General features: G+C 52.5%; 53 protein-coding genes, 1 tRNA gene and 4 pseudogenes. 26 read left to right on the forward strand and 32 right to left on the reverse strand.

Features of this window, described 5'->3' with window-relative positions; genetic code table 11:
* Positions 1 to 200: 200 nt before the first annotated feature.
* The 3 genes from abgT to AC2FC2_RS20855 form a co-directional block, all read right to left on the reverse strand.
* Entirely contained in the window at positions 201 to 1727 is a 1527-nt protein-coding gene (gene abgT / locus AC2FC2_RS20845; protein WP_490659854.1) for a p-aminobenzoyl-glutamate transporter, read from the reverse strand.
* 103 nt (positions 1728 to 1830) lie between these two features.
* Positions 1831 to 3282 (reverse strand): M20 family metallopeptidase, encoded by a 1452-nt coding sequence (locus AC2FC2_RS20850; protein WP_490659855.1) that lies wholly within the window; start codon positions 3280 to 3282, stop codon positions 1831 to 1833.
* On the reverse strand, positions 3279 to 4595 hold the full coding sequence (locus AC2FC2_RS20855; protein WP_209637414.1) for a M20 family metallo-hydrolase: 1317 nt from the start codon (positions 4593 to 4595) through the stop codon (positions 3279 to 3281). The genes AC2FC2_RS20850 and AC2FC2_RS20855 overlap by 4 nt, the downstream gene beginning before the upstream one ends.
* Before the next feature lie 271 nt (positions 4596 to 4866).
* On the opposite strand from AC2FC2_RS20855, the gene AC2FC2_RS20860 reads away from it, so the two are divergent.
* Entirely contained in the window at positions 4867 to 5763 is an 897-nt protein-coding gene (locus tag AC2FC2_RS20860; RefSeq protein ID WP_490659886.1) for a LysR family transcriptional regulator, read from the forward strand.
* Positions 5764 to 5793: 30 nt separating this feature from the next.
* Here AC2FC2_RS20860 and AC2FC2_RS20865 read toward each other — a convergent pair whose 3' ends face one another.
* The 10 genes from AC2FC2_RS20865 to AC2FC2_RS20910 all read right to left on the reverse strand — a co-directional run bounded on the left by AC2FC2_RS20865 (position 5794) and on the right by AC2FC2_RS20910 (position 18238).
* Complete coding sequence (locus AC2FC2_RS20865) at positions 5794 to 7923, reverse strand: TonB-dependent receptor family protein (RefSeq protein ID WP_490659856.1); 2130 nt, start codon at positions 7921 to 7923, stop codon at positions 5794 to 5796.
* Between the two features lie 160 nt (positions 7924 to 8083).
* Positions 8084 to 9220, reverse strand: a complete 1137-nt coding sequence (locus AC2FC2_RS20870) for an ABC transporter substrate-binding protein (protein WP_265555978.1) — start codon at positions 9218 to 9220, stop codon at positions 8084 to 8086.
* A gap of 86 nt (positions 9221 to 9306) precedes the next feature.
* Positions 9307 to 11454 (reverse strand): phosphocholine-specific phospholipase C, encoded by a 2148-nt coding sequence (locus AC2FC2_RS20875; RefSeq protein WP_490659857.1) that lies wholly within the window; start codon positions 11452 to 11454, stop codon positions 9307 to 9309.
* Between the two features lie 123 nt (positions 11455 to 11577).
* Positions 11578 to 12420: an NADPH-dependent 7-cyano-7-deazaguanine reductase QueF gene (queF, locus tag AC2FC2_RS20880; RefSeq protein ID WP_209637422.1), complete on the reverse strand. Its 843-nt coding sequence runs from the start codon at positions 12418 to 12420 to the stop codon at positions 11578 to 11580.
* Entirely contained in the window at positions 12398 to 13294 is an 897-nt protein-coding gene (locus AC2FC2_RS20885) for a queuosine precursor transporter (protein ID WP_037416671.1), read from the reverse strand. Before AC2FC2_RS20885 ends, queF begins: the two co-directional genes overlap by 23 nt.
* Positions 13295 to 13909 carry a helix-turn-helix domain-containing protein gene (locus AC2FC2_RS20890; RefSeq protein WP_209637424.1) on the reverse strand — a complete coding sequence of 205 codons (615 nt, stop codon included), beginning with the start codon at positions 13907 to 13909 and terminating at the stop codon, positions 13295 to 13297.
* 622 nt (positions 13910 to 14531) lie between these two features.
* Positions 14532 to 15827, reverse strand: coding sequence for a cytosine permease (locus AC2FC2_RS20895; RefSeq protein WP_037416677.1), 1296 nt, complete (start codon positions 15825 to 15827; stop codon positions 14532 to 14534).
* A 20-nt stretch (positions 15828 to 15847) separates the two neighbouring features.
* Positions 15848 to 16537 carry a helix-turn-helix transcriptional regulator gene (locus AC2FC2_RS20900; RefSeq protein WP_490659858.1) on the reverse strand — a complete coding sequence of 230 codons (690 nt, stop codon included), beginning with the start codon at positions 16535 to 16537 and terminating at the stop codon, positions 15848 to 15850.
* 25 nt (positions 16538 to 16562) lie between these two features.
* Positions 16563 to 16973 (reverse strand): GNAT family N-acetyltransferase, encoded by a 411-nt coding sequence (locus tag AC2FC2_RS20905; protein ID WP_209637428.1) that lies wholly within the window; start codon positions 16971 to 16973, stop codon positions 16563 to 16565.
* 344 nt (positions 16974 to 17317) lie between these two features.
* On the reverse strand, positions 17318 to 18238 hold the full coding sequence (locus AC2FC2_RS20910) for an alpha/beta hydrolase (RefSeq protein WP_490659859.1): 921 nt from the start codon (positions 18236 to 18238) through the stop codon (positions 17318 to 17320).
* A 437-nt stretch (positions 18239 to 18675) separates the two neighbouring features.
* Between AC2FC2_RS20910 and AC2FC2_RS20915 the strand changes: the two genes are divergently transcribed.
* On the forward strand, positions 18676 to 19464 hold the full coding sequence (locus tag AC2FC2_RS20915; protein WP_265555982.1) for a winged helix-turn-helix domain-containing protein: 789 nt from the start codon (positions 18676 to 18678) through the stop codon (positions 19462 to 19464).
* Positions 19465 to 19489: 25 nt separating this feature from the next.
* Positions 19490 to 19936, forward strand: coding sequence for a hypothetical protein (locus AC2FC2_RS20920; protein ID WP_265555983.1), 447 nt, complete (start codon positions 19490 to 19492; stop codon positions 19934 to 19936).
* Between the two features lie 67 nt (positions 19937 to 20003).
* Here the strand turns inward: AC2FC2_RS20920 and AC2FC2_RS20925 are convergent, their stop codons facing one another.
* Positions 20004 to 20747, reverse strand: coding sequence for a winged helix-turn-helix domain-containing protein (locus AC2FC2_RS20925; protein ID WP_209637436.1), 744 nt, complete (start codon positions 20745 to 20747; stop codon positions 20004 to 20006).
* A gap of 414 nt (positions 20748 to 21161) precedes the next feature.
* On the opposite strand from AC2FC2_RS20925, the gene AC2FC2_RS20930 reads away from it, so the two are divergent.
* The 11 genes and pseudogenes from AC2FC2_RS20930 to AC2FC2_RS20980 all read left to right on the forward strand — a co-directional run.
* Positions 21162 to 21719, forward strand: coding sequence for a fimbrial protein (locus tag AC2FC2_RS20930; RefSeq protein ID WP_265555984.1), 558 nt, complete (start codon positions 21162 to 21164; stop codon positions 21717 to 21719).
* A 78-nt stretch (positions 21720 to 21797) separates the two neighbouring features.
* A complete protein-coding gene (locus tag AC2FC2_RS20935; protein WP_265555985.1) occupies positions 21798 to 22343 on the forward strand; it encodes a fimbrial protein in 546 nt (181 codons plus the stop codon).
* Positions 22344 to 22372: 29 nt separating this feature from the next.
* Positions 22373 to 24904 carry an outer membrane usher protein gene (locus AC2FC2_RS20940; RefSeq protein WP_490659860.1) on the forward strand — a complete coding sequence of 844 codons (2532 nt, stop codon included), beginning with the start codon at positions 22373 to 22375 and terminating at the stop codon, positions 24902 to 24904.
* A 56-nt stretch (positions 24905 to 24960) separates the two neighbouring features.
* On the forward strand, positions 24961 to 25710 hold the full coding sequence (locus tag AC2FC2_RS20945; protein ID WP_209637444.1) for a fimbria/pilus periplasmic chaperone: 750 nt from the start codon (positions 24961 to 24963) through the stop codon (positions 25708 to 25710).
* Positions 25711 to 25759: 49 nt separating this feature from the next.
* Complete coding sequence (locus AC2FC2_RS20950; RefSeq protein WP_490659861.1) at positions 25760 to 26374, forward strand: fimbrial protein; 615 nt, start codon at positions 25760 to 25762, stop codon at positions 26372 to 26374.
* Positions 26367 to 26954, forward strand: coding sequence for a fimbrial protein (locus tag AC2FC2_RS20955; RefSeq protein WP_490659862.1), 588 nt, complete (start codon positions 26367 to 26369; stop codon positions 26952 to 26954). Before AC2FC2_RS20950 ends, AC2FC2_RS20955 begins: the two co-directional genes overlap by 8 nt.
* A gap of 10 nt (positions 26955 to 26964) precedes the next feature.
* A complete protein-coding gene (locus AC2FC2_RS20960; RefSeq protein WP_209637448.1) occupies positions 26965 to 27492 on the forward strand; it encodes a fimbrial protein in 528 nt (175 codons plus the stop codon).
* Positions 27493 to 27728: 236 nt separating this feature from the next.
* Complete coding sequence (locus AC2FC2_RS20965; protein ID WP_490659863.1) at positions 27729 to 28685, forward strand: MrpH family fimbial adhesin; 957 nt, start codon at positions 27729 to 27731, stop codon at positions 28683 to 28685.
* Between the two features lie 57 nt (positions 28686 to 28742).
* The gene (locus AC2FC2_RS20970; RefSeq protein WP_490659864.1) at positions 28743 to 29387 is read left to right on the forward strand and encodes a helix-turn-helix transcriptional regulator; all 645 of its coding nucleotides are present in this window, start codon (positions 28743 to 28745) and stop codon (positions 29385 to 29387) included.
* A 121-nt stretch (positions 29388 to 29508) separates the two neighbouring features.
* Positions 29509 to 29793: a hypothetical protein gene (locus AC2FC2_RS20975; RefSeq protein ID WP_490659865.1), complete on the forward strand. Its 285-nt coding sequence runs from the start codon at positions 29509 to 29511 to the stop codon at positions 29791 to 29793.
* A 327-nt stretch (positions 29794 to 30120) separates the two neighbouring features.
* A pseudogene (locus tag AC2FC2_RS20980) lies at positions 30121 to 30324 on the forward strand (hypothetical protein); the annotation flags it as partial.
* Between the two features lie 373 nt (positions 30325 to 30697).
* Here AC2FC2_RS20980 and AC2FC2_RS20985 read toward each other — a convergent pair.
* On the reverse strand, positions 30698 to 31750 hold the full coding sequence (locus AC2FC2_RS20985) for a GlxA family transcriptional regulator (RefSeq protein ID WP_245209964.1): 1053 nt from the start codon (positions 31748 to 31750) through the stop codon (positions 30698 to 30700).
* Positions 31751 to 31930: 180 nt separating this feature from the next.
* Between AC2FC2_RS20985 and AC2FC2_RS20990 the strand changes: the two genes are divergently transcribed.
* From AC2FC2_RS20990 to AC2FC2_RS21010, 5 genes and pseudogenes are all read left to right on the forward strand, one after another.
* Entirely contained in the window at positions 31931 to 33829 is a 1899-nt protein-coding gene (locus AC2FC2_RS20990; RefSeq protein ID WP_490307935.1) for a beta-ketoacyl synthase, read from the forward strand.
* A 315-nt stretch (positions 33830 to 34144) separates the two neighbouring features.
* A complete protein-coding gene (locus AC2FC2_RS20995) occupies positions 34145 to 34381 on the forward strand; it encodes a hypothetical protein (protein ID WP_490659887.1) in 237 nt (78 codons plus the stop codon).
* Positions 34336 to 35157 (forward strand): alkane 1-monooxygenase, encoded by an 822-nt coding sequence (locus AC2FC2_RS21000; protein ID WP_490659866.1) that lies wholly within the window; start codon positions 34336 to 34338, stop codon positions 35155 to 35157. The genes AC2FC2_RS20995 and AC2FC2_RS21000 overlap by 46 nt, the downstream gene beginning before the upstream one ends.
* Before the next feature lie 26 nt (positions 35158 to 35183).
* Positions 35184 to 36101: an alpha/beta fold hydrolase gene (locus AC2FC2_RS21005; protein ID WP_490659867.1), complete on the forward strand. Its 918-nt coding sequence runs from the start codon at positions 35184 to 35186 to the stop codon at positions 36099 to 36101.
* Between the two features lie 80 nt (positions 36102 to 36181).
* Positions 36182 to 36836, forward strand: a pseudogene (locus AC2FC2_RS21010) (integrase core domain-containing protein); the annotation flags it as partial.
* 66 nt (positions 36837 to 36902) lie between these two features.
* Here the strand turns inward: AC2FC2_RS21010 and AC2FC2_RS21015 are convergent.
* Positions 36903 to 37013 (reverse strand): annotated as a pseudogene (locus AC2FC2_RS21015) (Arm DNA-binding domain-containing protein); the annotation flags it as partial.
* A gap of 511 nt (positions 37014 to 37524) precedes the next feature.
* Positions 37525 to 37600: transfer RNA gene (locus tag AC2FC2_RS21020), tRNA-Phe, on the reverse strand.
* A 1080-nt stretch (positions 37601 to 38680) separates the two neighbouring features.
* Here AC2FC2_RS21020 and speF point away from each other — a divergent pair.
* Positions 38681 to 40843, forward strand: coding sequence for an ornithine decarboxylase SpeF (gene speF, locus AC2FC2_RS21025; protein ID WP_490659888.1), 2163 nt, complete (start codon positions 38681 to 38683; stop codon positions 40841 to 40843).
* A gap of 115 nt (positions 40844 to 40958) precedes the next feature.
* Positions 40959 to 42071, forward strand: a complete 1113-nt coding sequence (locus AC2FC2_RS21030; RefSeq protein WP_490659868.1) for a GGDEF domain-containing protein — start codon at positions 40959 to 40961, stop codon at positions 42069 to 42071.
* Between the two features lie 45 nt (positions 42072 to 42116).
* Here the strand turns inward: AC2FC2_RS21030 and mltC are convergent, their stop codons facing one another.
* The 3 genes and pseudogenes from mltC to mutY form a co-directional block, all read right to left on the reverse strand.
* Positions 42117 to 43193, reverse strand: coding sequence for a membrane-bound lytic murein transglycosylase MltC (gene mltC / locus AC2FC2_RS21035; RefSeq protein ID WP_490659869.1), 1077 nt, complete (start codon positions 43191 to 43193; stop codon positions 42117 to 42119).
* Between the two features lie 69 nt (positions 43194 to 43262).
* Complete coding sequence (locus tag AC2FC2_RS21040) at positions 43263 to 43535, reverse strand: oxidative damage protection protein (protein WP_061807913.1); 273 nt, start codon at positions 43533 to 43535, stop codon at positions 43263 to 43265.
* A pseudogene (gene mutY, locus AC2FC2_RS21045) lies at positions 43532 to 44710 on the reverse strand (A/G-specific adenine glycosylase). The gene AC2FC2_RS21040 and the pseudogene mutY overlap by 4 nt, the downstream one beginning before the upstream one ends.
* A gap of 132 nt (positions 44711 to 44842) precedes the next feature.
* Here mutY and trmB point away from each other — a divergent pair.
* The 4 genes from trmB to AC2FC2_RS21065 all read left to right on the forward strand — a co-directional run bounded on the left by trmB (position 44843) and on the right by AC2FC2_RS21065 (position 47779).
* Positions 44843 to 45562, forward strand: coding sequence for a tRNA (guanosine(46)-N7)-methyltransferase TrmB (gene trmB / locus AC2FC2_RS21050; RefSeq protein WP_209637475.1), 720 nt, complete (start codon positions 44843 to 44845; stop codon positions 45560 to 45562).
* Positions 45562 to 45888, forward strand: a complete 327-nt coding sequence (locus tag AC2FC2_RS21055) for a YggL family protein (protein WP_135318011.1) — start codon at positions 45562 to 45564, stop codon at positions 45886 to 45888. Before trmB ends, AC2FC2_RS21055 begins: the two co-directional genes overlap by 1 nt.
* 221 nt (positions 45889 to 46109) lie before the next feature.
* Entirely contained in the window at positions 46110 to 47033 is a 924-nt protein-coding gene (gene glsB / locus AC2FC2_RS21060) for a glutaminase B (RefSeq protein WP_265556853.1), read from the forward strand.
* Between the two features lie 29 nt (positions 47034 to 47062).
* On the forward strand, positions 47063 to 47779 hold the full coding sequence (locus AC2FC2_RS21065; protein ID WP_209637477.1) for a YggN family protein: 717 nt from the start codon (positions 47063 to 47065) through the stop codon (positions 47777 to 47779).
* Positions 47780 to 47859: 80 nt separating this feature from the next.
* On the opposite strand, the gene hemW is transcribed toward AC2FC2_RS21065, so the two are convergent.
* The 6 genes from hemW to AC2FC2_RS21095 form a co-directional block, all read right to left on the reverse strand.
* On the reverse strand, positions 47860 to 48999 hold the full coding sequence (gene hemW, locus AC2FC2_RS21070) for a radical SAM family heme chaperone HemW (protein WP_209637480.1): 1140 nt from the start codon (positions 48997 to 48999) through the stop codon (positions 47860 to 47862).
* The gene (locus AC2FC2_RS21075) at positions 48992 to 49585 is read right to left on the reverse strand and encodes an XTP/dITP diphosphatase (RefSeq protein ID WP_209637482.1); all 594 of its coding nucleotides are present in this window, start codon (positions 49583 to 49585) and stop codon (positions 48992 to 48994) included. The genes hemW and AC2FC2_RS21075 overlap by 8 nt, the downstream gene beginning before the upstream one ends.
* Positions 49586 to 49657: 72 nt before the next feature.
* The gene (gene yggU, locus AC2FC2_RS21080) at positions 49658 to 49951 is read right to left on the reverse strand and encodes a DUF167 family protein YggU (RefSeq protein ID WP_265556841.1); all 294 of its coding nucleotides are present in this window, start codon (positions 49949 to 49951) and stop codon (positions 49658 to 49660) included.
* The gene (locus tag AC2FC2_RS21085) at positions 49948 to 50502 is read right to left on the reverse strand and encodes a YggT family protein (RefSeq protein ID WP_209637487.1); all 555 of its coding nucleotides are present in this window, start codon (positions 50500 to 50502) and stop codon (positions 49948 to 49950) included. Before AC2FC2_RS21085 ends, yggU begins: the two co-directional genes overlap by 4 nt.
* Positions 50503 to 50533: 31 nt before the next feature.
* The gene (proC, locus tag AC2FC2_RS21090) at positions 50534 to 51355 is read right to left on the reverse strand and encodes a pyrroline-5-carboxylate reductase (RefSeq protein WP_490659870.1); all 822 of its coding nucleotides are present in this window, start codon (positions 51353 to 51355) and stop codon (positions 50534 to 50536) included.
* Between the two features lie 78 nt (positions 51356 to 51433).
* Positions 51434 to 52141 (reverse strand): YggS family pyridoxal phosphate-dependent enzyme, encoded by a 708-nt coding sequence (locus AC2FC2_RS21095; RefSeq protein ID WP_209637491.1) that lies wholly within the window; start codon positions 52139 to 52141, stop codon positions 51434 to 51436.
* Positions 52142 to 52161: 20 nt separating this feature from the next.
* Here AC2FC2_RS21095 and AC2FC2_RS21100 point away from each other — a divergent pair, with 20 nt between their 5' ends.
* Positions 52162 to 53190, forward strand: a complete 1029-nt coding sequence (locus AC2FC2_RS21100; protein ID WP_490659871.1) for a type IV pilus twitching motility protein PilT — start codon at positions 52162 to 52164, stop codon at positions 53188 to 53190.
* Here AC2FC2_RS21100 and ruvX read toward each other — a convergent pair.
* The 6 genes from ruvX to AC2FC2_RS21130 form a co-directional block, all read right to left on the reverse strand.
* Positions 53187 to 53609 (reverse strand): Holliday junction resolvase RuvX, encoded by a 423-nt coding sequence (gene ruvX / locus AC2FC2_RS21105; protein WP_037416753.1) that lies wholly within the window; start codon positions 53607 to 53609, stop codon positions 53187 to 53189. The two genes, AC2FC2_RS21100 and ruvX, sit on opposite strands and share 4 nt — an antisense overlap.
* Positions 53609 to 54172: a YqgE/AlgH family protein gene (locus tag AC2FC2_RS21110; RefSeq protein ID WP_209637495.1), complete on the reverse strand. Its 564-nt coding sequence runs from the start codon at positions 54170 to 54172 to the stop codon at positions 53609 to 53611. The genes ruvX and AC2FC2_RS21110 overlap by 1 nt, the downstream gene beginning before the upstream one ends.
* Before the next feature lie 154 nt (positions 54173 to 54326).
* Entirely contained in the window at positions 54327 to 55277 is a 951-nt protein-coding gene (gene gshB, locus AC2FC2_RS21115; RefSeq protein ID WP_265556836.1) for a glutathione synthase, read from the reverse strand.
* Positions 55278 to 55287: 10 nt separating this feature from the next.
* Positions 55288 to 56019 carry a 16S rRNA (uracil(1498)-N(3))-methyltransferase gene (gene rsmE, locus AC2FC2_RS21120; RefSeq protein ID WP_265556835.1) on the reverse strand — a complete coding sequence of 244 codons (732 nt, stop codon included), beginning with the start codon at positions 56017 to 56019 and terminating at the stop codon, positions 55288 to 55290.
* 263 nt (positions 56020 to 56282) lie between these two features.
* Positions 56283 to 56978: a deoxyribonuclease I gene (gene endA, locus AC2FC2_RS21125; RefSeq protein ID WP_209637501.1), complete on the reverse strand. Its 696-nt coding sequence runs from the start codon at positions 56976 to 56978 to the stop codon at positions 56283 to 56285.
* 101 nt (positions 56979 to 57079) lie between these two features.
* Positions 57080 to 57592 (reverse strand): SprT family zinc-dependent metalloprotease, encoded by a 513-nt coding sequence (locus AC2FC2_RS21130; protein WP_490309121.1) that lies wholly within the window; start codon positions 57590 to 57592, stop codon positions 57080 to 57082.
* Positions 57593 to 57671: the final 79 nt, after the last annotated feature.

Below are 57671 nucleotides of genomic sequence, written 5' to 3' on the forward strand. Positions count from 1 at the left end.
CGATCTCCTCCGGGGACATAATCAGTATGTCGGAAGATCTCTAAAAGTGAATGGTTCGGATTACAGGGATGCTTACAATGAAGGCTCCAGCCTGGATGCAGGCGGTAAAAATCGCTCTATCAACGGTTTCAACATCGGCATTGGCTACCGTTTCTGATAGTTGAATGAGTCAGGCCTCCCCGAAGGGAGGCCGAACACGCTTACCCCATCTTCGGATAGACCCCCGGCCCGATCGGCAGGCCGAGTGCGTACCACGCCAGCAGCAGCAAAATCCACACGGCAAAGAACACTAACGGATAAGGCAGGATCAGCACGTAATAGGTGCCGAGCTGGGCATCTTTGCGGTAACGCTGCAGGAAACCGAGGAACAGCGGCAGGAACGGAGACATCGGTGCCAACGGCAGCACCGAGGAGTCGGCAATGCGGAAGATCATCTGTGCGAACGCCGGGTGGAAGCCCAGCAGCATAAACATGGGCACAAAGATCGGCGCCAGTATAGACCAGATAGCAGAGCCGCTGGCGATAAACATGCACAGGAAGGCGGAGAGGAACATCAGGCCAAGGAACGCAGGGGCGCCGCTCATGCCGGCGGCTTCCAGCATGTCGGTCAGGCCGATGGCCATAAACTTGCCCATGTTGCTCCAGTTAAAGAACGCCACGAACTGCGACAGCGGAAACACCATCACAATAAAGCCAGCCATGCTTTTCATCGGCTCTATCAAGTGGTGGGGAATATCGTCAGGCCGCTTGATCTGTTTGGTCACCACGCCATAGGTAATGCCGACGGTGAAAAAGAACAGGATGATGATCGGCACAATGCCTTTAATGAACGGCGATGGGATCACCGAGCCGGTTTTCGGATCGCGCAGCGGGGCGGCTTCCGGCACCACCAGGGCGGCGATAATGGCGATAAACACCAGTGCGGCGATGCCACTCATCATCAGCCCGCGGTTTTGCAGCGGGGTCAGCGCCTCGATCTTGTCCTCCGAGCTGCCGTGCCATTCTGGCAGCCTGGGTTCAATAAACTTATCGGTCAGCAGTGCGCCGGCGATGGTCAGCACGATCACTGAGGTAGCCATAAAGTACCAGTTGTCGATCACACTGACGTGAACGGCGGCGTCTACCGCTTTGGTGGCCTCGGTACTGATCCCGGAGAGCAGCACGTCGGTGGTCACGATCAACAGGTTGGCGGTAAAGCCGGAGGCCACCCCGGCAATAGCGGCTAATAGCCCGGCTATCGGGTGGCGCCCCACCGCCAGGAACATCAGCGCGCCGAGCGGCGGCATCACCACCAGTGCGGCATCCGATGAAATATGGCTGAAGAAGGCGATAAACAGCACCATGTAACTGGCATAGCGGGCGCTAACGCGTGAGGCCATTTTGTACATCAATGCCTGCAACAGCCCGACTTTCTCGGCCAACCCTGCACCGATGACCAACGCCAAAATGGCACCCAGCGGCGCAAAGCTGCTGAAGTTATGAATGATATTCGGGAAGATCCACTGCATGCCCGCCACGCTCATCAGGTTATTCACCTTGATCAGCTCACCGGTGGCCGGGTTCTTCACCGCCACGTCCAGCCAGGAGAACAGCGCGGTGGCCAGCATTAAAACAACGATTAAATAGACGAACAGTAAAAATGGATTGGGGATTTTATTCCCGATGCGTTCTACCCAGTAAAAAACGCGGCCGGGGCTTTTATTCGCTGACGTTGTGACCTCACTCATTGACTTACCCTCTGTGTTTGTCCTGTTGTGTTTATTTTTTATTATTTGATTTAATTATAATTATTGTTACTGGCCCGGTTTGCGGGCCTTTGCAGCGTAGTCGTTATTTTAACGGTGAAGGTTTAATGCCCGCGGGGATCGGGCAACTGTAGGGGTGTTCTGCGCGTTGGCGTTTGAACTCTTGTCGGCAGTCTGCCAGAAGGTTGCTGTCGCTCAGCAGTTCGATGGCAGTGGCAGCCATGATCTTGCCCGCCAGGCACATGCCTTTGTGGGCGATAGAGGTACGGCCCTGTGCTACCAGTTGCCAGGTGTGCAGCGGGGTGCCGAATGCAAAGCACGGGCTGAAGCACTGCGCGGTCGGTGCCACCCAGCTGACGTCGCCTACATCGGTCGATCCGTACAACAAATCCTCCGATGCCACATAAGGTGCGACCTCATCCATCAACACCTTGTCACCCAACTGCTGTACCCATTCACGGCCAGCCGCACCGCCGGTACGGGCGATATTCAGCCTGGCATTGCGCAGGTCGTCCTTGTTCAGCGTTTGGCGGATCTCGGTGGCGAATCTGCGCTCCTCCTCACTGTATTCCGGCAGGCCGAAGTCACAGACATACCGATACATCACCTGCTCCATGCTGCGGTTCGGCACGTAGTTGGAGCAGGCCTTATCGAAACGCACCGTCATTTGGGTGTCGGTCATTAGCGCCGCGCCTTTAGCGATGTTGATCACCCGCTGGTAAATATCCTGCGCCTGATCGAGCTGCGGCGCGCGGATCAGGTACAGCACTTCTGCGTCGGCTTGCACCACGTTGGGCGAACTGCCGCCGGTGTTGGTCACCGCATAGTGCAGCCGCGCTTCCTGCACGATGTGCTCGCGCAGGAAGTTAGCGCCGGTGTTCATCAATGTCACCGTATCCAGCGCACTGCGGCCAAGATGTGGCGAGTTAGCGGCGTGAGCGGCGATCCCTTTGAACTGAAAGGCTGCCTGAATATTGGCTAAGGTGCTGGTGTTGAACATGCCGCTGAAGCCTTCGGGGTGCCAGGTGAGGGCGGCGTCGACGTCATCGAACAGCCCTTCGCGCACCATGAAGGTTTTACCGGAACCGCCTTCTTCGCCGGGACAACCATAGAAACGCACGGTGCCGGTCAAGCGCTGCTGCTGCATCCAGGCTTTCACGGCAAAGGCGCCCGCCAGCGCGGCAGTGCCCAGCAGGTTGTGACCACAGCCGTGGCCGTTGCCATTTTCCACTAAGGGTTCTGGTGTGGCGCAGCCTGACCGTTGACTGAGCCCGGCGAGGGCATCGTACTCGCCCAGCAGGGCGATCACCGGCTGGCCGCTGCCGAAGCTGGCGATAAACGCGGTTTCAATGCCGCCAACGCCACGTTCAAGCGTAAAGCCTTCCTGCTCCAACGCGTCAGCCAGCAAATTGGCGGAATAGGTTTCGGTAAAGCGTGTTTCAGGGTGATCCCAGATACTGTCGCTCAGTGCGCTAAAACGTGGCCGGTGTTGGTCAATGTAGTGATTGATAAATGCCAGCAGTTGCGGATGGCTCATGCTTTGCTCCTGAAAGTAGGCAGGTTCAGCGCCAGAGACGCCAGCGTTTTCACCGCAACCGCCATGACCTGTTCGTTAAAATCAAACTTCTCGTTGTGGTGCCCCGCGCTCAGTTCGGTACCGAAAATCACATAGGAGGCCTGTCCACCGTGGGATTTGACCCGTTCCATCATGTAGGTCGCGTCTTCTGAACCGGCAGCCTGCTCGCGGCGATCAACGACGGAGGACAGCTCTGTGATGCTCTGCGCCTGTTGGTGGATATAGTCCACCCAGGGTTGGGTTGGTTTGCTGCTTTGTGCCGCCCCCATCAGTGTGACGTTGTATTCCACACCGTGCATTTTGGCTGCCCCGTCGATCACGTTCAGTGCCTGTTGGTAGACAAATTCGTTGATGGCGTTGGTGGCGCCACGGGTTTCCACTTTCATAAAGGCCTGATCGGCAATCACGTTACGGCCAGTGCCGGCGTGCAATACGCCGACGTTGATGCGTGAACTGCCTTCGCTGTGGCGTGGGATGGCGTACAACCCTAATGTGGCCTGCGCCGCCGCCAGCAGGGCATTACGGCCATCTTCCGGTTTGGCACCGGCATGGGCGGCTATGCCGCGGTAGGTCACATCCAGCTTGCTGGTCGCCATAAAGCTGTCGCTGCCGCACACCAGTTCACCGGCGGGTACGCCAGTGCCAATATGCACCGCAGTGAAGAAATCAACGTCGTCCACCACGCCGGCTTCCACCATGGATTTTGCCCCGCGGGTGCCTTCTTCCGCCGGTTGGAAAATCAGTTTGATGGTGCCGCTAAGCTGTGGTGCCAGGCGCTTGAATACGTGTGCCAGCCCCAGGCCAATGGTGGTGTGGCCATCGTGACCGCATGCATGCATCATGCCGCTGTTGCAGGAGGCGAACCCTTCGCGGAACGGCAGGTGGTCCGGCTGTAGCTTTTCGTTGAGGTCGAGCGCGTCCATATCCACCCGATAGGCGATCACCGGGCCAGGGCGTCCGGTGTCCAGCGTGGCAACAATACCGGCGAAACCGCCGGAAAAGTGTGGCAGCCATTTTTCCAGCGCACCTTGTTCACGGGCGCGTTGTTCTTGCCTTTGTAAGGCTTCGGCTGACGGAAGCCCCATGCGTGCATCGGCATTAATGACTTCGCGGCCCAGTTGCAGGCGATAGCCCAGCTTGTCCAGTTCTTCAGCCACCAAAGTGGCAGTGCGGAACTCAAACCAACCGGACTCGGCATAGCGGTGGAAGTCACGGCGCCAGGCCTGGAGTTGCGGGTACAAATCGGTCACCAACATCGAAAGCGGATTATTCATTGGGATATCTCATTAGTTATCGCGCCCAGATAAACGCTGGGCAGCAGTGGTGCTCTGAACTGGAATCAGAGGGTGAAACTATTTAATGAAAATGGCGTATTTAGTGACTAACTACCGTGAAGAGCGCTTATCGCCGCAGAAAATGTGCTTAATTAAGCGAAATAAGAATTTGGTTATTTATTATGTTTTTTTCGAATGTACACAATGGAATCAGGCTAAATAAGATGCCAATATCTTGCTATTGATAAACAACGGTTATCACCCTTTGCCTATGCCCGCCTCAATAAAATTGCACCAATTACGTGCGTTTGTCGAAGTCAGCCGACAGGGCAGCATCCGCGCCGCCAGCCGCACCTCACGCCTTTCACAGCCCGCACTGACCAAGTCGATTCAGGAACTGGAACAGGTGCTGGGAGCCAAGTTGTTTGTTCGCCGTAGTCAGGGTGTGGTGCTGACCGACTGCGGCGATAACTTTTTCCAACATGCCAGTCTGATCCTCGAAGAACTTCGCGTAGCGCAGGAGGATATTCAGCAACGGCTGGGGCTGGCAGGGGGATCGGTGAATATCGGCGTCGGCGGCAGTATTGCGCGAACGGTGATGCCACAGGTGATTACCCAGTTTCATCGTGAATACCCGAAGGTTAAAGTCAGGATTGTTGAAGGGCAGTTGGTGTCGATGATCCCGGAACTGCGCCAGGGTGAACTGGATTTTACCGTCAATACCTATTACCCCAGCAGCCTGGATAACGAATTGCAGTACGAACGGCTGATGGAGAAAGAGTACAAGGTAGTGGTACGGAAGGGCCACCCGATGGAAGGGGCCACGTCGCTCAAGCAATTGCAGCACTGCGACTGGACCATGCCGACGCCAAAAGGCAGCTATTACCGGCTGCTGCATGATTTGTTCGGGGATTTGGGGATGGCGCCGTCGATCAGTGTCACCTGCGAGACTTTTATGGCCTGCACCAGCCTGGTGGCGCAAAGTGACTTCGTCAGTATTTTATCGGTAGATGTGATCTCTGATCCGATATTGGGCAAGTATTTGGTGCCGCTGGCGCTGGAGGAAAGTCTGCCAAAGGCGACGTTTTATCTGATTCAGCGTAAAGACACCACGTTGACGCCGATGGGCGCACACTTGGCGCGCTTGTTTCGGCTGCACTGTCGGTGAGATTAGCGCCCCCGAAGAGGGCGCTGATGCTTAGAATGCCACGGAACCCTGCACAAAGAAGGTGCGCGGTTCACCGACGTACTTACCAAAGTTGTTGTCGTTGGAGCGGGTGAAGTAGCGCTGATCGAACAGGTTTTTTACCCCGGCACCCAGCGTCAGGTTCGACAACTGCGGCCCAAAGTTATACTCCCCACGCATATTCCACACCATATACCCGGCGATGTTACCAAACTGGCCGTCGGCGCTTTCCTGGGTCACGTAATCCGGCCCGGTGCCCGGAGAGTGCTGCTTGGACTGAGCATAGCTGTCCAGATTCCACACCCAGTTACCTGTGGCGTAGCGGGTGCCGACGGTATACACCTGGCGTGAATAAAACGGCAGGTCTTTACCGGCGAAGTCGCCTTTGTCGGTGCTGGCCTTGGTGTAGGTGTAGCTGGTATAGACGCTGGCGCCGTCCAGCATGCGGCTGAGTTCGCTGAGATCATAGCTGAGTGCCAGCTCGATCCCCTTGTGCTTGGTCGCCCCCATGTTGGTCCAACCCACATCGTTGCTGATGTACTGCAATTGGTTGTCGAAGTCGATGTAGAACAGCGTGGCTTCGGCTTTGACGATGGTGTCGTCATAGCGGGTACCGAACTCATAAGTATGGGCTTTTTCTGCTGTCAGGCCCGGTGCCGGCTGGTTGCCGTTGCCGCCTTTGGTCAGCTGGAAGTATTGCATGCTGCCGAATGAGGTATTGGCGTTGGCGAACAGCTTCCAGGCGTCCGACATGTGGTACATGACATTCAGTGACGGCAGCGGTTCGCTGTAGCTCTTCTCGCGGCTGATGTTGTTGAATGAATCATCGACATGGGTGCGAATGCTTTCATAGCGTAGGCCAGGGGTCAGCGTCCAGTTACCGACGTTAATGGTGTCGTCAATGTACAGTGCGTGGGCCGCCGTGCCGCCGGAGGTGTGCTGGTAGTAATCCGGGGTTTCCGGCGTGGAGCCGATATTCGCCGGGTTGTACCAGGCTGAGCGTGAGGCTTTCTCGTCCATGGTTTCGTTCAGGTAGCGGTAGCCGAGGGTGATCTCGTGCGCCATGTCCCAGAAGCGGAAGAGCTGCGAATAGCTGGGTTCAATCGCCCAGGTGGAGTAGTGGCGCGGGTAAGACACCATGCGCTTCATGCCGGCGTTTTTGCCGGTGCCTTCCGATTCGATACTGCTACCGCGATAGCTGTCGGTGAAGTAAGTCAGTACTTCGAACTGCTTATCGTCTTCCTGGTGCTTATATTTGAACGACATGTCCTTGCGACGGCCTTCAAACTGGTCCCACGGGCGGGTCGACTGGAACGGGTTTTGTGCGTACTGCGCGCTGCTTAGCCCGCCCGGCATTCCTGCTTTGGCATCGTAATAATGGAAATTGGCCAGCAACTCATCACGATCGGTAAACGCATAGCGCGTTTTCAGCATGAAGTCGTCGATATCCGTGTTGTCATTATTGTCGCGATAGCCCTGGCCGTGCAGGCCGGAATACAGCAGTTCTGCGCCGAAGCCGTTGTCAGCGGTGCCACCGAGCGAGGTGCTGGTCAGGGTTTTCAACCCGCCGTGGCTGGCCCCCTGGGTTTGCACGCTGGCTGAGCCACCAAAGGTCTTCGGAATGTCTTTGGTGACAAAGTTAATCACGCCACCGACGTTTTGTGGCCCGTAACGCACCGCACCGCCGCCACGTACCACGTCAACCGACTGCAGGCTGCCAATCGACAGCGGTGCCATCGACAGCTGTGGCTGGCCGTAAGGGGCAACCGCCAAAGGTACGCCGTCCATCAAAATGGTGGAGCGGGGAGAGAGGCGAGACGTCAGGCCGCGCACACCGACGTTGAGCGAAATATCGCTACCGCCGGTGCCGTTGCTGTCGCGTACCTGTACGCCAGGCACGCCACGCAGCGTATCGGCGATGGTCTGATCGCCTTGCTCATGCATCTGTTGTTCGGTAACGATGGATCTTGCGCCAGGGTGGTTAAGCAATACGGAGCTGGTGTCGGGGTTATCCAGCCAGTTGCCAACAACGGTTATGTTGTCAGTGGGCGTTTGGTTTTGAGATTTATTATCAGCAGCAAGGACGGGTAGCGCCATGGCAACGGACGCTGCCAACAGAGAAAGACGAAAAAGGATTGACATAATAATGCCTTAAAAGTTTCAAACCCAGATGTGTTTTTTTAGAAATGACAATCTTAATGATAATTATTGGCAAGTAAATAACTTTGTTGCGGAATAATTCAGCGGGCAATTAAATGACGACAGGAACGTCAGGGCCCGGCTGACGGGCCCTGTGTGAGGATTATTTCGCGGTGACCCAAAACACACCGCTGTAATCCAATGCGGTGAATTTGTGGTGTACCATTTCAATATCCGCTTGCGGATCAATATCTTTAAATAAGTCCGGATGCAGGAATTTGGCGATCGCCTCGACCGCGATGAAATTCAACGGCGTATCATAGAATTGGTGATAAATCGCCATTACGCGTTTTTCTTTGACGGCCTTCAGCACGTTCAGACCGGTGCGGTTCATCAACACAGCCAGCTTTTGCTGAGTGGTGGCGGCATCTGTCGCGTAACCCAAGGGGACTGCCATCGTGCCTTTATGGCCGCGACTCCAGTCAGCACCCGTCATCAGATAGAAATCCGGGTTGCTGGCGATCATCTGCTCCACATTGACTTCGCCGCCCATTTCCGCAAACAGCGTGCTGCCGATGTTGTTGCCACCGGCGGTATCAATAAACTGGCCAAAACTGCCTTTGCCGAAGGTGTTGCAGCATTGCTCGCCTTTCATGCCGGCACTGCGTTCGATAAACACACTAGGGCGTTGCTCTGGCTTGAGCGTCGCCACCCGTTGGCGTACCAGAGCGAGCCGTTGCTGGTAGAGCTGAATAAAGGCATCGGCGTTCTGCTGTTCATCAAATACGTTGCCCAACAGCTGCATGCTGGCGACGGTGTTCGTGAGGGGTTGTTGGCGGAAATCGATAATCAGCACCGGGATGCCGATTTTTTCCAGTTGGGTCAACACGCCGCTGTCTTTCAACTTGCTCAACAGGCCGATGTCGAAAATGATCAGATCTGGCTTACGAACCACCGCGCTTTCAACGCTGAAATCACTGACGTATGGGTTATCAAACGTGGGGATCTGCATCACCTGCGGGAATTTCTTCGCGTAGGCCTCCACCAGATCTGGCGCTTTGACCTTCAGTGAATTGTCCCAAGCGATGATGTTTTTCAACGGCTCCTGCGGGTGCAGGATATTCAACGCCAGCAGTGCACGGGCATCAGCCAGGATCACGCGTTTCGCCGGTTGTGGCAGGGTAACCTGGCGGCCGGCAACGTCGGTCACGACGATTGGCGCAGCCTGAACGGCACTGGCTAGCAGCAGGGCGCAGGCGGCCAGCCAACGGCTGGTTTTGGCAATAAGAACGGCGAGCATGGAGATCCTTGAGCATGGGGCGTTGAATAAAGAAGCTAATGATAATCCATATCCTTTCGCTTTTTGAACACCCCAGTGCGGATATCTTATGCTTTACCCATGAGTGGGTCGCTGACGCTGTGTTCGCCCGTTTCCAGCCTGCCCGCCAACCGCCGTCGCCAGCCATGGGAACCTTCTAGTGAAAGATCGTACCAGCCGCCGCTGGTTTTGGCGTCAAAGGCTTGCTGATGGCGGCCACCTGCCGGCAGTTCAATGTGCCAAGGGCCATGTTGCGTATAGGGGCAGCGGGCGATCGTTACCGTTGTTGTCTGGCTACCGGGGTTCGTGAGCGTGAGCGACAGGCCGTCACCCTGTGGGTTCAAACGCACTTCCGGCTGTGATTGGAGAAGGGTGCCGCGTAGTTCACGGTGAAAGCCGTTGGGGCCGAGTAGCCACAGATGGTATTCGTCTGTTGTTGACCAGTTATCGCTGACGGCTTTGCCAGCCTCGACGGTATAGCGCTGTGGGATCTGATCCAGATTCAGTCGATCGTAAACGTGGAATACCGCGCCTTGCGCCCCGGTATTGTAGAGATTGAGCGTCACCCTGTGCTGCTCGGGGTAGCTGGTGGCCTCAACGTGCAGTTGATAAGGCAGTGCACGTGATGGACGCGCCAATCGGGATTGGTGTGGCAATTGCTGCTTGTCCACGGGGGGCAGAGGTACCTGCGGCAACTGTTCCTGCCGTTGGCGCAGGCTGTCGGCGGCGTGGCGACTGATGGCCGGCAAACGGGGTAAGGTTTCTCCGTTCGGATCGACAAAGTTGAACGCGGAGGTGAGATCGCCGCACACCGCCCTTCGCCAGGCACTGATATTCGGTTCATGCACCTGAAAGCGTTTCTCCAAAAATTGCAGTACCGAGGTGTGGTCGAACACCTGTGAATTGACCCAACCGCCACGGCTCCAGGGCGATAGCACCAGCATGGGCACGCGTGGCCCGGGGCCATAAATACGGCCGTCCGGTGGGGGTTGGTCCTGCGAGCCCGGTGGAGCAACGTGTTGAAAGATTTCACTGTCGAACGGCACCGTCGATTTGCCGGCAAAGCTGCCATCTTCGCGTAGCGATGGCGCGGAAGGTGAAGGCATATGATCGAAGAAACCGTCGTTTTCGTCGTAATTGACCAGCAGTACGGTCTTGCTCCACACCTCGGGGTTGTCGGTCAGCGCATTGAGAATTTCTTGCGTAAACCAGCCCCCCTGCACCGGACTGGACGGCCCGGGATGCTCCGAATAGGCTGCCGGTGCGATAATCCAACTCACCTGCGGCAGTTTGCCCTGCTGAACGTCGGCGCGGAAACCGGCTATCATCGCGCCCAAATCATTGCCGTTGGCGGCGGGCAGGGTATTGCCATTCCCTTTGTACAGCGGCGCTTCGGCATTGAGTTCATCGCGGTAGGGCACAAAGGCGGTGAAGTCTTTCGGCGGCTGCGCCGGATTACCGACCTTAACGCTGGCGGCGCGGTATTGGCGAAAACCTGCCAAGGGGTTGTCGGTGAAGTTATCCGGCAAAAATTGATAGACCTTCCAACTGACGCCACTGGCTTCCAACCGCTCAGGATAGGTATGCCACTGGTAACCGACCTCTACGGGGCCGGGGCTGTCCCATTCGTTAACCACGACCGCGACGTCGGCCGCAGTCGGGCCGTTGGTCCCGGTCCAGTGGAACAGGCGGTTGGTATTGGTACCGGCGTGGATCGAACAATGATAGGCGTCGCACAGAGTGAAGGTTTCTGCTAGCGCAAACTGGAAGGGCAATTCGTGGCGGCGGTAATAACCCATCGAGGTCGGCGTTTTGTACGTGGGCCAGGCGCTCATGCGGCCGCTGTCCCAGGCGGACTGTTCGTCTACCCACGAGTGGGGTGTTCCGCTAACCCGTTGAGCATTTCCGCGTTTGCTGTCCAGGTGATAGGGCAAGACCAGTCGATCTGTCCCTTGTTGTTGCCACACATGGCGATCGTCGGGCAATGGAATGGTAATACGATCGCTAAAGCCGCGCACCCCAGGCAGCGTGCCGAAGTAATGATCGAAAGAGCGGTTTTCCTGCATCAGGATCACGACGTGTTCGACATCGTTAATCGTGCCGGTGCGGTTATTGGCCGGTATTGCCAGGGCTTTACGGATCGATACAGGTAACAGTGAAAAAGCCGATCCGATGGCGGCAGCCCGCAGTACTTCTCTGCGCGAAAAATCAGGCATGCGTCGTTTTACTCCCCAAGGTTTGCTTTGAAGATAGTCGTTAACGACGGTAATGGCGAAAAATAACAAGGAGATGAAAGGGGGAGAAATAATGCCCCGCATCGGGGCATTATTGAGGAAGGCTTATTGCCTGATCAGGCGACCCAGTGTTGGTTCGGCTTCAAAATCGCTGCGGAACGGGTTGATGTCCAGACCACCGCGGCGGGTGTAGCGGGCGAAAACGCTGAGTTTTTCCGGCCGGCAGCTTTGCTTGATGTCGTTAAAAATGCGTTCGACACACTGCTCGTGGAACTCATTGTGCTGGCGGAAAGAGATCAGGTAGCGCAGCAGGCGCTCGCGATCGATTTTCCGGCCTTGATAGTGGATCACCACGCTGCCCCAGTCCGGTTGGTTGGTGACCAGACAGTTGGATTTCAGCAGGTTGGAGGACAGCGTTTCCGTCACGGTTTCCGCTTGATCGCAGGTTGCACCGTGCAAATATTCTGGTTTGAAGTCAAAGTCATCCACGGCGATGTCCAGATCGTCAATATTGATGCCCGGCAGGCGATCTATTTGCGATGAATAACCGTCCAATCCTGGATAGAGTTTGACGCCGACCTGACCGTTGGCGGCCTGCGACAGATCTTTTTGCATCGCGGCGCTCACCTGTTCAACGCTGTCAAAGCGCGTCTGGTTAAAGCTGTTGAGATACAGCTTGAATGACTTGGACTCAATCAGATTGGTGGAAGAATGCGGCAGAGTGAACTCGCCAATGCCAACCACTGGCTTGCCTTTGGCGTTGAGCCAGGACAGTTCGAAGGCGGTCCATAAATCCACGCCGTGGAACGGCAGGTTTTGTTCATCTACACCGATCAGATCACGGCCGCGTGCGCGCGGCAGGGCCTCGAGCAATTCGGGAGCATACTGGTCCGGGTAATCGGAGTTAGCGCCAAGATGGGTGATTTTATCTTGTTTTTTGATATGCATATTCGTTGCTCCTTGCAAGATCGGTATTGATATAGCGGTTAAACAGACTACGAGCGGCGTAAATCGGGCCGACGCCCACCAGGGCATAGACCACCTTGATCAGGAACTGCGACAGGATCATGGTTTTGATGATGTCCCAGCTCAGGACGTTGTAGAACGCCAGTGTACAGAACACCACGCTGTCGATGGCTGAGGCGACAACGGTACTGGTGATCACGCGCACAAACAGGTAGCGGGAGTTGGTCAACTCTTTGATTTTGCAAAGCAGGTAGGAGTTAACATTCTCGGAAATTAAATAAGCCGCAGAGGAGGCAACCAGTACCGCCATAATGCTGTGGACGATACCGTCATAAGTTTTGCTGAACTCCCATTGTGGAATGCTCGGCACCAGGGTGGTGGCCCAAACGCCCAGCACAAAAATCAGGTTGGCCATAAACGAGATGATGATGGTGCGCCTGGCCAATCGTAGTCCGTAAAACTCGTTTAAAATATCGACGAGGATAAAAGTGAGAGGATAAATAAAAATGGCTGGTGGTGTGATCAGGTTTAACGCGGGAATTTGAATCGGCTTTACGCCGCACAGCGTTGAAAAGATATAAATCACGCTGAGTGCCACGGTAATGATCAAGTAGGCGTACCAAGAGCGCTCATGGCGATCGCTAAGTTCATAAGCGGTTTGCTGCTGATTGTTGCCATAAATCTTGCGGTACAGTGCCTGCAGTTCATGTCGGCTAAGATCTTCCGATATTTCGCTGTCGGCCAGCTCATTGAGCCCCATAGTGATGGTTTTGCCGGTGGCTAATACCATGACATTGGCCGCGAGGGTGCCATGCCGGGTAAAGCCCAATAGCTTGAACTTTTGATTAGGTTCCATTTATAGCCTTTCTCCAAAGATATAACCCAGGAATTGCACGGTATCCTGATTGTTTTTCTCCATGCTGCTTTCTTCTTTGTCATTAATGACAAAGAAACCGTTTTTTCCCGAGTGATACAATAAAGGCGAATTGCAAACCAGCACCGGCGGGCGTTTTATAATAATGACCTCGCCAGGGATAAATGAACCTTTTATTTCGGTCTCTATTTTCATTGCTACCATATTTGACTCATCGCCGAAGAAATAAGTCAAAGGAAACTCTGTCACCAACTGCCCAATCTTCCAGCCCGTAACGGATAAAAATCGCGATTGAGGAATAACTGGAATGGCAGAAGGGTTTTTATTCCCTTCGGTTGAAAGGGTTTCGTTGAGCAGCTCCAGTTTTTCCAGATCATAGTCTTCGATCTCCTCACAGGAAACGCCAAAGAAGTCTGAAATCCGGTTAACGGTGGCTTGCTGCACATTGTTGACCTTGCCATCCAGGATTTTATAGATGGTGGTGCGTGTCAGGCCAGTACGGTTAGAGAAGGATGCCTTGGTTTCGCCCCGTGTGCGCATCAGATATTCAATATTCTTAATGATGTTGACTTTGCGCTGGGCGTTAGTGGTCTTCATAAGCATTCCTTACAATATTCTGGCCGGCTTTACTATATCGCACGTACCGGCATTGTCCAGAACGGACACAGAGATTATGCCGGTAACCGGCTGATTACACTTTAAAAATGAAAGGGGCTCTATCCCTTGCCGTGGTCATGAAGGCTTTTATTAATGTGCGCATAATGAGAAATAAAGGTAATCAAATATAAATCAATTACTTACGTCTTAATCTGTAAAAAGTGAACACAAAAGTGGGTTTTGTGTCTACTTTTGTGTTGACCAGAGTGGATTTTGTGAGCTAATGTTCACCCATACTGAAGTGTTTATTGACGATCAGAAGGGTTAATAGGCAATCGTCTGACTGCTTCTATAATAAAAAGCTCGGAGAGGGGGCGTTTCCATTCTCTGAGTATTAAAGGATGTTTTAGCTACTGACACCAGGGAATTCCAATTACGCCATCGGCTGTAACGCTACAGTTTAAAACCCACCAATCTATATTGATGCCAGTCGGCTAGTTAGCCGACCGATATCTATTTATGCCTTGACGTTATCACTCAGCGATTCTATTTCTTTTTCTACTTGTTTCTTATTTCACCACTCTCCGGCAGTGAGAGAGTGGAGAATATCACCCAGGCCAGATTAGCTTTGTGCAGACGCCGGTTTCTGAGAGCGGCTCACTGTCAATTTGAGCGCCCAGTACAGCAGGCTGGCGGCCAGTAACGAGTTGATGGTAGGCACACCCCACTCAGTCACCAATCCGACGATGCTGCCGGCAATACTGGCGATGATGGCCGCCCAGCCAATGGTTGGCGTCTGGTCAGGCAATTTTCCTTCCTGGCGGCTCTCATCCAGAATCTTACGGTGAGTGCGCAACAGATAATAATCAACCAACATAACGCCGATAATCGGCGGGAATACCACACCAAGCACCGTCAGGAAATCGACAAACCGATCCAGAATGCCCAATACGGAAAGTGTGGTGCCCAATACGCCAATCACTAACGTGGTTGCGGTGTATTTCAGCCTTTTACCGGTCATGCCTTCAACGGCGTTGACGATACCCAGTGACGATGAATACAGGTTGAGGTCGTTAACCCTCAAGGTGGAGAACACGACGACCAGTAAGCCCGCACCGCCGGCAACTTGCGACATGATGGTGACCACATCCGCCGTGCCGAGCGTTTTGGCAATCAGCAGCGCCAGGCCGTTAACCACGAACTCTCCGGCGACAATGGTGAGAATGGTCACGCCAAATACATGCTTGCTGTTTTTTGAGTAGCGCGTTAAATCGGGGGTCATCAGGCTGGCAACAATAGCGCCGCCGACCACAATAGTGATACCGGCGCTGATCGACAGCGGATCACCCGGCGGCATAAGTTGGATAATCTCCGGCAGATTATGGCCGGTGAGGGTGATGTAGGAAATATAGGCCACCAACATAATAAACATCGGCACCGCAATTCTGGCGGCAATGCGCAAGGCCTTGAAGCCAAACGCCACCAGGATGGTCAATAGGGTGCCGGACAGCCCGGCCGCCAGACCAAAGCCCAGTTTATTGCCAAGGGCGAAATCCAACGATTTGGCGAAGATGGCATTTTGTATGCCAAACCAACCCAGCAGGCTGACAGCGACGACGACACCGATCAGGACCGAACCCAAGCGGCCGAAACCGCACCAACGGGCGAGCAGGCTACCGGAGATCCCTTCGCGCATCCCCGCCAACCCGAGGCCGTAGGTCACTACGCCAAAAATCAGGCTGCCGACAAAAATGGCGGTGAATGCATCGATCAGCGTCATGGAATGGCCCAACACGGCGCCAAGCATAAACTGATCCAGAGCGGTCAACATGCCCATATGCACGATAGCTACGCTTAAAAAGGAGACTCTTTTATCCTGAGGTACCCGGGTTAACGGATAGTCTTCAATTTTGATCACGGTGAGGTATTCCTTGCTATTTAAATAAACTGGATGCCTTTCGCTATCAGGCGATCGGGAATATAGCTGTCCAGACGCGCATATTTGCAAAACTCCTCAAACTGCTGCTGTGTGTGGACATCAGATTTCTGATAAATGTTATATATTCTGTTTTCTATGGTTTTATTGCTGATGTTATATATTTTGGCTATTTCTTTCACCGACAGCCGTTGCAACATTAAAAAGATAACGTCCAGTTCAGCACGGGTAAAAATAGTGCTGTTGGTTTCCGTGGTTAATACGCTGGGTTTATGCTGATTGATATAATTAAGCGGGGATAATGTGTTGAGCGGCTTGGCGTTCCACATCACCCCGAAGACTTCTTTCTTATCGTTGTAGATGGGCAGTTTTTCGCTGATAAACGGTGTCAGGCTGTCTTTCCCATACCAATAATGGGTTTCTATCACGGCAACCCGATCGCGTGAGATCTCAGTCATTTTGTCATGCTCGACAAAATCGGCGGCAGATTCGGCCCAGTCGGCGGGGAATTCGTCGTCTCGCTTACCGGCTATATCAAAACTTAATGGCGTGTTGGTATAGAGGTAGGCGGCCCGGTTCATGTAAAGATGACGGGATGCCAGATCCTTGATGCCCCATGGCTCACTTAAGTGCTCCATCATGGCAATCAGGCCCTTCAAATAGAATTCATTACTTTTATCGGGCGAATCCATTCTGACCTCACCGATTAAGATTGGGTTATAACTTTTTCGCCAGGTAGTGACGCGTATGCTTTTTGGCATAATCGCCTAAGTTGCCGTAAACCTGATAGCCCAATTTTTCATAAAAGCCTCGGGCCTGGAAGTCGAAAGTATCGACATAAGCCATGTGGCAACCGCGCTTCTTGGCTTCTTCTTCGGCTTGTAACATCAATTGGCGGCCATAGCCGCTTTTCTGATATTGCTCGCCGACCCAAAGATACTGTACTTCAAGCCCGCCCCACCAGGTTCTGGCAACCAGGCCGGCGACGATTTTGCCTTCGTCATCGGTAATGGTCAGGAACAGCGGGTGGATATCGACATGTTCGGTTTTTTCGTTGTGAGCCCACAGGCTATCAATGACGAACTCTTCATCTTGTGGGTTTGGTTGATCGGTAATATTGATATTCATTGTTGTAATATAATTCCCTGTGATAATAATTGTTTTTGCAATCAATTTGATGTCTACCAACGGGTTTAACTATCACTTTTCATAATGTATTACAAGGGTGGTTTTCACCCGTTCCCGTCGGTGGGGCAAACCTTTATATTAACTGTGACGGGGCTAGAAAATAGCGCAATACGCGGTAATAAATAGCGGTAAATCCTGTCCAGTCAATCTCTTCTTATTGTGCCTCACCAGGGCCTCCTTCAGAAAATACATTAGCCATTCAGGCTCCACCGGTAGAGCAAGCTAACTTGCCAAAGGGGAGCCGCCATGTTCAAAATTCCCCAGAGTCAGCAACTGTAATCCCATCATTTATCCTGAGCGGTACCCTTGGCGATGTCTTCCAATGCAGGTGCGATAGCCGCACTGAACATAGCACCGTGATCCAAGCCTGGCCATTCCCGGAAATCAACCTCAAGTCCCTTTAGCGTACCCAACCGTTCGGCCAACTGCTGAGCTGCATCTGCGGGAAGTGGAGCCTGCTTGACATTGGGCGGTGCTGAACGCATTTTCTCGCCACCGCCGGTCCATAACCACAGATGGGCAGATAACGCAGGATGTCGATCAATAACCCGTTGTGCTTCTTGCAGAATAAAGCCTTTGCCCCACCAGATAGAGGGTTCAACCGCGACGTAATGTTGGAACGCCGCTGGCTGGGTTAGCAGCGTATGCAGAACGAACAGACCGCCGTAAGAGTGTCCCCACAGCGTTTGCTGTTGAGGATCAACGGTAACCTTCGCTGCAACTGCCGGTTTCACCTGACGTTCAATCAGTTGCAAGAAGGCATCTGCGCCGCCATTGGGCCGCATCCCACTGGTTTGCAGTGCGGCCGGGGTGTAATCGTAGCTGCGGCCATTGGCATCGATACGCAAATCGTTGTCATAACTGATCAGCACCAATACCGGCGGCTGTTTTTGTGCTGCAAGCCGTGCCAACAAGCTGGCATTCAGCTCCATCAGTACCGCGTTGCCGTCCAAAAAGTAGATGACCGGATACCCAGCCGGTGGCGGGGCGATACGCGGCTGCGCGATGCGGATGCGGTAATGGCGCTGGCCATCCACTGAATTGAACCGTAAATCACTGAACTGATAATCAGGTGACTGTGTATCGGCGATGGTCACGCCAATTTTACGTTCCAGATCGGGCCTGGCCTGCACCAGCATGGGGGAGCCAACGCCGATAATCAGCGAGATGACAAAGGTAAGACTGCGAAGAAAAGAGGATGCCATGCTGAGCCTGTTCAACTGAAAAACCTCGATAATAACATCTCATCAGTAAATGGGGGGTATGGCCGTTCAGCGGTCGCCATAAAAGTAAAGCAGCCCGGTGATGTGCTCAGTGGGTTGATAAGGGGGGAGGGCGAAGCTGGATTCAGAATGACCCAATCACCAACCCACTGTACGTAGAGAAACCCATCCCTCATATTGTCGTACCTGAATATCAAAATCGGGTTCGGAAATTCACCCTATCAGGCCAGCTGGCGGTATTTCTTTGCCAATAATGACGTTAATAGTTACCCAAGGGCCGTTAATGTTTTTCAATAGGTTATTGTTTTATATAAAATTACATCATTTAGTTAGGAATTTTCTTAGTCATTGTTCTGTGATAATATAACCATGCTTAATAAAGGTGAATTATTGTTAATTAGTTTGTAGGGCAAGGGATTATGAAATATATAATTAATAATAATATTAAATATCATGAAGATAGATCTGAACTGGTTGTACTGAATGATAACATCCCGCCGGTTGCCTTGACGGCAACCCTGAATCGCTTGCTCTCCGCCTTGGTCAGAAACAATAATCTGGTGCTTTCTCGCAATACGCTTCTGATGCAGGTCTGGGAGGCGCATGGGCAAGTGGCCTCCGGCAATAATCTCAATAACACCATTTCTATCCTGCGCAAAATATTCGCTTCGCTCGGCGAAGAGGACATTATCGTTACCTTGCCCCGGCAGGGGTTTATGTTTACCGCCGCGACGCTGGAAACGGCGGACAGTTTGGCTGCCGATTTACCGGCTACTGAACTCCCGAATGACATGGCGCAGACATTGCCTGTTGTTTCGCCACGTTTTGCTCGTCTTAAAGGTGTTGCTTTAAGCACACTGGTTCTGTTGGCTGCCGTCAGTGGCGTTTGGGCCTGGTCGGACCTTGGATATTCACCGATTAAAACGAGGTCCGTGGGTAAAATAGGCAGCTGTGACGTTCAATTCATTACGTCTTACCATAAGGTGGGCTCCGGCCAGGTCGATTTGACCCATTTGAAGGAACTGTTGGCGCAAAAAAACGATATCAAATGCACCGAGCCAGCGACGCTATTTTTTTACGACACCTTATCGCTAATGCCGAATGCCGCCGGGCGATTCAGAACCTCTTATTTCTATTATTGTCCTGAGAAGCAGGTGAGTTCTAGCCAAGTGCAATGTGAGAATTTTTATGAAAATAAGGACTTATAGTTTTTTTCGCCGTTGCGGCTATGGGATGGCAGCACTGCTGGCGCTGGTTGTCTGCGGCATTTCCGCTTACGCGTTGTTTTTTAGACCCCAGCTCCCGGAGTGCCAGGCGACATTATGGGTGACTAATCAGCTAAAAGATAAAACGATGCGGCGCGTATTGCTGATTAGCATCGCACCAGAAGGTACACGACGGGCAAAGGTGTTGATTCACGGCAGTTTTTTCGACGGATATGTCAGATACAACATTGACCGTGCGGTGATAATGGATTATCAACGCCAAGGAGATAACTATACGTTTACCGTGCGGGAAAACAACAATAGACCGGCGGATTCGCTAATAGCACCCGAATTGAATCGGCGTATGCCAATGCAGGGGCAACAGTATCATTTACGTATTGAACAAATAGACAGCCAGCGCTTCTTATTTGTTGGAAATTACGCTCCGCTTTTTGTCTGCAGCACTGTACGGTAAGTTGTATCCCCTTGGAGTAAGACAGCCAAGGGGACTAAAAATCTGACCCTGGGGGGCATATAGAATTTTAATTATTATTATTGATGTAATTATTAATACAAGGGCTGCTAATTTCACGCGGACAAAAGGTTATCTGCTCCTCATTACTCTGTGAGTTTTCGTTACGGATGTTATCGTAATAGTAGACGTCTGCTTTACTTTTACAGTTAAAGCCCGCTTGCTGAATGATGCCTCTAATCTTATCTAAACTCCCACTCCCCAATTTCATACTGTAGATCTGACAGCGCTCATAATTCCCCAGCGGATAGACGTTAATGCGAGTGCTGTTCTGATACAGCACGATGGCAGCAAACGGCACCAGGCAAGCAGCAGTTATCATGATTAAGCGCTGAAAAGGATTCCATAACCTTTTTTTGGTTGACGGAGAATATTCATCCTGCCAAGAAAATTTATTTTCATAGGCGTAGGGTTCATCCTCATTCGCTATCTGATGAATGACTTTGGCGGAAAATTTAAACCCTTGGCGTGGATAGGTAACGATAAGCTCCTCCTCCCCAAACTGTGCCAGAGACTTTCTGAGCCCGGACACGTAATTATTAAGGTTATTATTGGATGCTTTTAAACCATACTCTACCCAAACCTCATTAAGTAATCTATCTCGCAACAAGAGAACATCATTATTGCGAATAAATAAAGAGAGCAAGCGGCACGTCGGTTTCAATAACGCCAGCTTACTGCTCGCATTGTCTATATGCATTAGCGTGCCTTCCTCTTCATTATAGAGGACGTTGTCATTAATATTAAAAATCATGTCATTTACCTGTCAACTTTCCTGTCGAGAGATGATTCTGAGACCTTATGACTTTTTTTTCAATCCTACTCAATATGAGTAAATAGGATTTATCTCTATATTCTTATAATATCCGTAAATAATTACTTATGTTATAAGTACATTAAAATAAATATGTGTAATTAATATGTCTTTTTTGGTGTTAAAACCTATCTTAGTGCTATTTTATTTTATAATATCCTGTGTTTTTGTCTATTTCACGCATAACATTTTATTTTGGCTTTGAAGAAGGTAACTTTGTTCCCACTGATACGGAGCGCTAAACGTTATGTATCGGCACTCAAACAACGCTTGGATAAATTAACCCTCAGCGTTGATGATCTGATGATGGAATACATTGATTTCTCTTCTTGCTAAGGAATGTAAGGGCTTTATATGAAACTGAATAAAATTATGCTGGCTGCAGTGATGGCTTTTGGTGTTTCTTCTTTCGCTAACGCAGCAAACCAGGGCAGCGGTTCAGTCACCTTTACCGGTGAAATTATCGATGCACCATGTTCAATCGCACCAGGCAATATTGATCAGACTGTTCCTCTGGGCCAGATTTCTAACTTGGGCCTGAAAGACGGCCGTGAGTCGCTCGTTAAGGAAAGCTTCTCGATCAAATTGGAAGACTGTACCGCGGCAACGGCGCAAACCGTGAAAACCACATTTACTGGTGAGCCGGGCGGCTCTGCTGGCACCGACAAGAAAATGGTTGCTTTTGGCAGCGGCAGTACCGCTAAAGGTGCAAGTATTGTTATTACTGATACCAATAACAGTAATGCCGTTGTTGAGCTGGGTACCGCAACGACCGGTCAGGTTATTGCTGTAGGTGATACTGACGCTGAACTGAAATTCCAGGCCTTCCTGAAAGGCAATGGTGGCGCTCTGGATACCATCGTTCCTGGTGCGTTCACCAGCGTTGTTAACTTCGCTCTGAACTATCAATAAGCAATATTCATAAGCGTATTCAGCATGCGGGTAACCGCATGCTTTTTAAAATGGAACCTTATTGCCAGGAACGTGTATATGTTTGAGAAAGCCCAAACCTCAGTGGCACCTTCCCTGTTGACCCTGATTTTTATTACCCAGCCATTAATGGCACAGAGCTCTGTGATTGGGTGGGGAAGGGTCAATATGGAAGGCGCCATTGTCAATGCTGCTTGTGCAATTGAATCTGCGAGCCGTGATCAAACTATCGACATGCAAACATTACCTGTGGAGCAAATTGCCCGGGATGGTAAGGGCCTGACCAAGGCATTCAGCTTGCGGTTATTAAATTGCAGTTTAGCAGACGCAGGGAAAATTCAACCTGGGCGTCAACATTTTCAAATGATGTTTGATGGCAGAGCCGATAACGGATTGTTCGGGGTGACGGGAGATGCAACGGGAATAGCATTACGTCTTTCAGACAGCGTCGGCAATGTTATTTATCCAGGCTTGACCATGCCGATAGACGGCACGGTAATAAAAGAGAATCAATTAAACTATTCAATGCAACTGGTGGCTAATCGCCAAGTGTTGCGTGCCGGGGATTATAGAACCGCTATCCGTTTTAAATTGAATTACTACTGATTATAAATAAGTTAAAGGTTGGCGGTATCATGGAATCGAACGCAAATAATTCGAGCGCACCTTTATTGAGCCTATTAGGAGTGTGCGTCGCTTTGGCGATATGCAGCTTGCCATTTCAATTACAGGCAAGTGATGAGGTGCAGTTTAACATTGACGTGTTGGATCTCAATGACAGAAAGAATATTGACTTGAGTCAGTTTGCTCGCGGCGGCTATATCATGCCGGGGAAATATGTCATGTCTATTCGTCTGAACACGCAGGTTTTACCCGAAGAGCCTATCGCATTCTATGCGCCGGAAAATGATGCAAAAGGCAGCCAGGCTTGTATATCTCCAACGCTGGTTGAAAAACTGGGTTTTAAACCGGACGCCCTAACAAAGCTGCGCTGGTGGCATGACGAACAGTGCCTGGATTTAACCAGCCTTAACGGCCTGGAAGCCAAAGGCGATCTGGCTACGTCCAGCCTGTATTTGAATGTGCCACAGGCCTATTTGGAATATTCGTCTCCGGATTGGGACCCTCCATCACGTTGGGATGAAGGTATTCCCGGTTTGCTGTTGGACTATAACCTGAATTCACAGGTTCAACGTACGCAACAAGGTGGGCAGCAGTCATACAACCTTAGCGGTAATGGTACTACCGGGGCTAACCTGGGGGCCTGGCGTTTACGTGCTGACTGGCAGATGAACATCAATCATCAGACCGGTTCCGGTTTACCTACCCAGCAGAATTTTGACTGGAGTCGGTATTACGCGTTTCGTGCATTACCACACTGGGGCGCTCGCCTGACGATGGGGGAGGATTATCTGGCGACGGATATTTTCGACAGCTTCCGCTTTACCGGGGTCAGCGTGAGTTCAGACGACAATATGTTGCCACCTAACTTACGTGGCTATGCGCCTGAAGTGACAGGCATAGCCAAAAGCAATGCCAAAGTTGTTATAAGCCAGCTAGGGCGTGTGCTGTATGAAACCCGTGTCGCGGCTGGGCCATTCCGCATCCAGGACATTAATGACTCTATTAACGGCCAGTTGGATGTTCGGGTTGAAGAACAAGACGGCAGCGTGCAGGAATTTAAGGTAGATACCGCCAATATCCCATACCTGACCCGCCCTGGTTCGGTACGTTATAAATTTGCCAGCGGCAAGCCTTCCGACTGGAATCATCATGTCCAGGGGCCTTTGTTCGCCACCGGCGAATTCTCTTGGGGGGTGAGTAACGGTTGGTCATTGTACGGCGGCGCTATTGCCGGCGGGGATTACACCGCATTGTCTATGGGGCTGGGGCGTGACCTGCTGGCCTTTGGTGCAGTGTCGTTTGACTCTACGCAATCGCGAGCGAAATTACCGCAGCAGGCTGATGTTAAAAGCGGCGGGTCTTATCGGGTCAGTTATTCAAAGAGTTTTGACGAGTACGACAGCCAGATCACCTTTGCCGGCTATCGCTTCTCAGAGCAGAACTTTATGACCATGAGTGAATATCTTGATGCTCGTTATTACGATAACCGCATCGGGAAAAACAGAGAAATGTACACCATCACGCTGAATAAACAGTTTCGTGATTTGGGGTTAAGCACATATCTCAATTATAGCCACCAGAGTTATTGGGATCAGCCCGTGAGCGAGCGTTATAGCCTGGCACTCTCACGCTATTTCGATTTGGGGCCAATGAAAAATATGAATGCATCATTAACGGTTTATCGAAATAAAGATAACCGCGCCAATGACGATGGCATGTATTTGTCCTTTACCCTGCCTTGGGGCATGAACTCTAACGTCAGTTATAGCAGCTCATGGAACCGTAATGAGACTACCCAGCGAGTGGGATATTACGAAAGACTGGATGAACACAATAATTACCAATTGAGCACCGGCCACTCACGCCGAGGCAGCTCAGCCAGTGGTTTCTACACCCACGAAGGTGATAGCGCGCGGATCGGCGCCAACGCCAGTTACCAAAGTGGCGGCTATTCATCCATGGGCATGTCCTTACAAGGCGGGATGACGGCAACGGCCAAAGGGGCGGCGCTGCATCGAACCGGCTCGCTGGGGGGGACACGCTTATTGCTGGATACCGACGGTGTGGCCGGGGTACCGGTGCGTGGGTTTGGTGCAACGACGAGTACCAATGCGTTTGGCAAAGCAGTGGTTGCGGACATCAGCAGTTACTACCGCAGCAGGGCGAGTATCGATCTCAACACTTTGCCGGATGATGTTGACGCAACGCAGTCGGTGGTGCAGGCGACGCTAACCGAAGGGGCAATTGGTTATCGGCGGTTTAACGTCATTTCGGGGCAAAAGGCGATGGCGGTAATCCGTCTGGCCGACGGCAGTGCACCGCCGTTTGGCGCACTGGTCTACAACAGCAGGCAGCAACAGACAGGCCTGGTTAATGATGAAGGCAGCGTATATCTGAGCGGCATCCAGCCCAATACCGAGATGACGGTGAATTGGGATGGTAAAGCGCAATGCCGGATCGCACTGCCGGAGATCCGCACGGATATCGCGTTAAGCAACCTGCTGTTGCCGTGCCGGGCGAACACCGAGATGCGGTCGGAATAAGCCGTCGCTCCCATGATTATTTCAGTAAGAACAGCTTTAGGAAACGGAACAATTTTATGCAAACAAATAGGGTAAAGGCATTTTCTGTTGTTGGGGTGTTGTCGGCAACATTGTTGAGCAGCCAGGTACAGGCGGCTATTGCGCTGGATCGTACCCGTGTGATCTTTAACGGTGGCGAGAAGTCGGTGAGCATGAATATCAGCAATAAAAACACGCAATTGCCGTATCTGGCTCAGGGGTGGCTCGAGGACGCCGATGGCAAAAAAATCACCAGCCCGCTGGTGGTCTTGCCTCCGGTGCAACGGTTGGAGCCGGGTGCACAGAGCCAAATAAAAGTGCAGGCGACGCCAGCGGCGAATTTGTTAGCGCAGGATCGTGAAACCCTGTTCTATTTTAACCTGCGTGAAATTCCCCCAAAGAGTGATAAGGCTAACACGCTGCAAATTGCCTTGCAGACGCGCATTAAGCTGTTTTATCGCCCCGCAGCGATTACACCCAGCAAGGGCAACGCCTTTACGCCGTGGCAGGAAAAATTAACGCTGACACGCCAAGGAGAAGGTTTCCAGGTTAATAACCCTACGCCTTACTACATCACGCTGGTGGATGCCAGCAGCAGCAAAAAAGGTAAAACGGCGCAGGGTTTTGAACCGCTGATGGTGCCGCCTAAGGGCAGTATTGCGTTAGGGGCCTCCGGCCTGGGTAATTCACCGGTGCTGACCTACGTCAATGATTACGGCGGTCGCCCTGATCTGACGTTCAAATGCGGCACCAGTGATTGCCAGGTTGTGCCAGACGCAAAAGGGTAACCGATGCCGGTGGCCTATTTTACTGGTTGAAGCGTGTGGGGAAGAAACAATGCAAAGAATGGGCAAGGGTTACAGCAATCTGCGGGACGGCTTTTTAACACGGCAAGCAGGCATAGGTACCCTATTGGCGGTGGCCTTGCTGACGGCCGGCTACGCCGAAGCGGACGAAGGGAATCACGGCGTTCTATTTGTCCATGGTGCATTAACAGAAGGTGCTTGTCGGCTGGATATGGCGTCGGCATATCAAGAGGTCTGGTTGGGGGAAACGACAACGGGCAGCCTCGCCAAGGTGGGCGAACGTACTAAGCCAGTCGCTTTCCAACTTCGCTTGCGAGACTGCCTGCGAACGGGGGGAGCAATACAAGATGACCGTTTGGGCAATCGGGTATGGGATGCCTATCAGCCGGCCGTTACGGTGAGTTTCAACGCGCCCTTAGACGCGGATAAGTCGCAGTTGGTCAAGGTTCGTGGGGCGGGGGGGTTAGCGCTTCGCCTGCTGGATAGCGACAAAAAGGATGTGCGTTTGGGCAGCCGCAGCCGACCACAGCTGTTGAAAGGTGCAAATGACGTGCTGAATTTCTACGTCATGGCGGAACGTACAGGTGCGCCTTTGGTTGCAGGTGCCTACCAGGTAGCGATTGATTTTCGGATGAACTATGACTGAGGCGAAAACAATGGGCAACCCGGGGTACTGCGCGTGGCAAAAGGTGAAGGAAGGCATTCTGATCTGCTGCGCTCTGGCGGCAACCATGACGACGACCTCAGCGCTGACCTTGTTAGCAGTGCTGTTGATTAGCCAGGCCGGGTGGGCCGCGACGGTGACGGTTACCGTAAAAGGCGTCATTGTTGCCAAGCCAAAATGCGAGATTAATGGCGGGCAGGATATTAACGTGCCCTTCGGTGAGCTGACCACGATCAAGATTGATGGTGAAAGATACGGCAAACGGCCGATCCCTTACGGGGTGAGCTGCAGTGGCAATACATCAGGTAGCGCAGGGTTGTTGAAAATCAGCTTACAAGGCTTGGCACCGGATTTCGGCGACGGTTTGTTGCGTACCAATAATAACGATCTGGCAATTAAGCTGGTGCAAGAGAATGGCCAACAGCTGCGCTTGAATTCCTGGCTTAATTTTACCTACCCGATTGCACCTGCGTTATATGCAGTTCCGGTCAAGCGCAGCGGTGCCACGCTGAGAGGGGGGGATTTTTCCAGTGCCGCCACGTTACTTGTAGAGGTTCAATAAGGAGATAAACATGAAGGAAGCTAATATGAAAAAAATGAATGTGACGCATTATTCCGCCATGGCGGCAATGCTCTGCATGGGATTGCTGGCGGTTGGCCCTGCGCAAGCGGTAACTGTAAAGTTCATGGGCAAATTGGTAGAACAACCGACCTGTACGCTGAATGATGGCAAAGATATTAGCGTTGATTTCGCCAACGTCGCCATCAGTAAAATTGACGGCGTTAACTACAAAAAAATGGAAATCCCTTATACCGTTAGCTGCAATGGTGGTTCAGCGGGTTATGGTGACCTGAAAGTGAAGCTGGGATTTGCACCGGTATCCTGGGGTGACGGCAAACCGTTGCAGTCTAGTATTGGCAACCTTGGGTTGCGCATTACGCAGGGCGCGGGCGATACCACCTATGTCAGCGACACCAAACTGATCATTAATGCCGCTAACCCCACAAAGCTCTATGCGGTACCCATCGCACGGCCTGGGAGCATGTTAGTGGGTGCCGATTTTACCGGCTCTGCGACCCTGACTGCTGAGTATGAGTAATAGCGGTTTCTGCAACCGGGCAGATATGCCTGGTTGCAGGAAATAGATATCGCCGGTGTTAACTTTTTAAACGTAAATATGCCATTTAATCATGCAGTCGGTATGGTTATTAGAGGGGCTTTAGTAATATTATTTTAATAAAATGCATTGCTGCTTTTACGTGTGTTAATTGAGTTGGTGTTTGTTATTTTTACCTGTTTAATTTTTAATACATCCATGGTTTCAAAGAGGAATTTATGAGTTTTTATAATTTGTATTTTTTTAATGACAAAGTGGCATGGGTGGGTAAAGTTATTTTATCTTCTTTTTTACTTTTTATTTTTGTGTTTAAAGCAGAGGCGGGAATAGTTTGGGAGACCACCAATGCGCCTATAGTAGATGGCAAAATTTCGTCCGCAAATGCGGCGTACCAAGGGGCTACAGGTAAAATTGTGAGTATGGACTTTAATGATCCAACACCGAACCCTTGTTATAAAAAATCATGCATAGTTGTTGTCGGGGTTTTTACTAATTTCTCGAGCATACCTATGCCTTATATGCAAACATACTTAGGCTTCCGGTGGAGTGGCGATCCCGCAGTGACGGAATCAAAAACCATGGGTGATGCTTATTATGCCTTAAGCCGAAAGAGTATAAATAATATCTATGTCGGTTATGAGACGCAAGGGATGGGAATGATTAATTATTATTGTGATCCTGAGGTTGCTTCCGCGATATGTATTATTCAGAATAAGTGGGAGGCCTATTCGAAAGTATGCTATGCGCTTGTTTATTATCACAGCTCAACCTCATACTATAATGCATTACCTGGGCAATCTTGTATTGGCCCAACACCGCCTAATAATGAATGCAATATTGATGCGGGCGCGGTAACACTGGATCACGGACAATTAAGTACAGATGAGGTTAATGGCCATAAGAAACAAGAGACTTTTCGTATTTCCTGCACCTACCCGGCTAACGCAGATATTTCTTTGGTGAGTAATAATGCCAGTGAAAAAATAATGCTAAAGGGTGACGATAGCCTGTATTCCACTGTCACTATCGATGGTGTACCTGGCATAACCGGTAAAAAAATCAACATTCCTACTGGTGGGGCATCGATTAACCTGGAATCTACCCTGCACACTGTCGGTAATGTTGAAGAGGGGCCGTTCAGTGGCAATGGCATTCTTATCATAAACTCTTATTAATCATCTATAAGGGGGTACATAACCTCGTAGGTTATAAAGTTTCCTGCTAGAGACACAATGAATGATGTAATTTTCATTGTTGTCTTAATGACGGGCACGGGCATGTTCTGCACTCTTGCAGATTATATTGCTACGCTCTTATTTAGGGAGGTAAGGATGAAGGTAATCAATATCATCATTGATGATGATAATCGCTACTTTTCTGCTGGCCTGCAGAGCAGCATTAAGGAATATGCCCGGTGCCATAATAAAACGATTTGTTTTTTAAAGCAGGATGCTGAAATTCAGCCCGATGTGGTGTTTGTTTCAACACGTCGGGGGGCCCAGAGTTGGCGCCGAACGGCTTATGATAATGGGCGTTCGCCTGTCGTCACGATCAAGGAAAGGCCCGTGGTTGCCGTAAGTCAACCACCGCGCGTGCTGTACCGAACGGACAGGCCGGCTAAGTTGTTCGAACTGCTGGCCGAAACCTTAGCGAATATACGCCCAGTAAGATCGTTTGAGCATCCGCTTCTGACCCAGCGTGAGCAGCAGGTTATGAGCTATCTCAGAAGGGGGCTCGATCAATCACAAGCGGCCCGAGTGCTGGGCGTGAGCGTCAAAACGGTACACAGCCATAAACGTTCCGTGATGAAAAAATTGATGCTAAGCCGACATCACGAATTTATTTACTGGCTTTTGTCCCACGGGGATTGGGTATAAAAAGAATACATAATGTTATATCTCCAAAAAATTTATAGCTTAGCGTTTACATAATTATCAAAATAAATTAATGAGTTGTTTTTATTTACTGATTGAAAAACACCAACAAGGAGCGTTGTATATGAAAAAATTAACCATTTCATTTTTCGGTGCCTGCATCATGATGGCGTCTTATGCCTATGCTGGTTTTAATGGGAATACCAATATTAACGATAATCAAGGCAACGGTAACGGCGCAGGGGACATTAATATTGGCCACTGTGAAGAGGGTAAAGGCCAGAATGGGGGTAAATGCGTTGGGGAGAGTAACGGTGCCACTAAGCCCAAGGAACAAGAAAAGGGCGACGTGCTTAATTCAATTTGCAAATCACCCGTTATGAAAAAGTATGCGGTAATCTGCCAGTGATAATTTCTTAACCCATCAGATGGGAAAGGCCAGGGCTGCTTATAGTCCACTAAGATAACTTATTATTTTACACCAATATTGTGAATGGCTTCGTCTTGGTATCAAGCTGAATTGTTTGTTATCAAGGTGACCTTTCCCGCTGCGTGTAGCCAAAGGACGGTAAAAATGATGCTATTATTTTTAGCAGTGATTATGCTTTTATTAAGTCTGTATGCATTTATTAAACATACCAAGTCAATTAATAAAAATCGTCTGGGAGGATCGGGGCGATGATGGCTTTGGGACCAGCCCATAGGCTGAGGCCTTGAGGCCGAATAATCGAACCAAGGACACAGGGTGACGGTTGACCCGCTTAACAAGCATGACCGTAGCCTGAGTGCGCACATGCTGTATTTTGGCCCGACCGGCGCGGGGAAATCGGCGACGCTGCGTGCGACCTTATCGCAACTGATGGCGATACATCGGTCGCGGTTGTTTATCGCGGAAGCGGGTATCAATGGCATCGCCCTGTCGCACACTGTATTTGACAGTGACGATAGGCACATTCGCACATTAGGTACCGACCGAGAGCTTGCACAACACTGCGGCCACGGAAGAACAGATTACCGCAAAAATCTAGGATTTTTGCTCTGTAAGTGGTAATACCGTTGGCATCGTGAAGTTTGATCCCAAGAGCAGAGTGATGTCGTAGCTCGCCGCTGATGGCGGTGTTCGCTGGCTCCAGTCTAGAGGGGAGCTTATCTTTACGCCGGGTAGCTTGAATGGCCACTTTGCTGGAATCGTTAAACAGTGCAAAGAGCGTTAGGAACTGTGAAGTTTGCTATTCAGCGAGCGCTCGGCGAAAGCTGATTGGACATTATATGTGGGGGGCCCTTGCGGGGCCCCTGCAGATTAACGCCCTGATTTAGCTCTTGGAAGTGGATTGTTCAGTATGGAACAGCTTGGCGCGAACGGTTTTGCGATAATCACCGGGTGAAACGCTGGAGATGCGTTTGAACTGGCGGTTAAAGTGCGCAATATCTTGGTACCCCACCAGAGCGGCAATTTCTTGAATACTCAAATTAGTCGTTTGTAGCATATTGATTGCAGACTCAATCCGAACCTTTAAGAGGTATTGCAAGGGCGAAATATCGGTCGCATTTTTGAAGCGGCGGTTAAAGTTGCGCAAACTCATGCCTACCATATCGGCGAGCCTCTGCATTGGTAAGTCTGTCGTGCAATTTTCCTTTATCCAGGTTTGGATCTGGATTATATCCTCGTCAGGATGAGGTTTATTTTCTTCTCGGTAACACAGGCGTTCAAAGTTGCTGCGGATCTCGTGGAAGAAAGTCCGTTGCGTATGGTTAGCCACTTTTTTACCGTAGGTGGTCTCAATAAAATGAATGGTGAGATCGGAAAGGGCCTTCACGCTGGCTGCACAGAAAACATTCTCGGACTGGGTGATGAAGTATTTTGTTTTTAAATTAACCTCGGGATAATCATGTGCGAATTGTTCGAAATAGTGCCAGTGGGTGGTGGCCGGTTGGTCATCCAGTAGATGGGCTTCGGCCAAAAAGCAGCACCCCGTCCCGACGGCAGCTATCCGTGTGCCTTTTGCCGCTTGCACTGCCAGCCACTGAGTGATGGTTGTGTTTTGTCTTACGATAGGGCGCGGATTGCGCCAGATAGCGGGCAGATAGATGATATCGTAATCGGAATCGTCTTCCAATACGTCATCGGCAATCAAGCTAAAACCGCTGTGTGTAGGTATGGGATTTTTATTAATACTTATCGTACTAATATTGAGAATATTCTCATGCCTGCATAAGGTAGGTATATATTTATCTTGGTTTTTCTGATTGTTCCTTTGTTCTGCGAAATAACTACTTGCTGCTGCTTTCCACATTTCTATTGGTAGGCTGAGGCCGGAACTCAGCATGTGCTCGCACAATACAAATCCAATTTTTGTATTTATCATTTTTCGGTTAATACCTGATTTATTATTTTGTTATTGCTTTTACACCTGTCTTGGCCAAAAAGGTCTGCATTTTGGCCGGATTTTCATAATATCTTTTGCCCACGTTTTGTAAACTGATATCTGTAAATTATCTAAAGTAAGTGAAGGCATAACGATGCCGCAAAAAGGCGAGGATACTCTATGGTCAAGTTACCTGTCATAACCGCCTTCGGTGGCTACGGCCCAGCAGGGCGGAGTTCTTCGCACCACGCGTTTCGCCGCATGGTCATGGACGCTTTGCCGGAGGACCAGCAGCAAGAGACGCTGTTATCATTAGCAGTGCTGATGGGGTTGCTAAAATATCAGGATGACGGCTACCGTAACGCTGAAGGGAATTTACGTTCAGCCGCACAAGCCGCGACTGAAATAAAAGAAGCCGTATTGCAAGGTACATTGATCAGAAAGATCGCCAAAGAGTATTTTGACGTCGATGCCGTTGCCAGTCATGCCAAATTGAATATGGCAGCCGGTGCCGAACCTTTGAGTTTTGATATACCCAGCCGGCAGGTGCCCCAATCTTTGCCGCAAGGATGGCGAGTTGAACCGCTAACGGACGATCGGATGCGCATTACCGTTCGGGGCGAGATGGATTGCAAAATTGACGTTACCTTGCGTACGGAAGCGCAAGCCGCCGGCCAGTTGCCGCAAGGATTCAGACCAGGTGATCACTACAGTTCGCAGTTTCATCCCCGTGCGTTGCAGATGGCGATCGTCGCGGCTTCCGATGCTATTAATGCTCTGGGGATCCCGTTGCGTGAAATTCGGGCGCTGATTGCGCCAGACCAACTGGGGGTGTATTCCGGCAATATTCTGGGGCAGCTCGACGATCAAGGGTTTGGCGGTATGCTGCAATCGCGCCTGAAGGGCAACCGCGTCAGCGCCAAACAGTGCCCGTTGGGCCTGAACAGCATGTGCGCCGATTTTTTGAATGCCTATGTATTAGGCAGTATGGGGCACACCGGCGCTACCTTGGGGGCCTGCGCCACCTTTCTCTACAATCTGAATGCCGCAGTAGAAGATATTAAGGCGGGCAGGATCCGCGTAGCCATCGTAGGGAGCGCGGAGGCACCGATAACCCCAGAAGTGATTGAAGGTTTTGATGCGATGGGGGCGCTGGCAACGGAGAGCAAGCTCAAACGTATCGACGGAACTGAAACGGCAGACTGGCGCAACAGCAGTCGCCCGTTTGGCAACAGCTGCGGTTTTGTGATTGCCGAGTCCAGTCAATATATTGTGCTGATGGATGATGAGCTGGCATTGCAACTGGGGGCGGAGATTCACGGCTCGGTGAGCGATGTTTTTATTAACGCCGACGGGTATAAACGCTCTATTGCTTCGCCGGGACCGGGCAATTACATCACGATGGCGAAGGCTGTCGCCTCTGCCGTCACGATGGCCGGGTTGGAATGCGTACAAAAAGGCTCTTTTATACAGGCGCATGGTTCCAGCACACCAAAGAACTGCGTGTCCGAAGCCGAGATCTTTGACCGGGTCGCCGAAGCCTTTTCCATTAACGCATGGCCTGTCACGGCGGTGAAATCATATCTGGGGCACTCATTAGGGCCGGCGAGTGGCGATCAGTTGATTAGCTGTCTGGGCACCTTTAAGTACGGCATCTTGCCGGGAATCAAGAGTGTGTTTCAGGTATCACCGGAGGTGAATGACGCTCGCTTATTGATCCCGACCCAGGATCGGCCTTTACCAGTTGAACAGACGCAGATCGCTTTTATCAACTCGAAGGGGTTTGGCGGAAATAATGCCTCCGCTGTGGTCTACTCACCGCAACTGACGGCGCAGTGGTTGCGTAAACGGCATGGCGAACAGGCCTTTGCCGACTACCAGCAGCGTAGACGGCAGGTACAGCAACAGATAGTGGCTTATGATGCGGCGGCCTCACGCGGTGAACTGAACGTTATCTATCTTTTTGGGCAACATGAGATAAATGAAGCTGAGGTTGAGATCGACATGAACGGTATCAGGATGCCGGGATTTGAACAACCAATTCATTATTCCAAAGTTAAACGATTTACAGATTTTTAATTATACGTATTTATAATCTTATAGCGTTGAAGTTATTCAAAACTATTTTTATTTATAAGGGTATTTGCGACCTCGCAAGCACCTTGTCTGTGTGGCGATAATAATCAGGAGAAATAAAGTGGCTAATCTCAGTGAGATGCTGATTGCCTTTGGTTGGGGTGGTATTGTTGTGGGTATTATGATGAGGGCTTAATGGGAATGTATGCCTTTAAAGGGCCTTTTCGGGCACCTAAATGGCATGAAAATTACACTGATTTAAACCGAAGGATGCTGAGGCTGGCGCATATAGCTTTTATTATGCTGCCGTTAATATCAATGCTTTATGGAATGAACATTGACACCTTACAGGTTCCCTATGTTTACAAGTATTATGCGGCGATATGCATGGTCATTCTTTCCGTGGGTATCCCTGTATTACTGATCGCTGCCTGTTTTTACTTACCATTCAAATATATTCAAGTCATTCCTTTTAGCTGTGGGATGTACCGGCCTTGCACGGTATGCGAATGCCAGAATTGCTGCTGGCTGCCGTATCCACCGGCTATACGCTGAGTACCAACACGGTGGTGGCTCATGAGCTTATCCACAAAACCCAGAGCTGGTTGGCGATGACCGTCGGGCGTTGGTTACTGGCATTGGTCGCGGACGCGCAGTTTTCTATCTCCCACGTGTACTCGCATCACCCAAATGTGGCGACGTACGCCGATGGGGCGACGGCACGCCGTGGCGAGCATGTTTACCGTTTCTTTATCCGCTCGTCGCTGTCGCAGTACCGTGAGTCGTGGCAGGTGGAACAGCAACGGCTAAAAGGCCAGGGCAAGCGGAGTATTACGTTGGGCAACCGGGTGATTCGCGGCGTTATCATGAGCCTGGCTGTCCTGGCCGCCTGTTATGCAGCGGCAGGGGGGCGTGGATTACTCGCTTGCCTGGTGGCCATGCTGGTCTCCAAGTTCCTGTTTGAAACCGTCAACTATATCCAGCATTACGGTTTAATCCGGGTGCCCAATACCCGCGTTGAACCACGCCACAGCTGGGATTGCAACAACCAGGCATCTTCTGCCGGCCTGTTGAATCTGACGCGCCACTCGGATCACCATACAAATCCACGTCGGGAGTTCTGGCGGCTGCAAGCGTACAGTTATGCGGTGGGGATCGATCATGGTTATGTGGCGCATATCCTGTATGCATTGGTACCGCCCCTGTGGTTTAAACGCATGGAAGCAAAACTGGCGTATTGGGATCGGCATGTCGCCACGGATGCGGAAAGGGCCCTTATTCGGCAGCTCGATAAGCGTCAGGCGGCGCAAGATGCGCCCGCGCAAGTCTAACGTCACCCACGATTCTGGAGAGTACAATGAGTGAACATTTTGACCAACTTATAGAACAAGCCTACCGGCAGTATCGTGGGCCGGCTTATATACGCTCACCGGCCGTATCCTGCATTAAAATGGGCATTCGGTTGATGGATTTTGTGGTGCCTGGCCCCACGGCCGCCTACCTTGGCAAACGTTTTTTCACCCCACGCCGCGTCCCAACGCGTGAAAGCGATAAACAGACGATGGGGATGGCGAGTAGCATTACGTACATCACCCTGAGCAACGATAAGCAGGCGGTGGTGTACCACTGGGGGCAACAGGGGCCGAAGGTGTTGTTGGCGCACGGTTGGGAGTCGCGGGCATCGCATTTCTCGCGCTTGATCCAGATATTGGTGGAACGGGGTTTCCAGGTTATCGGCTTTGACGCGCCTGCACACGGGGATGCGGAAGGCAATCAGAGCAGCATTGTCGAGTTTATCGAAATCATTCAGCGACTGGAGCAGCAAGAGGGCGGATTTGACGCGATGGTGGCTCATTCCTTCGGTGGCTTGTCGGCGATCAACGCGGTGAAAGCCGGGCTGCGTACCAAAGCCTTGGTGATTGTCGGCGCCCCCACGCACTTTAGCGGCCTGGTGACCAAGTATGCTTCTATCCTCAATTTGCCGGCGCGCCAGCAGCAACGTTTACGGGGTTACATTGAGCGCTATTTTGGCATCGGGGATGCCGTTTGGCAGCGTTTTAGCGCCTATGAAGGATTGCGGCAGATTGAACAACCGGCGTTAATCATCCATGACAGCGCTGACGATATCGTCCTGGAAGTGGAAGCAGAATGCCTGGCTCAAGCCTGGCCTGCCGCCTGTCTGGTGAAAACTCAGGGGTTGGGGCATAACCCGTTGCGCCGCCCGGGGGAAGGCATAGATCTGGTGTTGGCGCATCTGGCTCCGCTTCAACCTTAACCGGCGCCATTCCGACGGGGCAGGGCAACAAAAGCTGCACTGATTTGCCTGATAGCCAGGGATAATGGCTATCAGGCAGACGAGTGCTCCGCCGCGAAGGGCTTCATGTTAATCACTAGCATGTGTACCGGCTTTTTCATCTTAGTGGCCTGGGTGCAAAACGCAGACGACGTCGTAAAGGGCTGGCAACAGAATGTCTGCCGCTGCTCCGCCCGGCAGCACCTAATCTGATCTGGTCGATGAATTCGTCATGAACGTGCTGGTCATCGGTCGCAGGATCAAGTGCCCGACCTGCGTGGATGACCTCACTAAAGAGTGCCTGATGGTAACCGTTATCTGCGGGATTTCAGGCGTGCAGGTCACGCGTATTCTGGACAGCATTGCGCTGTTTCGCGGCTATCCGGCTACGATAAGAACTGACCAGGGACTGGAGTTTACCTGCAGAGCACTTGACCAGTGGGCTTATAAGCGTGGCGTGGAACTGCGGCTTATCCAGCCCGAAAGCCGACACAGAGCGGATTTATTGAGAGTTTCAACGGGCGCTTTCGCGATGAATATCTGATTGAAAACGGGTTCCGTGTTGTCAGTCATGCCAGGAAAAGCATCAGTGAATGGCGTCAAGATTATAACTAATGTCGCCCGCACTCCACGCGGAATTATCAGACGCCGTCTGAATTAGCGGCGGGCTGGAGAACGGGGAATTCTGAGAGTGGAGGATCCAACATTACTAATTGAGCGTCGTATCTAATACTGGAGGCAGGTCATTTTCTCTTTGCCCAGAAACCGATAGCGGAATCGTCAGTAGAGGAGGCCGTTAGGGTGAACAAGCAAAAACATGTTGCCGCTGTCGGCAAGTTTATAAGGTTTCTCATGCGGTTTAGCTGCCCGGATTTTAGCGTCAGTCAGTGCCATAACAGGGTTCCTGAGTGATTTGAGAGTATAGAATCTTATCGAATGAGGCTATTGCCCCATATGTACCCTCGCACGGGACTTGGTGTGGGGAGAATTGAGTGGAATTGGGGTGAATGGAAGATTCGCGAGGCGTGATTTTTGGCAGGTTCTGAAAGCAAAAAAACCGCCATAGGCGGGTTCTTCTAAATAGGGTGCCCGGACTCGGACAACCGGCGCTTGCGCCGTGTTGAACAACGCTTTAGCGCTGGCCCATAGGGTGAGGCCTTGGGGCCGAATAATCGAACGGAGTTCGATGGAGAGTCCGTATCTCAGAAAGCAAAAAACCCGCCATAGGCGGGTTCTTCTAAATAGGGTGCCCGGACTCGGACAACCGGCGCTTGCGCCGTGTTGAACAGCGCTTTAGCGCTGGCCCGTAGGGTGAGGCCTTGGGGCCGAATAATCGAACGGAGTTCGATGAAGAGTCCGTATCTTTGAAAGCAAAAAACCCGCCATAGGCGGGTTCTTCTAAATATGGTGCCCGGACTCGGAATCGAACCAAGGACACGGGGATTTTCAATCCCCTGCTCTACCGACTGAGCTATCCGGGCAACGGGGCGCATTAAACCGTATTGACCGGATGCCGTCAATCGCTTTCTATCACAAAGCCGACCGGTTGCTCTATTTTCAAGCAAGTCCCCCTGGCTTCTCTGCAATCGCTACGATTTAGTTAACACTTCAGCCCTTATGGTAAGCCTTGCGGTTACTTCAATACCGGCTCAAACGCGACAATCGTTGACTTTCTTACCTGAAGGGGGAAGTGCCGGGGCCAGAAGATTGAACGTGGCGAAACGCGGGTTTATTCACGACGGGCACCTTCGCTGCCTGTGCCGAATATTCTCTCGCTAAAGCTTTCTGGCAGACCTTCCTGAAGCTTTCAACGCCAGCACAATCAGCCTAAGTTCGCGCCGTGCGGCAGACCTATGCGCTCGAGAAACCATTTGGTCGAACTGCAAGTGGATTACGCGTTTAACGTGTTCTCATCCTGTCAGTCTTGCCATGTGGTATTACCAACATGGCAAGAATTAAATAATTATGCACTTTTAGCGGCTATTAACCGGCTTGAACCGTCAAAAAAAACGTGCAATCATTGCGCACATTCACCCTAGGGTGATTCCCCCTCATCATATGTCAGAGGATTACAGGCATGACTGGTTTTGTTGCTCAAGTGCAGTTGCGCACCAGACATCTGATGATGCCATCACTCTGCCGTTACTTTTCCCGAACGCGCTCGGCCAGTAATACTCTGCCTGCCATGCGGTAAGGCTATCTGATGCTCGCTGTTAGGCATTATTAAAAATAGAACTGCGGTTCTGGTTTTACTGATGTCTATTGGTCGCTGCCGATACCAGCCCCCGATATATCCTTCATACTTGAAGTTGCATCTGTGTTGGCCACACTCACACGCCCGAGACACTGACGGATGTCAGCTTATCGAGGTTGGTTCACTTGCCGCCTGGATGCAATACCCATTATTTTGGATAGCTACCTGATAACCTCAGGAGAGTCAGCCGGTCACAATTGCGCTCTATGCTGCAACCCCGGACATCACTTTGCCGGGATAACCTTTGTTATCTCATTACTGTGCCCTGTGGCACACCCTCATCCTTAACCGTTTGAGAGTTAGCATGATGAAAGAATTGAAAATCGCCACCAGCGCCAGCCTGGTCGCTACCATTGAAACGCTGCGTCAGATCGTCCGCGTAGAGCAAACGGACTACACCGATGTTGCTGCATTAGTGGTGTCGGTTGATGACGTCAACACCGGTATCCTGACGCAACTTAAAGCGACCGGGTTCGAGATCCCGACCTTTGTGGCGGTTGCCGCGGATGAACATCTTTCACCGGACTACCTGCCTTTTATCAGCGGCGTGTTTGCACTGGACGGCGCCAGTAAGGCGTTCTATATGGCGCAATTGGAGGCTGCTGCGGATGCCTATGAGCAAGCGTTGTTGCCGCCGTTTTTCAAGACATTGAAAACCTATGTGGAAATGGAGAACTCGACCTTTGCTTGCCCTGGGCACCAAGGTGGGGAGTTTTTCCGCAAACACCCGGCCGGTCGAAAGTTTTTCGAGTTCTACGGTGAAACGCTTTTCCGTTCTGACATGTGCAATGCTGATGTGAAGTTGGGCGATCTTTTGATCCACGAAGGGTCGGCCAAGGATGCGCAAAAGCATGCTGCGCGGGTATTCAACGCCGATAAAACCTACTTTGTGCTCAATGGGACTTCTGCGGCCAACAAAGTCGTGACCAATGCACTGCTGACGCGTGGCGACCTGGTACTGTTCGACCGCAACAACCATAAGTCCAATCACCATGGCGCCTTGATTCAAGCCGGTGCGACACCGGTGTATCTGGAAACGGCGCGCAACCCGTTTGGTTTCATTGGCGGTATTGATTCACGCTGCTTTGATGAACACTACCTGCGCGAGCAAATTCGTGACGTTGCGCCAGAAAAGGCCAATGCAGCACGTCCGTTCCGGCTGGCAATCATTCAGCTTGGTACCTATGACGGCACCATCTATAACGCACGTCAGGTGATCGACACTATCGGCCATCTGTGTGACTACATCCTGTTTGACTCTGCCTGGGTAGGTTACGAAGGCTTTATCCCGATGCTGAAAGAGTGCTCCCCGTTGTTGTTGGAGCTCGATGAGCTGGATCCGGGCATCTTTGTCACTCAATCGGTGCATAAGCAGCAGGCAGGCTTCTCACAGACTTCGCAGATCCACAAGAAAGACGATCACATCAAGGGGCAGAAGCGCCACTGCAATCACAAGCATCTCAATAATGCTTTCATGCTGCACGCTTCGACCAGCCCGTTTTACCCGCTGTTCGCCGCGCTGGATGTGAATGCCAAGATGCATGCCGGGGCAGCCGGTCGGCGCATGTGGATGGACTGCGTTAAACTGGGCATTGAGACGCGCAAGCAACTGTTGGAGCGCTGCTCGCAGCTTAAACCCTTTATTCCGCTGCAGGTGGCGGGTAATAATTGGCAAGATTACGACACCGATCTGATCGCCAACGACGCGCGTTTCTTCAACTTTGTACCGGGTGAGAAATGGCACGGTTTTGAAGGCTATGCTCAGGATCAGTATTTGGTGGACCCGTGCAAACTGCTGTTGACCACGCCGGGCATTGACGCGGCCACCGGCCAGTACACCGAGTTTGGCGTGCCGGCGACTATTCTGGCCAACTTCTTGCGCGAGAACGGCATTGTTCCTGAAAAATGCGATCTTAATTCAATCTTGTTCCTGCTGACTCCGGCGGAAAACCCGGCCAAGATGGAACAGTTGGTGGACATGTTGGTGCAGTTCGAACGCTATGTGGCAGAAGATGCGCCGTTAAGCGTGGTCCTACCAACGGTATATCGCAAGAATGAACAGCGCTATCGCGGTTATACCTTGCGCCAACTGTGTCAGGAAATGCACGATCTGTACGTCAGCTTTGACGTCAAGCAGCTGCAAAAAGAGATGTTCCGTCAGCGTCATTTCCCACAGGTGATGATGAACCCACAAGACGCGAATGTGGAATTTATTCGCGATAACGTCGAACTGGTGCCTATCGGCCAGGCGGAAGGGCGCATTGCGGCGGAAGGCGCATTACCTTACCCACCGGGCGTATTGTGCGTGGTGCCTGGAGAAGTCTGGGGCGGGGCGGTGCAGCGTTACTTCCTGGCCTTGGAAGACGGGATTAACCGGCTGCCGGGCTTCTCGCCGGAGTTGCAGGGCGTGTATATAGAGAAAAAAGATCACGGCTGGAAACGCATCTTCGGCTATATGATCAAGCAATAGCGACAGGCGGCCCATAACGGGCCGCTTTCACATTATCGGTTCACGGGATGACAAAGCTGAAACCCACCACTACCTTTTAGGTAAAACCATAGATATCAAGAATAAGAATAAGAAGATGAAAGAAGAGGGTTATCTGGAGTGGGTAGACGGAGAGAAAAGGCGCTCGACGCTACGTAATTTTAACTGGTTCTTATTGGTTAACGCCCTGTTCTCTGTCTATTTGTTTTTCCAACGGGGTCAGGCCTTTGCTGCCCACTCTTTCGCGCAGTTGATAGGCGAAATGCCGGCGATAAGCGCCGTGATCCCGGTGTCGGCTCTGTCCTATGTTGTTTTACGTCAGTTAGCCCCAAGAGGGGAAAGTGCCGCGTGGCGTGGCGCCGTCGTTTCTATCTCGCTGCTGGCTTTGTGCTGGTGTGCCATTTTTCACCACCTTATCGTCAACGATCTCATTTACCTGGTCTACCCGCTGACGATAGGCCTGCTGTTTTCTTCATTGGTCGCGTTTTACCTGTCGCCAAAGCTGTTTTTCTTGTTCAGCATGCCGGTGCTGCTGGTCGCTATTGCCGAGAATATTTTTATCCGCAGCGCCTTTTCGCTGGCGAACATGATTTCATATGCGCTGATGCTGTTTCTGATTTACTCGGCTCAGCGGCGGTTGAAGCAGTGGTTCCAGTTGGCGATTGAGCGTGAGCAAGAAAACAAACGACTGATTGAACGCCTGAGCAAGCTGGCGCACCGCGATCCACTTACGGGTATCGCCAACCGGCGTTACTTTGATCACTACTTTGACGCTGTGTTATTGCGGGAGTCGACGCTGCAGTCGCCCTTTGCCCTGATCCTGCTGGACGTCGATTTTTTCAAAAAATACAACGACCATTATGGCCATCAGCAGGGGGATGAGTGCCTGATCAGGCTAGCCGCCTGTCTGGAGAGCGCGACCCGGCGTTCGCAGGATCTGGTGGCCCGCTATGGTGGTGAAGAGTTTATTATCCTGCTGCCGAAATCCGATGCCCGTGAGGCTGAACACGTAGCACAACGAATCGCGGCGCTGCTCGCGGGGTTGGCGTTGCCGCATGCAGATTCTGAGGTGGCGCAATGGGTGACGGTAAGCCAGGGGGTTGCGCAATGGCAACCGGGACAAAGCCGTGAGCAACTGCTGGCGGCAGCCGATATGGCGTTATACCGTGCCAAGGCGCTTGGTCGCAATGGCTATAGCATTGCAGAGTGATGTGGTTGGTCAGGACTGCGCGACAGGCCGCCCTGACCAAGGTGATTAACGGCGTCGATAGCTCTTCTGCGCGTTGTTCACTTTTACCAGGTAGCGGCGTGATTCACCGGCTGGATGCTTGGTCGTCAACGTCTGGTAGACGTCGCCCGGCTGCATGCCATTGATGATACCCACCGCGCGCGTCCTGTCGCTGGAGAACACCCGCAATACGCTGCCTGCGCCACCGTTATAGGCGGTGATAACGGCATAGCGGCGTGAGGTTGGGTTCTGGATGCCGCCCAAATAGTTGTTCTGCAAAATGGCCAAATAGGCAGTACCGGTGTCGATGTTGTTCTCTGGATCGAACAGGTAGCTGCGGCTTGGCGTACCCCATTTCCCGCGCATCTGGAACACGTCTTTACCGGCGGTGTGTTGTACCACCTGCATCAGGCCGAGTGCATCCGAACCGCTTACCGCATACGGGTTAAAGCTTGATTCTGTCTGCATGATGGCCAGGATCAGTGATTCTTCAACACCGTATTTTTCCGGCGCTTTACGGACCATTGGCAGGTATTTATGCGCACGTTTGTCCAGGTGGTTTGGTACCAACTGGATGGTGATTGAGTAAATCACGTGCAGGCCGGAGGTGCGTTTTTGCAGTTTGGTCTGCAACAGGTAGTCAGCAAAGTGCGCCGCACGCCATTCCCAACGGATCGGCGCGCCTTTGTTATCCAGCACCTGGCCGTACAGGAACGGCTCTTTACTGATCTGGATATCGTTGACGTCGGAATAGAGATCGATAGAACCCGGATCGTCACCCATCAGCAAGGTGCTGATAATCGCCTGACGCAGGTGTGCAGCAGGATCGGTGGTGGCGATGGTTTCAATGGTGATGGCACCAGAATCAAAGTTAATGTGGCTACGGGTTTGATACTGGTCGGTATATTTAACGTAATCTTTTGGCCCGGCGATCAGAACTTCGTTCAGACCCCAGATATTCTCAATGTTGTGGGCGAACTGCCCCATCAGGATCTCAAAGCCATTGGTGTCTTTGACCCAGGCTTCGTTGACGTCTTCACTTTTTTTGCTGGAACAAGAAATCAGCAAAGGCGCTATCACTAGCAAAGCTAAAATTTTCTTCATCTAAAATAAAAGCCGTATACGAGAAGAATTTAAGGTATTGAAGAGGGCCAGCGCCTGGCCCCAACAGCGTTATTCGCTTGGCGGCGTATAGCCTTCGATGTGCACGTCATGCCCTTCGAACAGGAACTTGATCATTTCCGCTTCCAGCAGTTTGCGGTCATCCACGTTCATCATGTTCAGCTTCTTCTCGTTGATCAGCATGGTTTGTTTTTTCATCCATTCTGCCCAGGCTTCTTTCGAGATCTCGTTATAGATACGTTTGCCGACGTCCCCAGGATAAAGCTGGAAGTCCTGCCCTTCGGCATCACGCTGCAGGAAGGTACAAAAAATGGTTCTGCTCATGCTAATTCCTCATCAATGGCGCTATCGCCAAATAAACCCGTCATACTTTCGACGTCTTTAGGGTATTAATCCTGCTGGCGCGGTGACTGTTTTGCCAGCTGTTGTAACAGACGGTCAACCGGCGCTGCCAGCCCGACCGATGGCGGCTGCGCTAAGTTATACCAGAGACCGGCACCCTCATCCATGCTGCTGCCTGCGTCGTCCATTTCCAGCCATATCGGCACAATATCGAGATGGAAATGACTGAAAGTATGGCGAAATGCGGTCAACTGTTGCTGGCGATTGTTTTTCAGACCGCGTTGTTGCAGCCAGAGTTCCATCTCTTCACGTTCGCTGAACTGCGGGAAGCAGAATAGGCCTCCCCAAAGCCCAACGGCCGGACGTTGTTCCAACCAGGCTTGTTCGCCCTGCTGCAACAATAAAAAGTAGGCCGTTTTTTCCGGTAAAGTCTGCTTGGGTTTCTTACCCGGGTATTTCGCCCAGCTGTGATTGGCATAGGCGATACAGCCCAGGCTGAGCGGGCATAGCTCGCATTTGGGCTTGGAGCGGGTGCAGACCATCGCACCCAGATCCATCATCGCCTGATTGAACTGGCCGACGCCTTGGGCTGGGGTAACATTTTCACTGATCTGCCACAGACGGTTTTCGACGTCCTTCTTGCCCGGCCAGCCTTCCACCGCATAGCAGCGTGCCAACACGCGTTTCACGTTGCCGTCGAGGATCGGATAATGTTGGCCGAGTGCCAACGACAGCACTGCCCCAGCGGTTGAACGGCCGATTCCGGGCAGCGCGTGGATTTCTTCAAAGGTTGTCGGGAACTCGCCGCCGTGCTGTGCGACAATAGTCTGCGCAGCCTTGTGCAGGTTACGCGCTCGGGCGTAGTAGCCCAGGCCGGTCCACAGATGCAGCACTTCGTCCAGCGGCGCCTCTGCCAGAGCACGCACGTTGGGAAAACGGGCAATAAAGCGCTGAAAGTAAGGGATCACGGTGGCAACCTGAGTTTGTTGCAACATGACCTCAGAGAGCCATACTTGATAGGCGGTTTTATCCAACTGCCACGGCAAGGTTTTGCGGCCGTAGCGTTGGTACCAGTCAAGCACCACCTGTGCGAACTGTTGTGCTTGCATCATAAGCAGATTCGATATCCGGCAGAAAATGAAGCGCGATTGCAGCATAGAGTCATGATGCTGTAAACCGGAACTTTCCGACGTCGCACGGCAGGTACATAAGATGAACACTTGCTAAACCAATGTATCTTTGCATAATGCGCGTTTCCCTAATTAGCAGCCAAACAGACAGAAAGCACTATGATTAATGACGTCATCTCCCCGGAATTTGATGAGAACGGCCGCGCTATGCGCCGTATCCGCAGTTTTGTTCGCCGCCAAGGGCGGCTGACCAAAGGCCAGCAGCACGCGCTGGACCACTATTGGCCGGTGATGGGCGTGGAGTATCAGGCTGAACCTGTCGACATCGCAGCACTGTTCGGGCGCGATGCGCCAACCGTGCTGGAGATCGGTTTTGGTATGGGCGCCTCGCTGGTGACCATGGCGGGCAATAACCCGCAGCAGAACTTCTTGGGGATTGAAGTACATTCGCCGGGCGTGGGCGCGTGCTTGGCCGACGCCACCGAAGCGGAATTGAGCAACCTGCGCGTAATGTGTCACGACGCGGTTGAGGTGCTGGAGAATATGATCCCGGACGGTTCGCTGGACATGGTTCAGCTGTTTTTCCCCGATCCGTGGCACAAAGCGCGCCATAACAAGCGTCGCATCGTACAGACGCCGTTTGTTGAATTGGTGCGTCGTAAACTAAAAGTTGGCGGCGTGTTCCACATGGCTACCGACTGGCAGCCTTATGCAGAACATATGTTAGAGGTTATGAACGGGATCTCAGGCTACCGTAATCTTTCCAGCGATAATGATTATGTGCCGCGTCCGGATTCACGCCCACTGACAAAATTTGAATTACGTGGCCAGCGTCTGGGACATGGCGTTTGGGATTTGATGTTTGAGAGGAAAGAATAATGGCTAAGAACCGCAGTCGTCGTTTACGTAAAAAGTTACACATTGAAGAGTTTCAGGAGCTGGGTTTCTCCGTAGCATGGCGTTTTGCCGAAGGCACTTCGGTTGAAGATATCGACGGCACGCTGGACGCTTTCATTGATGAAGTGATCGAGCCGAACGGCATGGCGTTTGACGGTAGCGGCTATCTGCAGTGGGAAGGTTTGATCTGCCTGCAAACTATTGGTCACTGCACCGACGAACAGCGCGAACTGGTCAAAAAATGGCTGGAAGCGCGTAAACTGTCCGACGTTAAGGTCAGCGATCTGTTCGATATCTGGTGGGACTGATTTTCCCTGCCCGATCGGCGCGGCCCGGTGCCGCGCTAGGCTTATTGATTTTAAGGTGCCTTAACGGCGCCTTTGTTTTATGCCCAAAATATTTCAAGTTGCAGCTAGGCGGCAAGTTTGTGAGTCCTCGGGAGCTTACTCAGGTAAGTGACCGGGGCGATGAAACGCAGCCAACAACGCGGCGGCTTGAAAGATGAAGGGAGACCCGGAGTGTGACCGCGGTGGTAACTACATTGGATAACGCGTTGCTGGATGACATTCTGCAACAGGTGCGCCCGCTGATTGGCCAGGGCAAAGTGGCGGATTACATTCCTGCGTTGGCGGAAGTGGCTGCTGATCGCTTGGCCATTGCCATTTGCACTGTCGACGGTGAAATGTTCCAGGCGGGTGACGCCACCGAGCGCTTCTCTATTCAGTCTATTTCTAAGGTGCTGAGCCTGACGCTGGCACTGGCGCGCTATCAGGAACATGAAATCTGGCAGCGGGTCGGCAAAGAGCCTTCCGGCCTGCCGTTCAACTCGTTGTTGCAGCTGGAGATGGAGCAGGGTAAACCGCGCAATCCGTTTATTAACCCCGGTGCGCTGGTGGTGTGCGACATGCTGCAAACCCGGCTCAGCGCCCCCAAACAGCGCATGCTGGAAGTGGTGCGCCAACTGGCCGGTGAAGATGACCTGGCCTATGACGCGCGGGTGGCACGTTCCGAGTTTGAGCACTCGGATCGCAATGCCGCAATAGCCTATCTGATGAAATCATTCGGTAACTTCGAAAACGACGTGCTCACCGTGCTGCAAACGTATTTTCACTACTGTGCGCTGCGAATGAGTTGCGTAGAGCTGGCACGCAGCTTTGTTTACCTGGCCAATCATGGCCGCGATCTTCGAGGGCGTGAAGTGATCAGCCCATTGCAGGCGCGGCAGATTAATGCGCTGATGATGACCAGCGGTATGTACGACGGCGCAGGGGAGTTTGCTTACCGTGTGGGTATGCCGGGCAAATCTGGCGTCGGCGGCGGCATTGTCGCCATTGTTCCCGATGAGCTGTCGATCGCCGTCTGGTCACCGGAGCTGGATGCTTCCGGTAACTCATTGGCGGGAACTGCGGCACTGGAACTGTTGTCTCAACGGATTAGCCGTTCGATTTTTTAGCCCATCACGGAAGGGCGTCAGGAGAAAATATGTTAAAGAAAACCGGGCTAGCCTTGTTGCTGTTGACGGCTTCACAGGCACATGCCGAGTATCAGTGCAGTGTTAAACCTCAGGACGACGTGATTATCAGCCCGCAAAATGTGCAGGTGACGGGCGCCAGTGGCAATCTGCAGATTTCACCTGATGGTGATGTTACCCGCAACGGCCAGGCCTTGAGCATAAATGACAGCCAGCGCCAAAAGGCGTTCAGCTATCAGAGCGCACTGCGCAAAGAATTGCCGTGGATCGATAAAGGTGCGCAGCAACACCTGGAGAAAGCGCGAGTGGCGCTGGACAAGGTCATTGTGAAGGAGCTGGGTAGCGACAGTAACGTGCGCAACCGCCTGACCACCCTGAATGGGCAGCTCAAGCAGCAAATGAACCGTATCATCGAGCACCGCAGCGACGGCCTGACCTTCCACCACAAGGCGATTGATCAGGTTGAGCAGGATGGCCGTAATCTCGTGCAGCAGAGCATGGGCGGTGTGTTGCAAGACAGCCTGAATGAGATGGGCGTCAAACAGGCTGCCAACAGTGGCGGTAACCCGTTGCAGGCGATCATGGGTAATCTGGGTGGCCTACAGAAAGCGATTCAGAATGAATGGAACAACCAAGAGCAGGACTTCCAGAACTTTGGCCGTGACGTGTGTAACCGTGTTACTGGTCTGGAAACTCAGCGTAAAGACCTGTTGAAGGCGTTGAAGTAACACGACATCACGCTGGTCGCCTGCTGTTTTACGTCTTCCAACTGAAGCAAAAAAAAGCGCTGAATATTCAGCGCTTTTTTCTATTCATCTGCCAGGAACAACTCCAGCAGCGAGTTAAGGAACAGTTTGCCTTTCTCGGTGATTTGCCAATACTCCGGCGTTTCTTCCAGATAGCCTTTCGCCAATGCTTCATCCAGGGGCGCACGGATGGTGCTTTCATCCAGCCCGGTGTAGTTGACGAATTCGGCTCGCGGCGCGGCTTCCAGCAAGCGGAAACGGTTCATGAAGAATTCGAACGGCCGATCGGCCGCCGTCACCTCATGCTGCTTGTCCATATACTTGCCCTGCATAAAACCGCGCGGGTGCTTGGTCTTCGCGGTGCGCAGAATACGGCCGTCGCTGAAGGTCACTTTGCCGTGTGCACCACAACCAATCCCCAAATAGTCGCCAAAGCGCCAATAGTTGAGGTTGTGTTGGCACTGATAGCCTGGCTTGGCATAGGCCGAGGTTTCATATTGCTGGTAACCGGCGGCGCTCAGTAACGCGTGGCCGCGCTCGAAAATGTCCCACAACGCGTCGTCGTCCGGCAATACCGGTGGACGTGAGCTGAACAGCGTATTGGGTTCGATGGTCAGTTGATACCATGACAGGTGCGGCGGATTAAGGGCTATCGCCTGGCGCAAATCGTCCAGCGCCTCTTCCAATGACTGATCCGGCAGGCCGTGCATCAAATCAAGGTTAAAACTGCGCAGCCCGAGACCGGTGGCCAGGTGTGCCGCGCGTTTGGCCTCTTCCGGGCCGTGAATCCGCCCCAGACGGGTTAACTTCTCGGCGCTGAAGCTTTGCACGCCGATAGAAATGCGGTTCACACCGGCGCGCTGGTAGCCGCTGAAGCGATCGGCCTCTACGGTACCGGGGTTCGCCTCCATGGTGATCTCGGCACCCTCAACCACGTGAATACGTGCCCGGACACCGTCCAGCAGGGATTGCATCGCTTCGGCACTGAGCAGGCTAGGGGTACCGCCGCCGATAAAAATGGTACTGATTTCGCGGCCGGCAACCAATGGCAGATCGGCATCCAGATCTGCCAACACATGATCGACATATTCTTGATGCGGTACTTCACCCTTCAACGCATGCGAGTTGAAGTCGCAGTACGGGCATTTCTGCACGCACCACGGGATATGAATGTACAAACTCAGCGGGGGCAACTTAAGCATTACGCATTGCTTCCAGCATCAGTTTCAGCGCTTTACCACGGTGGGATACTGCACGTTTCTCATCACGGCTCAGCTCCGCTGCAGTACGGCCCAGTTCCGGGACATAGAAGATGGGATCGTAACCGAAGCCGCCTTCACCTGCGGCGGCAAAGGTGATCTCGCCGGCCCAGCTACCGTGGAATACCAACGGCGTGGGATCTTCCGCATGGCGCATATACACCAGTACGCAGTGGAACTGTGCACCGCGACTGCCCTGCGGCACGTCTTTCAGCGCAACCAGGAGTTTGTCGAGGTTTTGCTGGTCAGAAGCGTCAACGCCCGCGTAGCGCGCAGAATAGATGCCTGGTGCACCGCCCAGCGCGTCGACAGCCAGGCCCGAGTCGTCGGCAATCGCCGGCAGGCCGGTGATTTGCGCGGCATGGCGTGCTTTCAGGATCGCGTTTTCGATGAAGGTCAGGCCGGTTTCCTCTGCGGAATCCACGCCCAGCTCGGTTTGTGCGACCACATTCAGCCCGAAATCGGCCAGCAGGTCGGCGAGTTCACGCACTTTGCCCGGGTTACCGGTGGCAAGAACGACTTTTTGCATAGTGACTACCTTGAAAATGATTCGATGATGCTCTGCGTAGCTGAAGCCGCAGCGGCCTTGCTGCTGATCCAGCTACTTTGTGTATAGCGCCGCGACCACGGCGGGGATCTGTTGCGGATTAACGATGCGTAACTGTTTATGCCGCCCCAGTTCGCCTTTCTCGATGGTGACGTTGCTTTTCGCCACTTTGAACTGCTTGGCAAGAAATTTGATCAAATGAGCGTTGGCCTGGCCGTCTACCGGCGGGGCGGTAATGGCGACTTTAAGTTCGTCACCATGCAAACCGATAATCTGGTCGCGGCTGGCTTTTGGCTGAATATATAGCCTGATAGCCAGCCCGTCCAGCACCGGAGTAACAGCACTCACAGCAGGAACCAGATCTCGCCGAACACATCCATGCCCAGGTAATTGATCAGATACAAGATCAGGATCACGACCATCGCTGAGAAATCGATGCCGCCCATCGCCGGCAGAATACGGCGGATAGGGGACATTAAAGGCTCAGTCAGTTGATACATCAACTGATCGATTGGGCTGCGGCCCTGGCTGATCCAGCTCATCAGCGCACGGATAATCATTACCCAGAAGATCAGGTAACCGGCCGACTTCACCAGCGAGATAAGGCCAAACAGCAGGTTATATGGGCTGAGTGACATTGCGCCGCCTTGAATGAGCAACAGCAGCGGGTACTTGATGGTCATCAGCAAGAATGCCAACAGCAGCGAGGCGCTGTCGATTGGCCCAAGTGACGGGATGATACGGCGCAGTGGGCCAACCACCGGCTGGGTGATCTTCACGACAAACTGTGCGAATGGGTTGTAAAAGTCAGCGCGTGTCCACTGCATCCAGATGCGCAGCAGCAGTACCATGACGTAAAGATCGACAACGGTTTTGACCAAAAAAGTCAGCGTTAGCATGTAGTAGCCCTTCTCCTTAACTCTCGATTATTTAAAATGATTTTTCCATTTCCTGCGCGCGGGATACTGCCGCTTGCATGGCTTTGGCCACGGTGGCCGGCAGCTGTTGTTCGTTGAACACCCGTAACGCCTCGGCGGTGGTGCCGCCTTTGGAGGTGACCTGTTCACGCAAAGTCGACAATGGCGTATCCGGGTTGGCTTCGACCAGTGCGGCTGCGCCAGAAGCGGCCTGTTGTACCAGGTTGCGGGCGGTTTGGCTGTCAAAGCCCATACGTTCGGCTTCCTGTTGCATTGCTTCCATAAACAGGAAGAAATACGCCGGTGCGCTGCCCGCTGTGGCGATGACGCTATTGATGCCATTTTCGTCATCCACCCAACAAACCTTACCGACGGATGCCATCAAATCGCTGGTGTAGTCGCGGTCCTGCTGGCTAACGTGCTGTGGCGCGTACAGGCCACTCATGCCTTTGCCTACCAATGATGGGGTGTTCGGCATGATGCGCACGATGTTAAGTTTATCCCCCAGCAGCTGGTAAAAACGGCTGACCTGAATACCCGCAGCGATGGACAACACCAGTTTGCCGCTGAAATCGATCTGATCGTGCAGGGGCTGACACACGTCCGCCATCATTTGCGGTTTTACCGCCAGCACCACGACATCGGCAGTACGTGCGCAGGCAAGGTTATCGCCGCTGCTGATGATGCCGTAGTCTGCCGCCAACGCATCACGGTTTTTGGCCGAGGGTGCGCAGACGCTGATGGATGTAGCGGGGTAACCCCCGGCAACCAGGCCGGCGATGATAGCGCGTGCCATATTACCGGCACCAATAAAGGTAATCTTACGGTGTTGCATTAAAACCCCTCATCTGTGTGTATACCCGTCGTCTTTCAAGCCGGCCGTAGGACGGCAACGTGAAAGCCAAGGGGCATATTAGGCCTGTGAATAATCACGGGCGCCAAAAATTGCGGTGCCAATACGCACCAGGGTGCTGCCAGCGGCAATCGCCGCCGCCATGTCATCGGTCATGCCCATCGACAGCGTGTCCACCTGGGGATACTGCTGTTGCAGGGCCAGAAAGGCCTCACGCATTTGCCCGAACACCGCCAACTGGCTCTGGTAATCCTCTTGCGGAGCGGGGATGGCCATCAGCCCGCGCAGCTTGATATTCGGCAGGGCGGCAACCGCCTCAGCCAGTGCCGGCAATTCAGCCAGTACAATGCCAGATTTACTCTGTTCATCGCTGATATTTATTTGGATCAGCACGTTAAGCGGCGGCATGTCAGCCGGGCGTTGATCGCTCAAACGCAGGGCGATACGCAACCGATCGACGGTGTGGCACCAGGCAAAGTGTTCTGCCACCAGCCGACTCTTGTTGGATTGCAGTGGGCCGATAAAGTGCCAATCCAGCGTTGCACCTTCTGGCAGTGCGGAGAAATGTTGAACCTTATCCACGCCTTCCTGAACATAGTTCTCGCCAAAGGCGCGCTGGCCTGCCGCGATGGCTTCTGCGATCGCCGCCACAGGTTTGGTTTTGCTCACTGCAAGCAGCGTCACTTCTTCTGGAGCGCGAGCGCAGCCTTGAGCGGCCGCGGCAATGCGGTTTCTGACATCCTGCAGATTCTGTTGGATAGTGCTCATTATTGACCCAGGAGATTGATATGGATATCGATGAATTCGTGGCCCTTAGTGTAAAGCATAATGCTTCGGATCTGCACCTTTGTACCGGTCATCGACCGATGTTGCGCATTGATGGCGATCTGCAGCCCTTGGAAGGGGCGGAAATGCTCACCGAGGCGAGTATGCATTTGCTGTGCAGCATGCTGTTGCAACCGGCGCAGTGCCAGCAGTTGCAACAGCAGGGCCAGCTCGATCTGGCACTTTCTCTGTCGGGCGGTATCCGGCTGCGTGCCAATTTCTTTTTGCAACGTCAGGGCATTTCCATTGCCTTGCGGCTTATTGCCGATCGCTGTCCAACCTTGGCAGCTCTGGCAGCTCCCGACATTATCCCGGCGCTATTGCGGCGGGAGGACGGTTTGATTCTGGTGACGGGAGCGACGGGCAGCGGCAAGTCGACCACGCTTGCGGCGATGATTGACAACATTAATCAGCACCAGCGGCGGCATATCCTCACGGTGGAGGATCCTATCGAGTTTATCCACTGTAGCCAGAAGTGTTTAATCCAACAGCGGGAATTGGGCCGCGATAGCCACAGTTTTGACGACGCATTGCGCGCCGCACTGCGTGAAGATCCTGATGTGATTTTACTGGGCGAATTGCGTGATACCGCCACAATACGTCTGGCGCTGACTGCCGCGGAGACAGGTCATCTGGTACTGGCAACCTTGCATACCCGCAGCGCGCCACAGGCGATCGATCGGCTGGTGGATGTTTTCCCGGCGGAGGAAAAGCCTTATGTGCGTACCCAGTTGTCTGGCAGTTTGCAGGCGGTGATTGCCCAAAAGCTATTGAGCAGGCTGGGCGGAGGGCGTGTGGCTATTTTTGAAGTATTAACGGTAACTGCGGCAGTCAGCAGCATGATCCGCGAAGGCAAAACCCATCAACTGGCCAGCGTGCTGCAAACGGGTGGGCAGTTTGGCATGCAGACATTTGAACAGGGTTTGCAACAGCGGATCAGCGCCGGGTTACTGAGTGGGGAAGAGAACGCTTTCGGCTCAGGGGGCGATTAACCCAATTGCCGCTCAAACCAGCTTTCCAGGATCACGACGGCGGAAGCAGAGTCCACGCTGCCCTTGTCCAGAGCACGGAAGCCGCCGCGATCGAACAGATTAGCACGGGCTTCGACAGTACTGAGGCGTTCATCATGCAGCGCGATCTGTACGCCAAAGCGGCCATGCAAGCGGTTGGCGAACTTGCGTGCTTGCTCTGTGACCAGCTGCTCCGTGCCGTCCATGTTCAGCGGCAGGCCGACGACGACCAGATCAGGTTGCCACTCTTTCAGCAGTTTCTCGATCTTTTGCCAGTCCGGCTTACCCTCTTGGGCTTTGAACGCCGCCAGTGCACGTGCGCTCCCGGTGAGCTCCTGCCCGATGGCAGCTCCAATGCTTTTGGTGCCGAAGTCGAAGGCGATAATGGTGCGGTTGGTCATCAAGCGTGTCCTGCGTGGTTGGCAATGCTACAAATGTCGATACCGAGGCGGTTAGCTGCCTCGCGCCAGCGGTTGGCGATTGGCGTATGGAACAGAATGTTGGCGTCGGCTTCAATGGTCAGCCAGGCGTTTTCCAGCACTTCCTGTTCCAGCTGCCCCTTTTCCCAGCCGGCATAACCGAGCGCTACCAGCACGTCATCGGGTTGGTCTGCGGTGCCCAGCGTCTCCAGCACGTCTTTCGACGTGGTGATCATGGTTTCTGGTGAGATCTGAATGCTTGAACCGAAGCCCTCACAGGGGGTATGCAGGATAAAGCCGCGATCGTCCGCCAGCGGGCCACCGGCAAATACGGGTTTATCCAGGCTGATGGCCGGATCACGTGCCTGTGGCATGATCTTCAGTTTGCTCAGCACCGTTCCCACCGTGAACTGTTCCATCGGTTTATTGATCACCAGGCCCATGGCGCCGTCTTCATTGTGCTCGCAGACATAAATTACCGAGCGTTTGAAGCGAGGATCCTGAAGTGATGGCATAGCGATAAGAAAATGGTGCTGTAAATTCATGGTGTTATTTAAGGTAATTGATTGGTGAGAAGTTAAACAACCGCCAGTATGCGGTCATACCCATCGCCTTTCAAGCCGCAGCTTGCTTGACGCGGGCCGAGCGAGCCGGCCCGTGAAGCCAGAATGGCGGGCGACGGTATCGCCCGCACTGCGATTATTTTGCCGCCAGACGTTTTTCTATCGCGTCCATCAGCATGCCGGTAATCGACACCGGGAAGGCGGCTTCGATTTCCCGTGCACAGGTTGGGCTGGTGACGTTGATTTCGGTCAGGCGATCACCGATCACGTCCAGGCCAACAAAGATCAGCCCTTTTTCTTTCAGGGTTGGTGCCACCGCACGTGCGATTTTCCAGTCGCTTTCGCTCAACGGGCGAGCTTCGCCACGGCCACCTGCGGCCAGGTTGCCACGGGTTTCGCCCTGTGCGGGAATGCGCGCCAGGCAGTAAGGTACCGGCTCCCCATCAACCACCAGAATGCGTTTATCACCTTCCTTGATGGCCGGCAGGAAGTTTTGCGCCATGCAGAAACGGCTACCGTGTTCGGTCAGGGTTTCGATAATGACCGACAGGTTAGGGTCGTCTTGTTTTACGCGGAAGATCGACGCGCCACCCATGCCATCCAGCGGTTTGAGGATGATATCGCCATGCTGCTGATGGAATTTGCGGATGTGCGCTGCGCTGCGGCTGACCAAGGTATCCGGCGTCAGTTCCGGGAACCAGGCGGTGAACAGCTTTTCGTTGCAGTCGCGCAGGCTTTGCGGCTTGTTGACCACCAGCGTGCCTTTAACCTCTGCGCGTTCCAGAATGTAGGTCGCATAGATGTATTCGGTATCGAAAGGCGGGTCTTTACGCATCAGGATCACGTCCAGATCCTGCAGCGCCAGATCTTGCTCGCTGCCAAAGCTGAACCAACTCTCTTTATCTTCCTTTACGCTCAGCAGGCGAGTGCGGGCGCGGCCGTCACCGGCGTGAAGATAGAGATCGTCCATTTCCATGTAGTGCAGTTCCCAGCCACGACGCTGCGCTTCGAGCAGCATGGCGAAGCTGGTGTCTTTCTTGATGTTGATGGAGGCGATAGGGTCCATCACGATGCCGAGCTTAATCATCTTTTCTCCTTTAACCCAGATCACCGAAACGTACCTGCAAAGCGGTAATCGCGGTGAGCGCTGTGGTTTCTGTACGCAGAACGCGTGGCCCCAGCAGGATATCAGTAAATCCGTGGCCTGTGGTCATCGCAATTTCGTCGGCGGATAAACCGCCTTCCGGCCCGATCAGCAGGCGGACATGTTCCACCGGCAGCGGCAACGTATTGATACTGTGGCTGGCGCGCGGATGCAGGTTAAGTTTCAGGCTGCCATCTTGCTCGGCGCACCAGTCTTCCAGTTTCATAGCTTCGCGAATTTCCGGAATACGGTTACGGCCGCACTGCTCGCAGGCGGCGATGGCGATCTTCTGCCATTGCTGAATTTTTTTCGCCAGGCGTTCACCATCCAGCTTCACACCGCAGCGCTCGGAAAACAGCGGAGTGATGACATTGACGCCAAGCTCGATGGATTTCTGAATGGTGAATTCCATCTTCTCACCGCGAGAAATCACCTGGCCCAGATGCAGATTGAGCGGTGATTCACGGTCTTCCTGTTGGCCGGCACCGAGTCGCACCAGCACGTTTTTTTTATCGACCTGGGTGATCTCGGCGTCAAACACCTGGTTGCTGCCGTCAAAGAGCTGCAGCGCTTGGCCGGCGCTCATACGCAGTACACGCCCGATGTGGTTGGCTGCGTCTTCGCTCAACGCGACTTCCGCATGATCGTTCAACGGCTGCGGGTGATAAATGCGGGGTATACGCATAGAAATATTCGATCCTGACTAATGTGCAGTCATCAGTGCTGCAGCTTAAAAAAAAAGAGTATATACCCAAAGTAATTGAAGCTGCAGCAAGGCGGCAAGTGAGTGCATCCCGATGAGCTTACTGAGGTAAGTGATTCGGGATACAAATCTGCCGGGAGCAGATTTGAACGCGGGTTGCAGCGGCCCCTTTAGGGGCGTGGCCCACGGATGGGCCACGTAAGCTCACGCAGTCAACACCGCGGCAGCTTTAAGTACGAACGGAGTTAGCCGTTTCGTTGCTGGCAAGCCTGTTGAATATAGGGATTATGATTGCCCTGAACCTTAGCGATGCGTGCCTCGCGCAGGCATTCCCACTGGCTTACCGGATATTGACGGTTCCACACGTCAAAAAGCTGGGTCTGTTGGCGTGAAAGCTGCAGTTGATAGCGATCGCGCATATAGAAGTAAGTACGAGCGATGGCACCGCGGGCGCGGGCGGGCGGTTCGGCCTGTTTGTTTTTGAAGTCCACTTTCATTGGACACTGGCCATATTGGCCTTCCCCTCCTTTCCACTGGCTGTACATGAAGTTGTTACGATCGCCATTCACTTCACCTATCGCGGGCTGCAGGTTGTGCAGGTCGGTCTCGATTTGTCGGTAGCCAGCATCCTTATTACAGTTTTTACGGCCACCCTGCTGCCAGCACTGTAATTGGTGACCAAATTGCCAGGCGGGTACCACATGTTCCCATTCGATACGCTGCGCGCGCTGGGCATTTTTACGCGCCTGATAGCCGCAACTGTTCAGATCGGGAATGCCTTTCTTGCCCTGCCAGTCGATCCGGCAGCCGCAGTAGAATGAGCCCGGCGCGTCCTGGTTAATTTTAGCCGCCGCCGTTTTGGCCTGAGAAAAGTTATTGATGCCGTGGGCCTGTGCGGCACCGGCAGTGAGAACCACCATAAACAAAATTTTGCGAAGCATATTCCAAAACAGCTCAAAATTGGAAAAGCAGGCAGGGTAACGGAAGTTTAAGGCAGTGGCAAATGGCGATATTTACTTGTTTTAACGTATAAATCGTTTCGTTAAAGCGGATCGTTAGCGATAAATCTCAGCTTTTCGCCGCACTGACGGCAGCGGTATTCACTCTCTCCACGCAGCACCCGATTATGGCGACGCACAGTGAGCTGGTGCTGTTGGCAACGGCACAGGTAGGGGAAGGTTTTGCTCTGTACTGAGGCAATCTCAAATTGATGAGTACGGCTGGCAGGGACCTGCAAGACGCTTTCCATCATCCAACGCCATTCATTGCCGTGAGGAGGGACGCGACCAAACTGGCGAAATACCAACAGGTGTGCCAGTTCATGGGGCACCACTTCGTCGATAAACGCCTGTTGGTTTTCCATCAGCAATATGGGGTTTAGCCTGATTTCCCAAGCCTGTAGCCAGGCCGTACCCGCGCTGGTGCCGCGCTGTTGGTAAACGACTTTAGGCTCCGGAAACTCGACGGAAAAGTGCTGACGGGCCAACTGCAATTTTTCTCGCAGGCAGCGCATCACCGCTTGTTGTAGCGCAATGGGGATTCTTACTTTGTTCATTGCCGCTAGCTTAAGCAATGGCGCATCGGCTGGCAAGATGTGCAGTTGCAAGCAGGTTTTTCACCGCATTGATAACCCG

Source organism: Serratia sp. CoH_122_TC_1, assembly GCF_058191755.1.

Coding starts and splice junctions, on each gene's coding strand:
- abgT (WP_490659854.1), bottom strand. CDS start 1,727: ATGAGTGAGGTCACAACGTCAGCGAATAAAAGCCCCGGCCGCGTTTTT.
- AC2FC2_RS20850 (WP_490659855.1), bottom strand. CDS start 3,282: ATGAGCCATCCGCAACTGCTGGCATTTATCAATCACTACATTGACCAA.
- AC2FC2_RS20855 (WP_209637414.1), bottom strand. CDS start 4,595: ATGAATAATCCGCTTTCGATGTTGGTGACCGATTTGTACCCGCAACTC.
- AC2FC2_RS20860 (WP_490659886.1), top strand. CDS start 4,867: ATGCCCGCCTCAATAAAATTGCACCAATTACGTGCGTTTGTCGAAGTC.
- AC2FC2_RS20865 (WP_490659856.1), bottom strand. CDS start 7,923: ATGTCAATCCTTTTTCGTCTTTCTCTGTTGGCAGCGTCCGTTGCCATG.
- AC2FC2_RS20870 (WP_265555978.1), bottom strand. CDS start 9,220: ATGCTCGCCGTTCTTATTGCCAAAACCAGCCGTTGGCTGGCCGCCTGC.
- AC2FC2_RS20875 (WP_490659857.1), bottom strand. CDS start 11,454: ATGCCTGATTTTTCGCGCAGAGAAGTACTGCGGGCTGCCGCCATCGGA.
- queF (WP_209637422.1), bottom strand. CDS start 12,420: ATGCATATCAAAAAACAAGATAAAATCACCCATCTTGGCGCTAACTCC.
- AC2FC2_RS20885 (WP_037416671.1), bottom strand. CDS start 13,294: ATGGAACCTAATCAAAAGTTCAAGCTATTGGGCTTTACCCGGCATGGC.
- AC2FC2_RS20890 (WP_209637424.1), bottom strand. CDS start 13,909: ATGAAGACCACTAACGCCCAGCGCAAAGTCAACATCATTAAGAATATT.
- AC2FC2_RS20900 (WP_490659858.1), bottom strand. CDS start 16,537: ATGGATTCGCCCGATAAAAGTAATGAATTCTATTTGAAGGGCCTGATT.
- AC2FC2_RS20905 (WP_209637428.1), bottom strand. CDS start 16,973: ATGAATATCAATATTACCGATCAACCAAACCCACAAGATGAAGAGTTC.
- AC2FC2_RS20910 (WP_490659859.1), bottom strand. CDS start 18,238: ATGGCATCCTCTTTTCTTCGCAGTCTTACCTTTGTCATCTCGCTGATT.
- AC2FC2_RS20915 (WP_265555982.1), top strand. CDS start 18,676: ATGAAATATATAATTAATAATAATATTAAATATCATGAAGATAGATCT.
- AC2FC2_RS20920 (WP_265555983.1), top strand. CDS start 19,490: ATGGCAGCACTGCTGGCGCTGGTTGTCTGCGGCATTTCCGCTTACGCG.
- AC2FC2_RS20925 (WP_209637436.1), bottom strand. CDS start 20,747: ATGATTTTTAATATTAATGACAACGTCCTCTATAATGAAGAGGAAGGC.
- AC2FC2_RS20930 (WP_265555984.1), top strand. CDS start 21,162: ATGAAACTGAATAAAATTATGCTGGCTGCAGTGATGGCTTTTGGTGTT.
- AC2FC2_RS20935 (WP_265555985.1), top strand. CDS start 21,798: ATGTTTGAGAAAGCCCAAACCTCAGTGGCACCTTCCCTGTTGACCCTG.
- AC2FC2_RS20940 (WP_490659860.1), top strand. CDS start 22,373: ATGGAATCGAACGCAAATAATTCGAGCGCACCTTTATTGAGCCTATTA.
- AC2FC2_RS20945 (WP_209637444.1), top strand. CDS start 24,961: ATGCAAACAAATAGGGTAAAGGCATTTTCTGTTGTTGGGGTGTTGTCG.
- AC2FC2_RS20950 (WP_490659861.1), top strand. CDS start 25,760: ATGCAAAGAATGGGCAAGGGTTACAGCAATCTGCGGGACGGCTTTTTA.
- AC2FC2_RS20955 (WP_490659862.1), top strand. CDS start 26,367: ATGACTGAGGCGAAAACAATGGGCAACCCGGGGTACTGCGCGTGGCAA.
- AC2FC2_RS20960 (WP_209637448.1), top strand. CDS start 26,965: ATGAAGGAAGCTAATATGAAAAAAATGAATGTGACGCATTATTCCGCC.
- AC2FC2_RS20965 (WP_490659863.1), top strand. CDS start 27,729: ATGAGTTTTTATAATTTGTATTTTTTTAATGACAAAGTGGCATGGGTG.
- AC2FC2_RS20970 (WP_490659864.1), top strand. CDS start 28,743: ATGAATGATGTAATTTTCATTGTTGTCTTAATGACGGGCACGGGCATG.
- AC2FC2_RS20975 (WP_490659865.1), top strand. CDS start 29,509: ATGAAAAAATTAACCATTTCATTTTTCGGTGCCTGCATCATGATGGCG.
- AC2FC2_RS20985 (WP_245209964.1), bottom strand. CDS start 31,750: ATGATAAATACAAAAATTGGATTTGTATTGTGCGAGCACATGCTGAGT.
- AC2FC2_RS20990 (WP_490307935.1), top strand. CDS start 31,931: ATGGTCAAGTTACCTGTCATAACCGCCTTCGGTGGCTACGGCCCAGCA.
- AC2FC2_RS20995 (WP_490659887.1), top strand. CDS start 34,145: ATGCTTTATGGAATGAACATTGACACCTTACAGGTTCCCTATGTTTAC.
- AC2FC2_RS21000 (WP_490659866.1), top strand. CDS start 34,336: ATGCCAGAATTGCTGCTGGCTGCCGTATCCACCGGCTATACGCTGAGT.
- AC2FC2_RS21005 (WP_490659867.1), top strand. CDS start 35,184: ATGAGTGAACATTTTGACCAACTTATAGAACAAGCCTACCGGCAGTAT.
- speF (WP_490659888.1), top strand. CDS start 38,681: ATGAAAGAATTGAAAATCGCCACCAGCGCCAGCCTGGTCGCTACCATT.
- AC2FC2_RS21030 (WP_490659868.1), top strand. CDS start 40,959: ATGAAAGAAGAGGGTTATCTGGAGTGGGTAGACGGAGAGAAAAGGCGC.
- mltC (WP_490659869.1), bottom strand. CDS start 43,193: ATGAAGAAAATTTTAGCTTTGCTAGTGATAGCGCCTTTGCTGATTTCT.
- AC2FC2_RS21040 (WP_061807913.1), bottom strand. CDS start 43,535: ATGAGCAGAACCATTTTTTGTACCTTCCTGCAGCGTGATGCCGAAGGG.
- trmB (WP_209637475.1), top strand. CDS start 44,843: ATGATTAATGACGTCATCTCCCCGGAATTTGATGAGAACGGCCGCGCT.
- AC2FC2_RS21055 (WP_135318011.1), top strand. CDS start 45,562: ATGGCTAAGAACCGCAGTCGTCGTTTACGTAAAAAGTTACACATTGAA.
- AC2FC2_RS21065 (WP_209637477.1), top strand. CDS start 47,063: ATGTTAAAGAAAACCGGGCTAGCCTTGTTGCTGTTGACGGCTTCACAG.
- hemW (WP_209637480.1), bottom strand. CDS start 48,999: ATGCTTAAGTTGCCCCCGCTGAGTTTGTACATTCATATCCCGTGGTGC.
- AC2FC2_RS21075 (WP_209637482.1), bottom strand. CDS start 49,585: ATGCAAAAAGTCGTTCTTGCCACCGGTAACCCGGGCAAAGTGCGTGAA.
- AC2FC2_RS21085 (WP_209637487.1), bottom strand. CDS start 50,502: ATGCTAACGCTGACTTTTTTGGTCAAAACCGTTGTCGATCTTTACGTC.
- proC (WP_490659870.1), bottom strand. CDS start 51,355: ATGCAACACCGTAAGATTACCTTTATTGGTGCCGGTAATATGGCACGC.
- AC2FC2_RS21095 (WP_209637491.1), bottom strand. CDS start 52,141: ATGAGCACTATCCAACAGAATCTGCAGGATGTCAGAAACCGCATTGCC.
- AC2FC2_RS21100 (WP_490659871.1), top strand. CDS start 52,162: ATGGATATCGATGAATTCGTGGCCCTTAGTGTAAAGCATAATGCTTCG.
- ruvX (WP_037416753.1), bottom strand. CDS start 53,609: ATGACCAACCGCACCATTATCGCCTTCGACTTCGGCACCAAAAGCATT.
- AC2FC2_RS21110 (WP_209637495.1), bottom strand. CDS start 54,172: ATGAATTTACAGCACCATTTTCTTATCGCTATGCCATCACTTCAGGAT.
- gshB (WP_265556836.1), bottom strand. CDS start 55,277: ATGATTAAGCTCGGCATCGTGATGGACCCTATCGCCTCCATCAACATC.
- rsmE (WP_265556835.1), bottom strand. CDS start 56,019: ATGCGTATACCCCGCATTTATCACCCGCAGCCGTTGAACGATCATGCG.
- endA (WP_209637501.1), bottom strand. CDS start 56,978: ATGCTTCGCAAAATTTTGTTTATGGTGGTTCTCACTGCCGGTGCCGCA.
- AC2FC2_RS21130 (WP_490309121.1), bottom strand. CDS start 57,592: ATGAACAAAGTAAGAATCCCCATTGCGCTACAACAAGCGGTGATGCGC.